Annotated in this window: 47 protein-coding genes, 2 tRNA genes and 1 pseudogene; 10 read left to right on the top strand and 40 right to left on the bottom strand. The window is 40.4% G+C overall.

Annotated features, from left to right (window positions below; genetic code table 11):
• Window positions 1–4: 4 nt before the first annotated feature.
• The 4 genes from BUC45_RS10595 to BUC45_RS10610 all read right to left on the bottom strand — a co-directional run bounded on the left by BUC45_RS10595 (window position 5) and on the right by BUC45_RS10610 (window position 2,182).
• Window positions 5–99 (bottom strand) — tRNA-Ser (locus BUC45_RS10595).
• 99 nt (window positions 100–198) lie between these two features.
• A tRNA-Ser gene (locus tag BUC45_RS10600) sits at window positions 199–285 on the bottom strand.
• Window positions 286–351: 66 nt separating this feature from the next.
• A complete protein-coding gene (locus BUC45_RS10605) occupies window positions 352–960 on the bottom strand; it encodes a GNAT family N-acetyltransferase (RefSeq protein ID WP_296972233.1) in 609 nt (202 codons plus the stop codon).
• Entirely contained in the window at window positions 926–2,182 is a 1,257-nt protein-coding gene (locus tag BUC45_RS10610; protein WP_296972236.1) for a glycerol-3-phosphate acyltransferase, read from the bottom strand. The genes BUC45_RS10605 and BUC45_RS10610 overlap by 35 nt, the downstream gene beginning before the upstream one ends.
• Before the next feature lie 146 nt (window positions 2,183–2,328).
• Here BUC45_RS10610 and BUC45_RS10615 point away from each other — a divergent pair, with 146 nt between their 5' ends.
• Window positions 2,329–2,610, top strand: coding sequence for a DUF503 domain-containing protein (locus BUC45_RS10615; RefSeq protein WP_013779372.1), 282 nt, complete (start codon window positions 2,329–2,331; stop codon window positions 2,608–2,610).
• 15 nt (window positions 2,611–2,625) lie between these two features.
• Here the strand turns inward: BUC45_RS10615 and BUC45_RS10620 are convergent, their stop codons facing one another.
• The 13 genes from BUC45_RS10620 to BUC45_RS10680 all read right to left on the bottom strand — a co-directional run bounded on the left by BUC45_RS10620 (window position 2,626) and on the right by BUC45_RS10680 (window position 16,163).
• A complete protein-coding gene (locus BUC45_RS10620) occupies window positions 2,626–3,300 on the bottom strand; it encodes an amino acid ABC transporter permease (RefSeq protein WP_296972237.1) in 675 nt (224 codons plus the stop codon).
• Between the two features lie 10 nt (window positions 3,301–3,310).
• Window positions 3,311–4,075, bottom strand: a complete 765-nt coding sequence (locus tag BUC45_RS10625) for an amino acid ABC transporter ATP-binding protein (protein ID WP_048894749.1) — start codon at window positions 4,073–4,075, stop codon at window positions 3,311–3,313.
• Between the two features lie 19 nt (window positions 4,076–4,094).
• Window positions 4,095–4,766 (bottom strand): amino acid ABC transporter permease, encoded by a 672-nt coding sequence (locus tag BUC45_RS10630; protein WP_296972239.1) that lies wholly within the window; start codon window positions 4,764–4,766, stop codon window positions 4,095–4,097.
• Window positions 4,757–5,773, bottom strand: a complete 1,017-nt coding sequence (locus tag BUC45_RS10635) for an ornithine cyclodeaminase family protein (RefSeq protein ID WP_296972240.1) — start codon at window positions 5,771–5,773, stop codon at window positions 4,757–4,759. Before BUC45_RS10635 ends, BUC45_RS10630 begins: the two co-directional genes overlap by 10 nt.
• A 16-nt stretch (window positions 5,774–5,789) precedes the next feature.
• A complete protein-coding gene (locus tag BUC45_RS10640; RefSeq protein ID WP_296972242.1) occupies window positions 5,790–6,608 on the bottom strand; it encodes a transporter substrate-binding domain-containing protein in 819 nt (272 codons plus the stop codon).
• Between the two features lie 97 nt (window positions 6,609–6,705).
• Entirely contained in the window at window positions 6,706–7,143 is a 438-nt protein-coding gene (locus tag BUC45_RS10645) for a pilus assembly PilX N-terminal domain-containing protein (protein ID WP_296972244.1), read from the bottom strand.
• Window positions 7,144–7,252: 109 nt separating this feature from the next.
• Window positions 7,253–8,614 (bottom strand): sodium-dependent transporter, encoded by a 1,362-nt coding sequence (locus BUC45_RS10650; RefSeq protein WP_296972246.1) that lies wholly within the window; start codon window positions 8,612–8,614, stop codon window positions 7,253–7,255.
• A 114-nt stretch (window positions 8,615–8,728) separates the two neighbouring features.
• Window positions 8,729–10,111, bottom strand: coding sequence for a tryptophanase (locus tag BUC45_RS10655; RefSeq protein WP_296972248.1), 1,383 nt, complete (start codon window positions 10,109–10,111; stop codon window positions 8,729–8,731).
• Window positions 10,112–10,318: 207 nt separating this feature from the next.
• The gene (locus BUC45_RS10660) at window positions 10,319–11,683 is read right to left on the bottom strand and encodes a sigma 54-interacting transcriptional regulator (protein ID WP_296972249.1); all 1,365 of its coding nucleotides are present in this window, start codon (window positions 11,681–11,683) and stop codon (window positions 10,319–10,321) included.
• Window positions 11,684–11,831: 148 nt separating this feature from the next.
• Window positions 11,832–12,917 (bottom strand): stalk domain-containing protein, encoded by a 1,086-nt coding sequence (locus BUC45_RS10665; RefSeq protein WP_296972251.1) that lies wholly within the window; start codon window positions 12,915–12,917, stop codon window positions 11,832–11,834.
• Between the two features lie 262 nt (window positions 12,918–13,179).
• Window positions 13,180–14,580: a TIGR00366 family protein gene (locus tag BUC45_RS10670; protein WP_296972253.1), complete on the bottom strand. Its 1,401-nt coding sequence runs from the start codon at window positions 14,578–14,580 to the stop codon at window positions 13,180–13,182.
• A 27-nt stretch (window positions 14,581–14,607) separates the two neighbouring features.
• Entirely contained in the window at window positions 14,608–15,810 is a 1,203-nt protein-coding gene (locus BUC45_RS10675; RefSeq protein ID WP_296972255.1) for a M20/M25/M40 family metallo-hydrolase, read from the bottom strand.
• 62 nt (window positions 15,811–15,872) lie between these two features.
• Entirely contained in the window at window positions 15,873–16,163 is a 291-nt protein-coding gene (locus tag BUC45_RS10680) for a type II TA system antitoxin MqsA family protein (protein ID WP_296972257.1), read from the bottom strand.
• 94 nt (window positions 16,164–16,257) lie between these two features.
• Here BUC45_RS10680 and BUC45_RS10685 point away from each other — a divergent pair, with 94 nt between their 5' ends.
• The 6 genes from BUC45_RS10685 to BUC45_RS10710 all read left to right on the top strand — a co-directional run bounded on the left by BUC45_RS10685 (window position 16,258) and on the right by BUC45_RS10710 (window position 22,709).
• Window positions 16,258–17,007, top strand: a complete 750-nt coding sequence (locus tag BUC45_RS10685) for an acyl-ACP thioesterase domain-containing protein (protein WP_366750192.1) — start codon at window positions 16,258–16,260, stop codon at window positions 17,005–17,007.
• A gap of 46 nt (window positions 17,008–17,053) precedes the next feature.
• Window positions 17,054–17,749: a FadR/GntR family transcriptional regulator gene (locus BUC45_RS10690; protein WP_296972258.1), complete on the top strand. Its 696-nt coding sequence runs from the start codon at window positions 17,054–17,056 to the stop codon at window positions 17,747–17,749.
• Between the two features lie 120 nt (window positions 17,750–17,869).
• Window positions 17,870–19,447, top strand: coding sequence for an L-lactate permease (locus tag BUC45_RS10695; RefSeq protein ID WP_296972260.1), 1,578 nt, complete (start codon window positions 17,870–17,872; stop codon window positions 19,445–19,447).
• A gap of 43 nt (window positions 19,448–19,490) precedes the next feature.
• Window positions 19,491–20,285 carry an electron transfer flavoprotein subunit beta/FixA family protein gene (locus tag BUC45_RS10700; RefSeq protein WP_296972262.1) on the top strand — a complete coding sequence of 265 codons (795 nt, stop codon included), beginning with the start codon at window positions 19,491–19,493 and terminating at the stop codon, window positions 20,283–20,285.
• A 14-nt stretch (window positions 20,286–20,299) separates the two neighbouring features.
• Entirely contained in the window at window positions 20,300–21,298 is a 999-nt protein-coding gene (locus BUC45_RS10705) for an electron transfer flavoprotein subunit alpha/FixB family protein (protein WP_366750194.1), read from the top strand.
• A complete protein-coding gene (locus tag BUC45_RS10710; RefSeq protein ID WP_296972266.1) occupies window positions 21,288–22,709 on the top strand; it encodes an FAD-linked oxidase C-terminal domain-containing protein in 1,422 nt (473 codons plus the stop codon). Before BUC45_RS10705 ends, BUC45_RS10710 begins: the two co-directional genes overlap by 11 nt.
• A 50-nt stretch (window positions 22,710–22,759) precedes the next feature.
• On the opposite strand, the gene BUC45_RS10715 is transcribed toward BUC45_RS10710, so the two are convergent.
• The 7 genes and pseudogenes from BUC45_RS10715 to BUC45_RS10745 all read right to left on the bottom strand — a co-directional run.
• The gene (locus BUC45_RS10715) at window positions 22,760–23,548 is read right to left on the bottom strand and encodes a family 1 encapsulin nanocompartment shell protein (RefSeq protein WP_296972267.1); all 789 of its coding nucleotides are present in this window, start codon (window positions 23,546–23,548) and stop codon (window positions 22,760–22,762) included.
• Between the two features lie 16 nt (window positions 23,549–23,564).
• The gene (locus BUC45_RS10720; RefSeq protein WP_296972269.1) at window positions 23,565–23,906 is read right to left on the bottom strand and encodes a ferritin-like domain-containing protein; all 342 of its coding nucleotides are present in this window, start codon (window positions 23,904–23,906) and stop codon (window positions 23,565–23,567) included.
• Between the two features lie 321 nt (window positions 23,907–24,227).
• Complete coding sequence (locus BUC45_RS10725; RefSeq protein ID WP_296972271.1) at window positions 24,228–25,310, bottom strand: DUF4179 domain-containing protein; 1,083 nt, start codon at window positions 25,308–25,310, stop codon at window positions 24,228–24,230.
• A complete protein-coding gene (locus tag BUC45_RS10730; protein ID WP_296972274.1) occupies window positions 25,307–25,828 on the bottom strand; it encodes a sigma-70 family RNA polymerase sigma factor in 522 nt (173 codons plus the stop codon). Before BUC45_RS10730 ends, BUC45_RS10725 begins: the two co-directional genes overlap by 4 nt.
• A gap of 880 nt (window positions 25,829–26,708) precedes the next feature.
• Window positions 26,709–28,007 carry a DUF6612 family protein gene (locus BUC45_RS10735; RefSeq protein ID WP_296972276.1) on the bottom strand — a complete coding sequence of 433 codons (1,299 nt, stop codon included), beginning with the start codon at window positions 28,005–28,007 and terminating at the stop codon, window positions 26,709–26,711.
• Window positions 28,008–28,192: 185 nt separating this feature from the next.
• Window positions 28,193–28,630, bottom strand: a complete 438-nt coding sequence (locus BUC45_RS12075; RefSeq protein WP_366750203.1) for a DUF4351 domain-containing protein — start codon at window positions 28,628–28,630, stop codon at window positions 28,193–28,195.
• A pseudogene (locus BUC45_RS10745) lies at window positions 28,610–29,209 on the bottom strand (Rpn family recombination-promoting nuclease/putative transposase); the annotation flags it as partial. The pseudogene BUC45_RS10745 and the gene BUC45_RS12075, both read right to left, overlap by 21 nt.
• 186 nt (window positions 29,210–29,395) lie before the next feature.
• Between BUC45_RS10745 and BUC45_RS10750 the strand changes: the two are divergent.
• Window positions 29,396–29,992, top strand: coding sequence for a DUF3298 and DUF4163 domain-containing protein (locus tag BUC45_RS10750; RefSeq protein WP_296972278.1), 597 nt, complete (start codon window positions 29,396–29,398; stop codon window positions 29,990–29,992).
• A gap of 44 nt (window positions 29,993–30,036) precedes the next feature.
• Here BUC45_RS10750 and BUC45_RS10755 read toward each other — a convergent pair whose 3' ends face one another.
• From BUC45_RS10755 to BUC45_RS10830, 16 genes are all read right to left on the bottom strand, one after another.
• Entirely contained in the window at window positions 30,037–30,162 is a 126-nt protein-coding gene (locus tag BUC45_RS10755; RefSeq protein WP_296972281.1) for an HNH endonuclease signature motif containing protein, read from the bottom strand.
• Between the two features lie 176 nt (window positions 30,163–30,338).
• Window positions 30,339–31,829 (bottom strand): haloacid dehalogenase-like hydrolase, encoded by a 1,491-nt coding sequence (locus tag BUC45_RS10760; RefSeq protein ID WP_296972282.1) that lies wholly within the window; start codon window positions 31,827–31,829, stop codon window positions 30,339–30,341.
• Window positions 31,830–32,442: 613 nt separating this feature from the next.
• A complete protein-coding gene (locus tag BUC45_RS10765; RefSeq protein ID WP_296972284.1) occupies window positions 32,443–34,821 on the bottom strand; it encodes a Lon protease family protein in 2,379 nt (792 codons plus the stop codon).
• A gap of 12 nt (window positions 34,822–34,833) precedes the next feature.
• The gene (locus BUC45_RS10770) at window positions 34,834–35,937 is read right to left on the bottom strand and encodes a peptidoglycan bridge formation glycyltransferase FemA/FemB family protein (RefSeq protein ID WP_276791662.1); all 1,104 of its coding nucleotides are present in this window, start codon (window positions 35,935–35,937) and stop codon (window positions 34,834–34,836) included.
• 109 nt (window positions 35,938–36,046) lie between these two features.
• Entirely contained in the window at window positions 36,047–37,303 is a 1,257-nt protein-coding gene (locus BUC45_RS10775) for a methyl-accepting chemotaxis protein (RefSeq protein WP_276791665.1), read from the bottom strand.
• A gap of 63 nt (window positions 37,304–37,366) precedes the next feature.
• Window positions 37,367–38,974, bottom strand: a complete 1,608-nt coding sequence (locus BUC45_RS10780) for a CTP synthase (protein ID WP_276791666.1) — start codon at window positions 38,972–38,974, stop codon at window positions 37,367–37,369.
• 356 nt (window positions 38,975–39,330) lie between these two features.
• Window positions 39,331–39,969 (bottom strand): MBL fold metallo-hydrolase, encoded by a 639-nt coding sequence (locus BUC45_RS10785; protein ID WP_296972287.1) that lies wholly within the window; start codon window positions 39,967–39,969, stop codon window positions 39,331–39,333.
• 153 nt (window positions 39,970–40,122) lie between these two features.
• Window positions 40,123–41,832, bottom strand: coding sequence for an arginine--tRNA ligase (gene argS / locus BUC45_RS10790; protein WP_296972289.1), 1,710 nt, complete (start codon window positions 41,830–41,832; stop codon window positions 40,123–40,125).
• An 89-nt stretch (window positions 41,833–41,921) separates the two neighbouring features.
• Window positions 41,922–42,272, bottom strand: a complete 351-nt coding sequence (locus BUC45_RS10795; protein ID WP_013779480.1) for a hypothetical protein — start codon at window positions 42,270–42,272, stop codon at window positions 41,922–41,924.
• A 54-nt stretch (window positions 42,273–42,326) separates the two neighbouring features.
• A complete protein-coding gene (pyrE, locus tag BUC45_RS10800; RefSeq protein WP_296972291.1) occupies window positions 42,327–42,899 on the bottom strand; it encodes an orotate phosphoribosyltransferase in 573 nt (190 codons plus the stop codon).
• 38 nt (window positions 42,900–42,937) lie between these two features.
• Window positions 42,938–43,633 carry an orotidine-5'-phosphate decarboxylase gene (gene pyrF, locus BUC45_RS10805; RefSeq protein ID WP_296972293.1) on the bottom strand — a complete coding sequence of 232 codons (696 nt, stop codon included), beginning with the start codon at window positions 43,631–43,633 and terminating at the stop codon, window positions 42,938–42,940.
• A 37-nt stretch (window positions 43,634–43,670) separates the two neighbouring features.
• The gene (locus BUC45_RS10810) at window positions 43,671–44,588 is read right to left on the bottom strand and encodes a dihydroorotate dehydrogenase (RefSeq protein WP_296972295.1); all 918 of its coding nucleotides are present in this window, start codon (window positions 44,586–44,588) and stop codon (window positions 43,671–43,673) included.
• Between the two features lie 12 nt (window positions 44,589–44,600).
• Window positions 44,601–45,404, bottom strand: coding sequence for a dihydroorotate dehydrogenase electron transfer subunit (locus BUC45_RS10815; protein WP_296972296.1), 804 nt, complete (start codon window positions 45,402–45,404; stop codon window positions 44,601–44,603).
• Between the two features lie 50 nt (window positions 45,405–45,454).
• Entirely contained in the window at window positions 45,455–48,646 is a 3,192-nt protein-coding gene (carB, locus tag BUC45_RS10820) for a carbamoyl-phosphate synthase large subunit (RefSeq protein WP_296972298.1), read from the bottom strand.
• Window positions 48,647–48,743: 97 nt separating this feature from the next.
• Window positions 48,744–50,039, bottom strand: coding sequence for a dihydroorotase (locus BUC45_RS10825; RefSeq protein WP_296972300.1), 1,296 nt, complete (start codon window positions 50,037–50,039; stop codon window positions 48,744–48,746).
• Complete coding sequence (locus BUC45_RS10830) at window positions 50,039–50,959, bottom strand: aspartate carbamoyltransferase catalytic subunit (RefSeq protein WP_296972302.1); 921 nt, start codon at window positions 50,957–50,959, stop codon at window positions 50,039–50,041. The genes BUC45_RS10825 and BUC45_RS10830 overlap by 1 nt, the downstream gene beginning before the upstream one ends.
• A gap of 141 nt (window positions 50,960–51,100) precedes the next feature.
• On the opposite strand from BUC45_RS10830, the gene BUC45_RS10835 reads away from it, so the two are divergent.
• Complete coding sequence (locus BUC45_RS10835) at window positions 51,101–51,325, top strand: hypothetical protein (RefSeq protein WP_276791686.1); 225 nt, start codon at window positions 51,101–51,103, stop codon at window positions 51,323–51,325.
• Window positions 51,326–51,445: 120 nt separating this feature from the next.
• Window positions 51,446–52,117, top strand: a 672-nt coding sequence (gene pheA / locus BUC45_RS10840; RefSeq protein WP_296972306.1) for a prephenate dehydratase, incomplete at its 3' end; no start/stop codon positions are given.

Below are 52,117 nucleotides of genomic sequence, written 5' to 3' on the forward strand. Positions count from 1 at the left end.
CAAATGGCGGAGAGAGAGGGATTCGAACCCTCGATACGGATTTTAGTCCGTATAATCGCTTAGCAGGCGACCGCCTTCGACCTACTCGGCCATCTCTCCTTTACAAAAGTCTGATATCAGATGTCATATAGCATATTATCCATATGCTGCAGGATCATCTTTGTTTGACTTTTGTTTTCAGTTTTTAGTTTTCAGTTATGGCGGAGGGGGTGGGATTCGAACCCACGGCTCTTTCGAGACACTGATTTTCAAGACCAGCTCCTTAAACCGCTCGGACACCCCTCCTGTCCGATGACTCTTTAAAAGTATAGCACAAAATTTATTCCCTTGTCAACACTATAGCAAAGACTTCTATTCTCTCACCATTATCAGCCATTTCCCTTGTAAATCGCAAGTCTGGCCTACAGTATGAAATCCGTGCTTTTCATATATTTTGACGGCAGCTGTATTATCTGGTCTTGCTTCCAACTTTATACGCTTAATGCCCAAGGATTCTATATAATCTATGCCTTTTGACAGCAACTTTTGACCTATACCTTCGCCTTGATGCTCTGGGTGAACTGCTATAGACAAAAGCTGAGCCGAGGGTTTGGTTGTTAATTCAAATCGAAAATAAAGTAATTTATTTTTAACTATTTTATAGAGTGTGGGCAGTGTCAATCCGTATTCTCCCCGTATTACCGAAACTATGGCCTTTTTAAGAAAACCGGAGGTTATGGCTTGCATCCAAAGTCTTTTTATATCATCTGCCATGACTATATACCCACATACCTCATCACCCTCTACTGCTACGAAAAAACCTTGAGTAAAGACCTCATGCAGAAGGTGAAAAGCATCTTTCATAGCGTTTTTTATTTTTTCGCTCATCGGTGTGAAAAAGGTTATGCTTTCTTCAAAAGCCAAACAAAACAATTCGGCAACCTCATCAATATGCTGGTATTGGGCCAAGATAATCTTCATGAGAGTATTCCTCCGTTTCCATAAGTTCAGAAAGGAATATCATTTGGTCAATAGTTACAAACTCATAACCCTGAGCCCGCAGTTTGTCAATAATCTCAGGGAGGGCCCTTACAGTTGAGTATCTATTGCCGCCGCGATATTTTATGAGATCTCCGCTATCGTGCATTAGTATGATGGAACCGGGTTTTACATTATTTACTACATTTGACACTATCTCTTTAGGTGCAAGTTCCGCCCAATCTATGGCCGATAAATCCCACAGCACCAATGTATATCGCTGGTTTTTCAGCAATTTTCGAGCATAGCTTGAATACACTCCTCTGGGCGGTCGAAACAAAGTTGGCCTGACTCCCGTTACTTTTTCTATTGCAGCTTCAGCTTTTTTAATTTCATAATCTGTGCCTTTGACACTAAGCGGTATAAGGCTTCTATGGGAATAAGTATGACTTCCGATAGTATGCCCTTCATTCACTATCCTCCGAGCAACTTCAGGATAATCTTCCACGTTCTTACCTATTAAGAAAAATGTAGCCTTGACATTTTTTTCGTTCAATATATTAAGAATTTCCGGAGTATAAATCGGATCAGGACCGTCATCAAAGGTCAGTGCCACATACTTAAAATGGTGCGGGCCATGTCGAATTATATCTTTTTGCATGCCAAAACCTTTATAAACATATTTATTAAAGAAAAAAATAATAATAAAGCTAAGTACACCTAATCCTATTAATGCATCATAAAGCACTTTCGAGCGCAATCTTTTTTCTAAAAATGGAGGCCAGAACTGAATTACAATACCGGCAAAGATAATTAAAGATATTATTACAAAACTGTCACTTGTAAATATTCTAAAAGCAGCAAAAGGAATTATCAAAGATGTAGCAAATACTGATTGTCCATAATCTTTGAGAAATCTATTTGCAGCAATAAAGGTCATTATTAACACAATCCCGAAGACCGGCGACATGTAAAGTATTATCCCAAGGGAAACTGCCTCGGTAGTATGTCCGCTAAATTTTAAAAACATCGATCTGCTCTGGCCTGCCAGAACACCAACCGATGCCATAAGGTAGGAAAGCCCCGAATTAAGATACATCCCTGCCGCCATAAGTGTCAAAAATCCCTTTGCAAGCTCAATACCGTATTTTCTATAATCATTAATCAACACCGGAATGCTGCCGATGATATATGCTAGGATTGCTATAATTATAAACTTGTACATGATATTCTCCTTTAACCCTTCCTCTGTTACAATAATACCACATTTATATAAAGCTTTAAACGATTTTATTGTTGGAAGATTATTGCACAAGTATTTTTAGTCTGTTAGGATATAGTTAGTCAAACAATGCTTGGCAGGTGATAATCATGGTAGTAGGAACATTGATAGTGAAATTGTCTTTGGGGGACATCTTTTCTTTGAAGGATAAAAGGCAGATAGTTAAAAGCGTAATTGAAAGGACAAAAAATCGATTTAATGTATCAATAGCCGAAGTGGACCAGCAAGATGTCAAGAGGTGTGCAGTAATCGGTATTGCCTGTGTATCAAACAGCAGTCAGTTTGTGGACAGGCAGTTAGACCTTGTTTTAGATTTTTTAGAGGCAGACGGTCGATTTGCCATTGAGGAGATTTGCAAAGAAATCCTATAAAAAATGAGCAGGTTTTTAATCTTCCCTGCTCATTTGGAATCCCGGTATAGCAAGTTTTTTTTCAATTATGTCAACTGCTTTAGCTATTACCGATAGCACGACTACATATATGGCCCCTACCCAAAATAATGTTTCCATGGGTTTGAATGTCTGCGTTATAATCATTTTTCCACGTGCCATAAGTTCCGGTACGGCAATCAGAAATGCAACTGATGTGTATTTGACCATATATATAAGTTCATTTGACCATGGCGGCAGTACAAGTCTTAGTGCCTGAGGCAGTATAATGTTTACAATGGTTTGGCTTTTTGTCATGCCCAATGCTTGAGCTGCTAGGCCTTGGCCTTCATCAATCGATAAAATCGCACCTCTAAAATATTCGGCTTGATATGCACTGCTGTTTATTCCCAACGCTATAATAGCCGCCGGCATTCTGTCAAGTAATATTCCAAAATCAGGCAAACCGTAGTATATTATAAAAAGCTGGACAATCATGGGAGTGCCGCGAATAATCTCGATATACGCTGTTGCTAAAGTTTTAACTAAACCTTTTCCATATGTCCTTGCAAGTGCCATGGGAAGACCTATGGCAAGGCCAAGCAATAGCGCACCGGCCGAAAGCTGCAAGGATACCAGAAGACCTTTATATAGTTCCGGCCAAATCTTGATAAAAAACTGTATCATTTCCATTATTTACCCATCAACTCCCGGTTCCTGGCATTTCACTATCACTGCCGTGAAGCCTGGCTATTTTGCTGATAAATTCGCGAGTTCTTTCTTTCTCGGGATTGTTGAATATTTTTTCCGGGCTTCCCATTTCCGCAATTACTCCATCTTCCAAAAACACTATACGATCCGCTGCTTCCCTGGCAAATCCCATCTCATGGCTCACCACTACCATGGTCATACCTGCATCCGCCAATTTTTTCATCACTTCCAAAACCTCGCCTATCAGTTCAGGATCCAATGCCGATGTAGGTTCATCAAAAAGCATGATTTCAGGGTCCATGGCAAGTGCTCTAGCGATGGCAACTCGCTGTTTTTGTCCTCCCGAAAGCTCTGCCGGATAATTTTGGGCCTTATCAGCCATTCCGACCCTTTCCAATTCGCGCATTGCAAGCTCTAAAGCATCCTTTTTGTTCATTTTTTTTACCTTTATCGGGCCAATGGCGACGTTTTGTAAAGCTGTCAAATGATTGAAAAGGTTAAAGTCTTGAAATACCATGCCGATTCGCTGGCGAACTTTAGTCAGGTTTGATTTGGCCGACTCGATTTTATGTTCGCCCAAGTAAATCTCACCGGCATCAGGCTCTGTCAGCCGATTAATGCAGCGAAGGAGAGTACTTTTACCTGTCCCGCTGGGACCAATAATTACAACAACTTCACCTTCATTTACGGTAAGTGTTACACCTTTTAGCACTTCGGTATCTTTAAATTTTTTATGCAGATTATTAATACGTAAAATTGGTTCAGTCATTAAAAATTCACCTTTCAAGGCCAGGAATCCTTACTTTGGATTCAACTTTAGCCATACTCTTTGTAAATGCATATGTCATTATTAAATAGATTAACCCCGATACAATGTATGTCAACATGGGTTGAGCCGTACGTGCGCTTACATATTCACTGCGGCGCATCAGTTCGGTAATACCCAGCACATACGCCATAGCAGAATCTTTTAGTACAATAGTTGCCTCATTGGCCCAGTAAGGAATTGCCCGTCGCAAAGATTGGGGGAGGATAACAGCAAAAATGCTTTGGTATTTGCTCATGCCCAATGCCAAAGCTGCCTCCATTTGTCCTTTGTTTATAGATTGAATAGCTCCTCTGAAAATCTCTATCTGGTATGCACTGGTATGCATCGCCAAAGCTAGAACTGCCGCCCAAAATGCCGGAATGTTTATGATTTCAGAACCTAAAAAGTAAAGCATAAACACAATTACAAGCAGCGGCAAGCTTCTTATAATGCGGCTATACACTACGGCAAAATTGTGGAGAAAACTGCCTCCATAAACTCTGCACAACGCCAAAAAAAGCCCGGCTATCGTACCCAGTACAAGGGCTATCACTGTTATTTCAAGGGTTATCCCTACCCCTTCAAGGAGGTAGGGAATGCTTCTTAAAACATCAAAAGCCTTATCATTTATTAAACCCATTTTGCCTCATCCCACAATACAAGTCTTTGCCCGAGGCCCTTTTTCATAGCCTCTTTGTAAAGATAATCACCTATAATTATATCCAATGACCCCATGCCGCGAGAGCTGAACATGGTAATCTCATCTTTGTTTTCTCTGCCGGGTTTTGTGCCGCACACTACTTCGCTTAAGGACCATATGTCCTTTTCATTTAGTGAACCTTTTTGAACCAACTGATTTATGATAGAAAGCTCATTCTCTTTCATTTGCTCCCAACTGTCAACTACAATTTTGTTTGACTTTTCAACAACTCCTGCTTCTACCTCGTATGAGCTCATCTGTATAACCATAGCACCTGTTTTCACCCACTCAGGTTTGACAAATGGCTTCTTGCTGGTAGTCATGGTCGCTACTATATCTGCATCGCTTACGGCATTTTCTACATTATCTGACAGAATGACCTCTATTTCACCTTTAAACTCATCTGCAAGGTTTTGGGCTTTTTCCTGGTTCAAATCGCACAGTCTTATCTGCTTTAGGCTTGGGATAACTTCTTTTAACGCCATAATCATTGTTCTTCCTATTACTCCAGCCCCTACAAGTCCTGCAACCTTTGCATCATCAGGAGCAAGATATTTTGCTGCAACTCCTGCCGCAGCCGCTGTTCTCATAGCAGTAATGACCATACCGTCCATAATGGCTACAGGTTGAACCGTCACCGGATCACTTAAAATAATCATATCTATACCCATAGGCAGATTGCCCGTCTTAGCGTTCGCCTTGGACTCAGCCGCCCACTTGATACCGGGTCTATTCACATCCCCGCCTATATAAACCGGCATTGAAAAAAAGTGGGATTGGGGCTCCTCTCCTATAGGAATACCAAATACGGTTTTGGGAGGATTTATAATTTGCTCATGGCCTTGAAGATAAAATACCTTTTCCACAAGCTCCAAAATCTTTTGCATATCTAAAGCCCCTGCTGCTATTACATCTTCTTGTTTCATAAATAACAATTCAGTTTTCATTAACTTAAGCCTCCAATTATTGCTTAAACCACTTTTCTTCTAACTTTTCTACTGTTCCATCTGCCATCATGTCATCGATAATTTTATTTAGTTTTTCTATCATTTCATCTGAACCCTTTTTTAGAACAATTCCCGGGTCCTCGTCTTTCTCAAGCACTGTTTCAACTGCAACTTCAAGACCTAATTCTTTTGCTTTCTCATAGGCAACAGGCAGGTCAATTACAAATGCAGCTAATCGGCCGTTTTTCACATCTAACACACCGGCATTGGCATCTGTGTAGTATTTAACCTGGGATTCCTTTACTGCGCCTTTTTCAATCTGACTTTGCGCCCATGCGGCCATTGTGGTTCCGCTCTGGACACCAAACTCATATTTTAGCACATCATTAAGCTCTTTAATCTCGGCTTTACCTGCCGGATTTACCAAAACACCATGTTTTGTCTTATAGTAAGGTTTGGTAAAATCTACCTCTTTTAATCTTTCCTCATTTGGGCTCATGCAGGAAATAATTGCATCAATCTTGCCCTGCTTTAAAGATGCAATCAAGCTTTCAAATTCCAGTGATTCAATTTTTACTTCCACTCCCAGCCTATTGCCGACTTCCTGAATAAGGTCCATATCAAAACCGGCAAAATTTCCCTTCTCGTCTACGAACTCAAACGGTGGATAGTCTGGGGATGTTCCTACGATCCATACCTTTTTTTCTTCCTTTGGCTGCTCACCTGAATCTGCTTTGTCTTGGCCTTGCTGTTTGGTTTTGCCGCAGCCTGCAACAGTGCCAAGTATTAAAGTTAAGCATAGCATACAAATTAATATTTTTGCTAATCTATTCATTTTCATCCTCCTAAGTTTAAATAACTGGCTATAATTATACACCTATATGTATAATTATTCAATACCTAACTTTAATATGCGCAATTTTCTTATATTGTTAAATTGGCCCTTCATGACACCAGGATAATATTTGTATTTCCACATTTCTATGAGGCGGATCAGGGTATGCCTCCTCGTCAATTTCTATATACAAATTTGCATTAACATTTAGCACAACTTCTGCTTTTCTTACTTTACCCGTAGAAGTTATTAATACAGAATCATCGCCCTGCTTAGATGATATTTTGACTTTATATTGCCCTTCACCCATAGTATTCCAATTAGTACCAGGCTTATAAGCGGGATTTTCTTTTAAAATCGAAAGTGCTTCTTGCACGCCTCCTTCGGCAAGATAGTATGCCATGGTATAATCTCTTGTATAACATCCCATCAGATATTCGCTTGTGGACATATTTAATGATGCGACACCTAATATAAATATAATGGTGGAAACAAAGAGAACTACTATTAGGGCATACCCTCTATTATCAGTCACGGCAGACCTCTCCATATGGCGCAAATGGCTGATTCTTCATCGAACCAGCCATTTGCCTTTATTATTCATTATGATATTGTTTATTTCCATTAAAGTCAATAACTAACATTTATATTTTGATAATACCTACGGAACTTAAAAATACTAAAAATATTATGACCGGAACAACGTATTTTACTAAAAAACTCCATATTTTTTCCAATCCAAAGGGTATCGTGCCGTCATTAGTAGCTTCTTTTATGGCCTCATCAATCCCTAAAACTCTAACAACAAATAATGTCATCATAAAAGCTCCAAAAGGCATTAAAATGTATGATGCCAGAAAGTCCATCGCACTTAAAAAGTCAAGGCCAAATATTTTAAAGTTTGCTAGGATTCCTTGTGACAGGGAAGAAGGTACCCCAAGCATGAATATTAGTGTTCCCGCTATTAAAGCAGCTTTTTTCCTATCCATTTTATAATTATCTACCAAGAGAGCAGTATTGACTTCAAGCATAGAAATTGCTGAAGTCAAGGCCGCAAATAGCATCAAAACAAAAAATAGCAGTCCGAATAAAACTCCTAAGGGCATTTTCTCAAAAACAAAAGGCATCGTTATAAACAGCAAAGGCGGTCCTGCCGCAGGGTCTAAATTAAAAGCAAAAACCGAAGGTATTACTATCATTCCGGCAAGAAATGCTGCTAAGAAGTCCATTACAGGCACTATGTTAGCCAATTTTGGTATATTTTCATTTTCAGAAAGATAGCTTGCATAAGTCATGGTACAACCTGCTCCGATATTCAAGCTAAAAAACACTTGACCCATTGCCATAAGAAAAGTGGTTCCTGAAAGTTCGCTAAAATCGGGCAATAAATAATATTTTAAACCCTTGGATGCTCCCGGTAGAGTAACCGCCCTGATGGAAAGAATGATAAATAACACAAACAGTATGGGCATTAATATGTTGCTGGCTTTTTCTATACCGTCTGAAACTCCTCTGGCTACTATATAAATTGTAAGTCCCATGAATATGGCATACCACAGAAGCGGAGCATATGGATTTGAAACAAAACTTCCAAAATACCCGACAATATCACCTTTTATTCCACCTGTGATATACTGAAACATATAGTTTGTAATCCAGCCGCCGACTACTCCATAAAAGGATAACACGATAAAGTTTACCGCTATTGCCACATATCCCACAAATTTCCATAAACTGCTCCCGCCTGAAAGTTTTGAATAAGTGCCGACAGGATCCAGTTTTCCACGCCGGCCAAGGACCATTTCAGTTATTAAGACAGGTATTCCCAAAAAAAGCAGCATTAAGATGTACGCAAAAAGAAATGTGCCTCCTCCAAACTTGGCGGTAAGATAAGGAAACTTCCAAACATTTCCCAATCCGATTGCCGCTCCGGCTGCTGCCATAACAAAGCCAAAACTAGATGCCCATTGACCGCGTTCGTTTTTTACCGTTTCATTGCTTTCCATGATTTCCTCCCCTTCTCTTTTATTTTATATTATTTATTATTCAACTTAGGCCGCCACAGATAATTTATCCGTGGTGGCCTATTAGTTATTTAAAGACTATTCTAACACATGTTCTTATTCGATAGGCTTTAACCTTGCAGTAAAGTGTCTTAAGACTTTTGGCTCATAGGTAAACTCTAGGCCCTTTAGGTCTTTAGCTTTATCTTTAATGGAAATTAGTGCATCAGCAACAACATCCATATGATCGTTTGTATAAACTCTTCGCGGAATTGTAAGCCTTAACAATTCCAGGGGCGATTCAAGCTGCTCGCCTGTTTCCGGATCTCTCCCAAGCAGGAAGGAACCTACCTCTACCGCTCGGACTCCAGATTCTATATAAAGTGCGTTAGCCAGTACCTGTGCCGGGAATTGGTAGTAGGGAATATGTGGGAGCATTTTTTTAGCATCTACGAAAACCGCATGGCCTCCTGTAGGAGTTTGTATGGGAATCCCGCCTTCTGTCAAACGATGGCCCAGATATTCGACTTGAGATATTCTATAATTAAGATAGTCTTCATCTATGCCTTCCACAAGGCCTCTGGCAAGGCACTCCATATCTCTGCCTGTAAGGCCGCCATATGTTATGAAGCCTTCATAAGGCACAACCCTGCTGGCAGTTTCATTAAACAGCTCTTCATCCTCTTTAATCCCTATCAAGCCCCCGATATTTACTATAGCATCCTTCTTAGCGCTCATAGTAAAACCTTCTCCATAAGAGAACATCTCGTGAACTATTTCTGCAATGCTCTTGTCTTCATATCCCTTTTCACGTTTCTTTATAAAGTAGGCATTCTCCGCAAACCTTGCAGCATCAAAGAATAGTCTTATATTATATTTTTTTGCAATCTCACTTACTGCCTTTATATTGGCCATGGATACCGGCTGGCCTCCGGAGCTGTTGCAAGTAACAGTAATTAGGATAAATGCAACATTTTCTGCTCCATGCTCTTTTATAAATCCTTCCAGTTTATCAAGGTCAAAATTCCCTTTCCACTCATAGGGTTTTGCTGTATCAAAAGCCTTTTCCGTGACTAAATCTACGGCTCTTGCGCCACTTAGCTCTATATGTGCCTTTGTTGTATCAAAGTGCATATTACCTAATACATATTGTCCTTTTTTCTTTATAAGGCTTGGAAAAAGCGCTTTCTCTGCTCCCCTGCCCTGATGTACAGGCAAAACATAGTTATACCCAAACAAATCCTGCACAGTCTTTTTTAAATTTCTAAAGTTCTTACTTCCCGCATAGGATTCATCTCCCAACATCAACCCCGACCACTGGTTATCGCTCATGGCACCGGTTCCGCTGTCGGTAAGAAGGTCGATATACACATCATCGGAGTTTAGCAAAAACGGATTATACCCGGCTCCTTCCAACGCCTTTACCCTTTCCTCCCGACTTATCATCTTTAAAGGTTCTACCATCTTTATTTTAAAAGGTTCCGCAATTCTTTTATACATCTTGGCATCCTCTCCTTTTAACATATATTTTTATAATATAAAGTGTTGCAAGTTTCATGCCGATTGGGCAGTCCCCTTTCTTACTGTCATTATTATTTTAATTTGTCTTATTATGATACAATTTTAATAGCAGTGTGTATCGTCTTTAGACATTTTTTAAAAATTTGACTATTTCAAACATATTATTGGAACATGAATGTCTCAATATTATACAATATCCTGATTTAAACCCATTTCCTCCATTTTTCTATACAATGTGGCCCTCGATATTCCTAATGCTTTTGCAGCTTCTGTCTTGTTAGGAAAGGCCGCCAGTGCTCTTTCTATTATTGCTTGCTCTACCTCCTTTAATGTGGGCCAATTTCCTTTGAAATCCCAATTAAAATCATCATTCTTAGGTATTAAACTTAAAAACTCCGGCAGGTCATCTACATCTATAATCCCATCCTCGTCCATAACAAAGCTCTTTTCCAATATGTTTTCCAGCTCTCTTATATTACCGGGAAAATGATAATTTATCAGGCAGCGCAAAGCCGCAGGCGATATTTCGTGAATCTTTTTATCCAAGCGCTGTCCGATTTTCTCCATAAGAAATTTCACATATATAGGAATATCCTCACTTCGTTCTCTTAGAGGAGGAAGCTCAATGTGTATTACATTTAACCTATAATATAAGTCCTCTCTAAAAGTCCCTTTTTCTACCATGGCTTCCAAGGATTTGTTTGTCGCTGATATAACTCTAACATCCAGCTTTATTTTACGGCCACCACCCAATCGGCGGATTTCATTATCCTGTAGAACTCTCAGCAATTTAACTTGAAGGGAAAATGGCATATCACCGATTTCATCTAAAAAAATAGTTCCGCCATTGGCTTTCTCCATAAGCCCCATCTTACCCTTCGGGTCAGCTCCTGTAAAGGCTCCCGATTCATATCCAAAAAGTTCACTTTCTAAAAGAGTTTCAGGAATCGCACCACAGTTGACCTCTACGAAGGGTTTGTCTTTTCGCGGACCAATTTTATGAATATATCGTGCCGCGACATCTTTTCCTGTTCCGCTTTCACCGGTAATCAAAACATTGGAAATAACTCCGGCAGCTTTTTGGGATATGTGTAAAACCTTTTGCATTTTGGGATTCTTACCTACAATAAAATCTTTATCACCTATAAAACCTGATAGCTGTTTTGAAAGAATATTGATTTGCTGCTGGGCATCTTTTAATTTTTGATTTAAATCTTGTATTTCAGTTAAATCTAAAAAAATGGAGATACTTCCGATTAATATTCCGTTTTCATATATGGGGACTATATTTGAATAAACATACTTGTTATTTACCTTTGTCTTGACCCCAAGCCTTTCTTTACCTGATTTGAGCACATCGATTAACGATGATGTGGGAACTACATCAATAACTTTCTTTCCTAATATCTTTTTATTATTAAGACCTGTTATCCTTTCATTTGCCTCATTAACATAAATAACTCTGCCGTTCCTATCGGCTATGACTATTCCCTCATGGACACGTTTTAAGATAAAATCTATGGCCTGTATTATCTTTTCAAGCCTATCCATAAAACAAATCCCTCCGTACGAGCACATAATTGATTAAGAATTCTACAAACCGGTGATAAAATCCTTTACTCGGTTGACAATGAAGTTCACATCTTGCCTGCCAATTCAAAAACAGCTGATTCTCAAGGAATCAGCTGTTTTTATGCTATTATTTCCAATTTATCTTCATGCGGCCGGAGGAACTGCATTCAAATGTAGCCTGGGTTTTACCGCTGCTGTTTTCTACATGCCCTGTTATGACATAGTTTTTGTACTCACTGCGGGCATACTCCATTATGTCATAAAGCCAGTCGTCGGCTGCCGCCGTATCTTTAACATCGTCCCATTCATCGGCATATCTTGAGGTGTTTACAATAACAGTAATGTAAAGCTCATCATCGTCATAATCTTCTACTTCAATAGTAGCTTTTAAGTTTCCAAAGTTTTTATGGTATGTAGTCAAGCCGGAACCATATAAATAATTCAGGTCTTCTTCTAAATCAGAATAAGAATTCTTATCATCATAAAACTTCACTTTCAATTTGCTGCCGGATTTTTCAAACGCCACTAATGTTTCCTTTTTATCTGTGTCCTTGATTGTGCCTTCAAAATCAGCTTTTGGAAACTCATCTGTAACATAATCGAAAATATCATTTAACCAGTTTTCAATTTTTCTCTCAGTTAGCTTATTCCATTCTGACTTATAGTCGCTTCGGTCAAACTCTATGGTAAGAGTCAAATCACCTTTGGATTCCTTTACTTTATATTTAAACTTTATACCATTCCATTTGGAGTACTCATCATAAAGATAATCCTCTAAATAATCATCGGGGTTTTCCTTTTTATCTTCTTTTGCTGTTTTTAGTTCATCGATTGTTTTATTTAACTCAAGAATCTTGTTTTGCAGCAGCGAATTCTGATATATTAAATTTTGAATTTCCACATTCTTGGCGGCAAGTTCCTGCGATGTCTGTGATGTGGATTTATCGTTTATTATCACTATACTTTGATTGTTATCCCACTCTACTACCTTATCAAGCGCTTCACTTATAAGCCTTATAGGCACATATGTAGAATTATTATAGATGAAGGGCTCCATCTGGCCTGCATCGATTATTTTTCCATTCACCTTGATTTTAATATTCCTGTAATATGCTTTAATATCTTTGGCTCCTGTAGCACCTAACGCAATCGACGATATTAATAGTACAGCCACAACCGAAACAGCTGTCAATATTACAAATTTTTTACGCATGAGAAGACCTCCAAAATATTAAATTATTATATAGCTTCTTTTACTATCATACCTGTTTATACCAATGAATGTCAATATTTTGGCAAATTTTGATTGGCATGCTCAGTTGAATATGGCTGTAAAAAAATATGCCAATTCTATAGCGCATCTTGGTTTTAACCAAAATAGCGTCAACAGAAAGGCATACTTTTTATGTATAAAGTCAACTTTATTTTATAGCAAAAAATAGTTTTTTATTTAATATCTTAGGTATCAAGTACTTCTAATAACCAATTTTAAGTGCAATTACTATGAAAATAAATGCGATGATAAAGAAAATAACCATAAGCGGCAGGAAGAATTTATACCATTTATTAAGCGGAACTTTGCCGTAGTTGAGAAAGATTAACAAGGTCCCATAGCTGAACCAGAACATATTTGTGATTCCATCTCCAAACTGATAAGCCAGAACAGTGGTTTGATGAGTTAAGCCTAAACTCAAACCAATGGGTACAAGTATAGGGATAAGAAGTGCACCCTTGCCGCTTCCTGAAGGAATAAGGCCGTTTATAAAAGTAACGATAATAACAATACCGATAGCTGCTATTAGCGGTGAAGTCCCTTCCAACAGTTTTATAGCATTATAAATAATTGTAGCATTTACGTTTCCGGCATTTAAAACCCAGTAAACTCCCCTGGCAACGCCGACAACCATAGCACCTCCGATAGAACCCTTAGCGCCGGCAATTAAGCAATCAGAGATTTCACTGGCTTCCATTTTTCCGATAATGCCAGAAAGAATACCTGAAAGTAAAAATACTGCAGATACATCATCAATTGCCCATTTTACACCGTTAATGCCGTATTTCATGCCGATTACCGTAAGAACTACAGCACCTACTATAGTAAGCAAAACCATAACTTGGGAGCCTGTAAGTTTAACATCTTCTGCTTTAGTTGTATCAAGGCATATATCTGAAACATCAACATCATCAACCAAGCTCTTTGAGGGATCCTTTAATACTTTATTTGCATAAATAAGAATGTAAATTATACTTATTACAGTTATAACTACCCATAATATTACTCGTAAGCCCAAGCCAACAAATAAATCACTTCCCTCAGGCAGAACACCCATTTTCTGAAGTATCCCGTTTGCCACACCGACAGTATAAAGGTTTGTAGGCCCTGCAATAAAACCACCCATGGCACCGATAATGCAGACAGCAACGGCGGTCATAGCATCATAGCCTAGTGCAAGTACTGTTGCGACTACAAGTGGCACAAAAGGTATAAGCGTTTCAATCCAGCCCAGGAAACCGCCAATGGCGGAAAAAAGCACTATCAGTGCTACCAAAAGCATAGTTTGCGAAGATTTTCCGAATTTTTGTACCACCGTCAAGATTCCCGCATCGATGGCGCCTGTCTTCTTATAGACTTCAAGTGCTCCACCTACAGTCAAAATAAGTATGACTATATTTGCCGAATCCTTAATTCCATAAGGAATTGCCCTAAAAATATTGAATATATTATTGAAATTTACTTGATTTCTGGGAAGCTTGGTGTATACACCATCCACTAAAGTTCCAGGAGTAATTATAAATGTAAGCAAGCCGCAAACAAATATTACAGAAAAAATAAGCACAAAGGGATTAATCGCAGTAGGTTTTTGCTCTTTTTTCATTTTCTCATCTCCTCCATTTACTTTTATTTACTTTTCTTCATTGGCTAATACATGGGCCAAAGCCAGATAACCTAAGGTGCCTTCTGCCATCATATTGATATCTATGCTGTCCTCTGTGGTATGGCAAAGCCTTATTTCTGCCGGAGAATAACCGATACATTTTACGCCTTTAGCCGCATAATGGCCGGTGTCAGTGGCAAATCCCCAAGTTTTTGTTTGTATCGTACGACCCATGATGTCTTCTAATATTTTCTTGCACAACTGAACATACGGTTCGTCCGCATTTACGCTAAAGGGAGGTTCTCCTTGATAGCCTTCGCCCTTAAAGCCCGTATAGGTGGTCAGTGGAAAATACAGCGGTTTAAGGTCAACCGTGATACCTTCTATCTTGCACCTGTCGATAACCTTCTGGATTTTAGCAAGGGCAATTTCCTCAGTATCGCTGCTGGATTGACGGTAATCTATATATACTTTTACTTCATTGGGTATGATGTTAGTTCCCTTTTCAGATGAGGCAATATTGGTAACCGACATAGTAGAAGAACCAAATAGCTCATCCTTACCCATTTCTACGGTTTTTAATTCCACCAGGAATTTGCCAAGAAAATCAAAGGGGTTTTTGCCCATATGAGGAATAGAAGCATGGCATGATTTGCCTGTTATGGTAACAACGGCACAGAATCTGCCGCGGCAGCCTATTGCAAGATCATTTTCAGTAGCTTCGCCCACGATGGCATAGTCGGTAAGCTTGAAGTTATCCTTGGCCTGCATCATTGCCCCAAAACCGGCAATCTCCTCGCAAACAACGCCTGCAACAACTATATCGCCCTTAGGCAGCAGCCCTGCCCGCTTAAGCATAATCGGAGTATAAATCTGAATGGCAAAGGTTCCCTTGGTATCAGATGCCCCTCGCCCCCATATCCTGCCTTCCGCAATTGTTCCGCTGTAGGGAGGGTATTTCCATTTCGATACATCTCCTTCATCGACCACATCCAGGTGGCAGTTGAGCATGACAGAACTTCCGCCACCGGTGCCCTTGACCGTTCCGAAAACACTTCCATAAGCATCCACCACTACCTCATCGTAACCCAAATCTTTCATTTTTTTCATTACATATTGGGCTAAGTCGCCCTCCTGGGTTGACTGAGAATTGATTTGAATCATCTCAGAAGCAGTTTGAATAATTTCGTCTTTATATTGCTCTACTAGTGATACAAATTTTTCCTTCATATATGCACCGCTCCTTTACATAATTTAGTATTATGATTATATCATATCTGGCTATAGAAGCTTCACCTAATATTTAATAATTTTGCAAATAAACGCTGACTAAGCCCATATTGCTCTCTTACTTCTTTAATTTCATCTTGGGAAAGTATTTCATATTTTTTTCTATATATATAATAAGTTCGCTGAATATTTTCCTCGTCTAATTCCTCATCAAATAGTTCTTCTTTACAAAAAGAGCATATCCTTATATGAGATTCCGATTTTATTTCTTCACCCCGAATAATAGAAACTTCCTCTTTAGTTATGATCTTTGTATCTTGTTCCTTGCCACACACATAGCAAAACTTTTTCACGCTACCCGCCTCCTATTTTTCGGTGACTTTACCTCAATCTTATGATAATATTGTATTGATTACAATGCTAAATTTTCTCGGAGGTGTCGTGGGTTTGAGCGGCAGTAATGTACTTGAAAAAGAATATCGTATTCATTATTATGAGGTAGATGCTAAGGGAAGGGTTTTAATTGCTAGTTTGATGAGGTACTTTGATGATATTGCAACACAGCAAAGTCGGGAGCTGGGCGTCGGCATAAACTATCTTAAAGAGCATAATGTAGCCTGGATGTTATATCAATGGGACATTAAAATAAACAAATACCCAAGATATGGTGAAACCATTAAGATTAGAACCGCCCCCTATTCTTTTAGAAAATTTTACGCCTATCGCTGGTTTGATGTTTTAAATAAAGATGGGGAAAGACTGGTAACGGCTAATTCTGTCTGGCTTTTTGTGGATACAGACAAAAGGCGTCCGCTTAAAATTCCTGATGTGATGTATGAAGCTTATCAGGTAACTTCCGATGAGCCTCTTGAAATCGGAGAAATAAAAGAGCTTTCCTCCTGTGATATAGAAAAAAAATTTCAAGTAAGATACAGCGATATAGACACCAACAGCCATGTAAATAATGTAGTATATGTCACATGGGCTTTAGAGGCTTTGCCTTATGATATAATTTTAAATTATGAACTTAGAAATTTAAAGGTTACATATAAGCAGGAAACAACTTATGGCATGATTATAAGGTCTCAGGCGCAGGTTATAAAAAGTGATGATGAAGTTATAACAAGACACAGCATATTAAGCGAGGAAGGCAAAAAGCTTTGCCTCTTAGAGGGCAGATGGATTAAGCATAGTTAAAAGGTTTATAATTTATAGTAATACAAATATGGAAGGAATATGAAAGATGGACTTTACACCAATTAGAGTGCAAAAAGTATATGAAGATATAATAGAGCAATTTAAAAATATGATATACAGCGGACAGCTACAAAAAGGAGACAAGCTCCCACCGGAAAGGGAACTTTGTCAGATGCTGGACGTCAGCAGGGCATCCATGCGCGAGGCTTTAAGGGCAATGGAGGTAATGGGCATAGTTGACAGTAGGCCCGGTGAAGGTACATATATTGTAGATGAGATTACTTCCTCCATGTTCAAGCCGCTCTCACTTATTATAGCCTTGGAAAAAAACCAGGCCGACTTTATTGAGTTAAGAAAAATATTGGAAAGTGCCTGTGCAAAAAGGGCAGCCGAAATGCGCTCAGATGAAGACCTTGAAAAAATGCAGTCACAAATAAAGATTATGATGGAAAGTGATGACGAGGGCAGACGGGCCGAAGCAGATAAAAAGCTGCACCGGATTATAAGCGAAGCCACCGGCAACAAACTGCTTATAGACATGGTTGAGGTAATAGCCGACGGCATAGATGCATATATAAAGGATGCACGAAAAAGACTTATGCAGGACCCCCGCAATGTGGATGCACTGCTTCAGCAGCATATCGCCATATGTAACCACATAAAAAACAAAGATGGTCAAGCTGCCGCCCGAGAAATGGAGATGCATATAGATTTTGTCGAAGAAAAGCTAAAGAGATTGTGAAAGATTTATCAAAATATTTTTTATTTTCCTCTTGCGGTCTGACCAGTATAATAGTATAATATAATTAAATAGTAAGAAATGTTTATATAGGCTAAAATATTTTGACAGGAGGTTTTAAAAATGTGGGAGCCCTTGACATCTCCTTTTTCAAGTCTTTTTCTTTCCAGCCTTATAGCTTTTCTTCCGCTTTTATTTTTACTGTTGGGTCTTGGATGGTTAAAACTCCCTTCTTATAAGGTGTGTTTTACTTCACTTGTCCTAACTGCAATCATCGCACTTACCGCATGGCAAATGCCGGGTATCTTTGTGCTGCAGTCTGTAGTTGAAGGAATTCTTACCGGCTTTTGGCCAATACTATGGGTTATCATCGCAGCTATGTATACATACAATGTCACCGTAGAAACCGGCGGTATGGACACTATTAAAGCAACCCTTGCTAAAATATCCCCCGACAGGAGAATCCAAGCCCTGGTACTCGCTTTCTCGTTTGGAGGTTTTCTTGAAGCTGCCGCAGGTTTTGGCACGGCAGTTGCAATACCTGCAAGTCTTTTGGCAGGTATAGGATTTGACCCGATTTTTGCAGCAATAATTTGCCTTGTTGCAAATACGGTGCCGGTAGCCTTTGGCGGTGTAGGCATACCGGTTATAACTCTTGCTCAGGTGGCAGAACTTAACCTTGCAGCTGTTACAGCAAGCGTTGCATATCAACTTATTATTTTCATTATCATACTTCCATTCGCACTTGTCCTCTTACTTACAAAATCTTTTAAAAGTTTAAAAGACGTATTTGGTGCATGCTTAGTAAGCGGTGTACTCTTTGCCCTGTTTCAAACCATAACTGCCGTATATATCGGCCCTGAAGTAGCAGCCATCATAGGCTCACTTGCATCATTGGTGGGTACAATAATATATGTCAGAATATTTCCACTTAATAATATATGGCTTTTCCCCGGTGAAAGCCAGGCAACAAACCAAGCAAATATTTCAATTGACGCAGATAAAAGTGTAGGCCTTGCCGCTGCATGGATGCCTTATATCGTCCTTTTTATACTGATTATGAGTATAAACCTTATACCATCACTGAAATTTTTGGGAAAGGCACCCTTTGCATCCAGCATGCAGCTTTACTTTGGACCAGGCGGCAAGCCTGCTACCTTCCAGTGGCTTACAACACCGGGTACTCTAATGTTAATATCTGCCGTTATAGGGGGCCTGGTGCAAAAGGCAAGCCTTGAGCAGCTATTTGCCATATTTTTGCGCACTATTAAACAGCTTTTACCGACTATCGGCACCGTACTTTCTATAGTATCCATGGCTAAGATAATGGGATACAGCGGTATGATTTCAAGTATTGCAATAGCACTTGCAAATGCCGCAGGACCCATATATCCCTTTGTTGCACCACTGATAGGGGCACTTGGCACATTTGTAACAGGCAGTGACACCTCATCTAATATACTCTTTGGGGCACTGCAAAAGCAGGTTGCGCTGCAGATAGGCAAAGACCCGATTTGGATTGCGGCAGCAAATGCCACAGGAGCCTCTGCCGGTAAGATGATATCCCCTCAGAGCATAGCTATAGCAGCTTCAGCCACAGGTCTTGAAAAGCACGAGGGGCAGATACTAAATTCTACTCTTTTGTATTGCTTGATATATGCACTTTTACTAGGTGCAGAAGTTTTAATAGTAAGCTTGTAGAAAGTTTATGTGTCAAAAAAATAAAATTGGGAGGAGAAACCGTATGAGAATAATCATACCAATCAAACAGGTTCCTGAAACCAGCAATGTTAAAATGGATCCCGAAACCGGTACAATGGTTAGGGAGGGTGTGGAAAGCATAATAAATCCTTTAGACCTTTATTCTATTGAAACAGGTATAAGGCTAAAGGAAAAATACGGCGGTGAGATTATTGTAGTTTCCATGGGACCTCAGAAAGCCGAGGAAGCTTTGAAAGAGGCTATCGCCATGGGCTGTGACGATGCTGTACTGCTAACGGATAAGTTCTTTGCAGGATCAGATACATTTGCAACCTCTTACACAATTTCTAAGGCAATAGAAAAATTAAAACCCTTTGATTTGATTTTATGCGGTGAAAGGGCAACAGACGGCGACACTGCTCAAGTAGGACCCGGTATTGCTTCTCTTTTAGGTTTGCCTCTTTCAACATTTACCAGCAAAGTAGAGATAGAAGATGGCCATATAAAAGCCACCAGGCTTATAGAAGGCGGCTATGAAGTGCTAAATCTGCCGATGCCCGCTTTGGTAACTGTAGTCAAGGAAATCGCAGACCCAAGGCTTCCTACGCTTACAGGGAAACTTAAAGCTAAAAAGCTCAAAATAAAGCAGTGGACAGCAAATGATATTGAAGCAGACCCTGAAAATTTAGGCCTTAAAGGTTCACCTACAAGGGTAGTCAAAACATTTAGCCCGAAGGTAGCACGTGAAGGTAAAGTTATAGAAGTAAAAGATGAAAAGAGCCTCAATCAGGCTATGGATGAAATAATAGAACTTCTCAAAGAGAAGGCAATAATATAAGGGAGGGAATGGACTTGAAGGAAATATGGATATATGCCGAGGCAAGAGGCGGGCGGGTAAATGAAGTTGCCCACGAGCTTCTTACAAGAGCTCTGGGCTTAAAGGAAAAGCTGGATAACTCAATAGTATCTGCTGTCTTAATCGGGCACAAGATACCAGATGAGGATAAACAGGAGCTAATCCAAAGAGGGGCAGATAAGGTATACTATGTAGATAGTCCCAAGCTTAAAGATTTTTTAGTGGAACCTTATTCGAAAGTGCTCACCCAGCTTGTAAAAGAATACACACCTGAAATCATCATCGCGCCTGCTACAACTCAAGGACGTACACTCATGCCCTATACCGCTGTAAGGTTAAGAACAGGACTTACTGCTGATTGCACCGGCCTTGATATCGATGAAGAAGGCAATTTACTACAGACAAGGCCTGCCATAGGAGGCAATATTATGGCAACTATAAAGACGGCTACACGGCCTCAGATGGCGACAGTAAGACCTCATTCTACCAGACCTGCGCCTATTATGGATGGGCAAAGGCAGGGTGAAATAGTAAATGTAGATATACAGCTTACACAAGAGGACCTTCCAACCGCAAGACTAGACTTTATAAAAGATGAGACACAAGGCGGCACTATACAAGACGCTGATGTTGTCGTATCCGGAGGCAGGGGCATAGGCAAGGCAGAAAACTTTAAGATAGTCTACAAGCTGGCAGAACTTTTAGGTGGAGCGGTAGGAGGCTCTAGGGATGTTGTAGACAGAGGATGGATAGGGTATCCCCACCAAGTAGGTTTAAGCGGTAAGACAGTAAATCCAAAACTTTATATAGCTCTTGGTATATCCGGGGCAATACAGCATTTGGCAGGCATGCAGACATCCGACACAATAATAGCTGTCAACAAAGATCCGGATGCCCAGATATTCAGAGTGTCTGATTTAGGTATTGTAGCAGATGTAACCGAATTAGTGCCCGCACTTATAGAAAGGCTGGAGGTGGCAAAGAATGAAATATAATAGTGTAACTCCACAGATTGTGGATGAGCTAAAACAGATAGCAGGCGAAAGAAATGTCATATATGATGATGCAGAAGCAATGGAAGCATACTCTCATGATGAAGTAGCAGAAAAACATTATGCACACATGCCTGATGTAGTAGTAAAACCAACTTCTACTGAGCAGATTTCAAAGATAGTAAAGCTTGCAAATAAATATAAGATACCCGTGACACCAAGAGGAGCAGGCAGCGGACTTTCCGGCGGCGCTGTTCCCGTCTATGGAGGCATAGTCCTATCTGTAGAAAAAATGAACAGAATTTTGGAAATCGACACCCAAAACCTGATGGCTGTCGTTGAACCCGGTGTTGTTACAAATGAAATAAACAATGTTGTAAAGGAATACGGTCTCTACTATGCAGGCTACCCCATGAGCGTAGAAACATGCTATGTGGGCGGAAACGTGGCTGAAAACGCCGGTGGCGGCAAAGCCATAAAGTATGGTGTTACGGCAAGATATATCATGGGACTTGAAATGGTAACACCGGAAGGAGATATCATAAACTTAGGCGGCAAGAGAGTAAAGGATGTTACAGGCTACAACCTGCTGCATCTAATGGTTGGCTCAGAGGGCACCTTGGGTATATTTACCAAGATAATAGTAAAACTTCAGCCGATGCCCGTTGCAACAGCAGACCTTTTAGTGCTGTTTAACAGCGTAAAGGAAGCAATCGACATAGTTCCCATAATAATGACAAATGGTAAAATAATACCTACTTCCATAGAGTTTATGGATGAACTGTCATTTAAGACATCATGCGAATACTTAAACGAAAAACTCCCTTATCAGAGTGCAAAAGCCATGCTCCTCATCGAGCTGGATGGCGATAACATGGATATAATCGAATCACAGTATGAAACCATTGGGGAGCTTTGCATGCAAAACGGAGCTATAGAAGTCTATGTAGCCGACAACGCCACAACCATTGAAAGAGTATGGAGGATAAGGCGAAACATTGCCGAAGCGTGGAAACTTGTAAGCCCCCATCAAAGCCTTGAAGACATTGTCGTGCCAATATCTGAGATACCAACATTTATGGATAGGCTGGCAGAACTTCAGGCAAAATACAATGTATCTATTCCATGCTACGGCCACGCAGGCGACGGGAACCTGCACGTAACACCTGTCAAAGACCCAGAGTGGTCACTGGATAAATGGTATGACACCTTAAATAAACTCTTACCGGAAATGTATAAGATTGTAGGAGAGCTCGGAGGCACTATAAGCGGTGAACACGGCATAGGTCATAAGAGAAAAGCCTACATGCCTCTTGTGCTAAAGGATACGGAAATCGAACTGATGAAGCGCATAAAGAAAGCCTTCGATCCCAACATGATACTAAATCCTGGTAAATTATTTGATATAGAATAAGGGCTCTGACACACTAAAGGCAGGAGATTTTATTCTCCTGCCTAAATTATTTAATCTAGATTAAATTTAACTATCAAGGTTGGATCCAGCACTCTGAAAGTGAAAGATTCCTTGATGAACAGTTTCACTTTATCGGCTGTATGGCATTTATATCCTATTGCAAAGTCTTGTCCAATTGTAAGTTCTAAATCATCATGGTCATGAGGCAGCAAGTATGCGCCGTCAATGACATGGTTGAATATTATCTTGCCACCGATTAAATCCTCTATTTTTTCATCAAGGGGATATGCTCCCTCTGCCGACAAGATTCTTGTATATGCCTTGTCATTTACCACAAGATCAAAGGGGCCTTCCTGGTACGATTTTCTAAGGGTAATGATGCCTTCAGATAGTGCCTTAATTATAGCTGTCTGGTCTTTTCCTAAAAGTATCGTTTCATGTTCTACAGAATTTTTTATGCCGGGGATTAGGGCTTTTTCTAAACCGTTAAATACAGCATTTTCTTCAAATAGTGCGATGCTTTCTGCTGCCTTCTCCAGCGGCTCATAATCAACATCTGCCGCTCCGCGTTCCACATTATCTAGCTCGCACCTGTCCATTTCAAATTCAACTTTGACTTCTGTCAAAGGCTGAACCTTATAGGTTCCGTAGGAAACTCCTCCACCCTCAACAATATCCGCTAATCTTCCCTCTGAAATTACATTAAAGTCCAAACCGTAAGGACCATTTACCTTAAAAACCTTTCTTGCGGACAAATATGATTTTAAAACCTCTTTTGCCCTTTCGTCTATTTCTTCCCACGCCTTTTTACTTATAGGTGCCTGTTCCCTGTTAAACATATACTCATACCCCCTCTTATTTTAAATCTCCGATATTTAAGCTAGGCCCTGCTTCTTCTTCATCAGCCGCTTGGCCTTCAAGTTCTGTAATAGAGCCTGTGGTAAATAAATAATCCTTGAGTTCTCCATCCCAATTATCCATATTTCTTCTGAGCCATTCGAGCAGCATAGCTGCATGTTCGATTTCCTCGTCCCTATTATGTGCCATTATAGCCTTTAACTCTGCGTCATCCGATGCATCAACTCTCTGATTATACCAATCTATGGCTTCTATTTCTTCTTTTAAACTGTTTAACGCTCTTGAGATATTAAGGGTATGACTGCTTAACTTGTCCACAGATTCATGATACTGAGTCATTAAACATACCTCCCTAAGTAATTTTTAAATAAATACTAGGGCGTATATTGCGACAAATTTGTTAAGTATCTAAGTATTTTCCCTGCTGTATCAACACTTTTATTATATCATCCAAAAAATATACGGTCAATGTCACACAAATATTTGGATCGCGTCAAGTAATTTTAGGTTTTTTAGAAAAACTATATCTATCATACCTGCCTATAAGAACGGGAGAAAAAATTAAATTAAACTTTTTGATTATTGTAAAAAGCTCGCCACTAGGGCGAGTTTAAAAGTATCGGTTTCTAGAAAGAAGTAGACTTCTCTTTTCGCTATTGCTTACTGATTTAACTTCAAATCTACAACTATATCTTCTAAGAATACCTCTTTTGGCAATGTTCCTTTCTTCTTTAAGTAGTCTAATACTTCTTTTTCATCACTTTCAAGAATCGAGGGGCCAATTATGCGGTTTCCATCTTCGCTCAGTACTTCAAATTCTACCTTGGGAGTTATAATGAGCTTAGTAGCGTCTTTATCTATTTTTTCATAGGTAGACGAGAACTTCATAAGATTCTTAGTCCCACTGCCGCCATTGCCTTCACCGGAATATACATTGCCTAAATCGTCTTTGACTTCTACTAGGGATGTATAGGTGCCAAAGTATCCTTTTATCGCCTCTTCAGAAACCTGCTGACTGTAATGTATGATAGTAGACATAGGGGTAAAGGTTATTTTATCAATCTTTACAGTTACTCCATCCTTTGTTACACCTTTATTAGCCACCAAGATATCTGTATCCGTCTTTTTAATGTTAAACTTAAAAGCCCAATTGCCCTTTATGTCTAAATCTTTGTGATTGGTTATACTATCGAATTTTAATCTGACATCAAGTTCATCGAAAACCTTATCCATAGTCATTCTCATAAAACCGATATAAGTATTTTCATTTACCTTATAGATGCCGCTACTTCCTGTCATTCCTCCAAAATATCCCTTAATATCAAGGTCATCCCTAATATATATGTCATCACCTAAATCCTTTTCACTTTCTAATGTGTATGTCACCATCACTGTTGTGCCGTCATATATGGCATCGTTTAATGTAATTTTGATGCCTTTATCTTCTTTTGCCATATCTAACGACTTGGAAAAATCCTTGTATTCTGCATAGTTTCCATGGGCATATTCACTTAAATAGGCAAATATGTTTCCGATGATGGGAATCTCCTTGGCTTGGGTTGGAAAAGCCATGCCAAAAGCCGTTGTTCCAATTATTAAAGCTGCTGCCGCTGCTGCTATATGTTTTTTTAGTCGTGCTCTCTTTGTTTTCGCTCTCTTGCCATATCCTTCCTCAATAGCGCATCTGATAGTATCATCAAGTCTGGATGGCACCTTGATTTTATCTAAATCCTTATAATTCATTTATATTCCCCCTCCATATACGCTCTGACTTTCTTTATTGTCCTTGAAATCTTGCTGCTTACCGTTCCCATGGGTGAATGGACTGTTTTTGCAATATCCTTTATACTCATATCCTCCATATATCGCATTGCAATCAATTCCTTTTCATCGTCCTTTAAATTATCAAGCGCCCTATGTAAATCTATGTTCTCTTCTATATCCCCATCATTATGGGCTAATATGCCTTCAAATTCAGTTGTGTCCTGGGATATGGTATTTTTACTTTTTCTCAGATTGTCCTTGCAGGTGTTTATAGTTATGCGGGTAATCCATGTATTAAAATAATGTGGTTCTCTTAAGCTATCAATGGATTGTATGGCTTTCACGATAGAATCGTGGACACAGTCTAAAGCATCATCTTCATTTTTCATATACATGAAAGCCGTTCTATACAGCCGGTCTTTTATAGGTTCTAACAGTTTATAGAAACTTTCTGCATCTTTGTTTTTGGCTCGTTTAAAACTTATTTCATCGATCATTTCTCTACTCCTTTCTATCGGTAAAAATCTATTTTACCAATCACCATTCTCGCTCCCTTCTATCTTTTTTGAAGCCGCTTCATATATTAGACGAACGAAATGGCAAAAACACTGCATGGAAAATAAGCAAAATAAGAAAGCAAGTAGAAACCCATTTTATTTCAAACCGCCTTTTATCCGAACCTTCGATAACTTTTTCTAAATCATGTATCGTCACATTTTCAAAGTTTTTTGAGTGCTTCCTCAAGCCTTCCAAAAACAAATCAATATCTACTCATCCGCCTTCATCTAAGACCAAGCCGTAATCTTGTGGAGCATGTCTTAAGGCATGAGCTATGGTCTTTACTTAAAGAGGTGTATTTTTTATCTAACATATTGCTCACTCCCAAACTTCTATATAATTAGGATACCAGATTTAAGACATTATTTCTTCTCTACCAGGTAAAGATGGCATACGCAAAAAGTAACTATTTAAAGAGTTTTATAGAATTAATATCATAGGAAAGAGGATTCCTGTCATCTAAGCAGATCGAATTTATCCTTCGGCTGGATCAAGGCAGTGCCTCTGTCATTCCGAGTGATGCGTAGCAGAACAAAGAATCTTTAAGGCTATTTCAACGAAAGATCCTTCGCTACCGCTCAGGATGACAGCTTAATACCGCCTCGTGGTGGCGTATGTTGTATAGCGTGCTTACTGATTAATATGTTATATAATAATCAAATTTCCACTAATCATATTGAGAAAAATTATAAGAATAATCATTGACTCTGAATTCTTCAATAACAAAAAAGCCAAAAAGTCTAGGTTAATATTAAGACTTTTTGGCTTAGTTAAAATTCATATGTTTACAAGTTAAATAAACAATTGAGTGCCTAGCCCTTAATCTTGCTCTGCTTGCTCCATTAACTCCATTAACTGTTGTATATATTCTTCTTGGCTAATGGTATTGCTTAAATCAGGAAGCTTAAGGTCGGCTCCGTAATCATACAATTGATAGTCGCCTTTCATCTTTAATTCAAGACTTATCGGCATTTCCAGAATTTCCGATAATTCTTCAGTTTCATCTACTTCTTCCATTGCTGCTATTATCTCTATCAATGGTTTAAGGTCTATTTGCATATTTAAATCGAAATTCATGTAATCGGGTAATAAGGTTTCTTTATTAATTAAGGTATTGATATAGTATTCGGTATTGATATTATTAAGAATAATCTCGAATACCTTTTTAAACATTTTATTAAAATCTTCAGCTTCCTGTGCATCCGTATCCGATTGTGCACCGGCGGCTTCTATAAATGCTGTTATATCAAAATTGTTCAGAGTTTCTTCTATTAAACTCTTAAAGCTATCAGCATCAATATAATTTTTAATGGTGTAATATTTTTTACCATCTTTTTCTACATCTTCACCGAATACATTAATAACACCGGCCTTATTCATCATTTCCATAGATTGTTGAGGGGTAATTTGCATTAACTCATTAATATCAGGCATCCCCTCTACCTCAGCCAAATCCTGAACTATCCACTGGTCAAACCCGGGGTTCTTCTGATAAATAGCATTGTCCAGCCAAACAATCTCTGTAACCATCTCTTCACCAAGGCCTTCTGCTTCCAATTCTTCTGGACTAAGCCCCAACTCCTCCAGCTCATCCATAGGCATGTTCATGGTTTGCTTTATATACATGGCCATTGGTTCGTATTGAAAAATTCCTTCAATTGTAGCTTCCATTTTTGGCATATTCGGAATTTCAATTAAATCCTTAACTCCTTCAAGGCAAAACTCAAGCTGATAGCTGCCTTTCATCTTGTAAGTATTAGCCTCTTTAAGGCTTTCAGAATACTTTATAACTAGCTCGTCTGCTGTAAAATCTCCTGCTTTTTCCCTCCAAGATACGATTACCTGATTATTGTCATTATCCCAAGATACCACTCCACCTTGACTTTCAAATAATTTTCGAATTGGAACGATTGGATCGTTTCCTACTTCTAAACCTGGGATTTTATTAAGAGCTGCAGCAGGTACGTAAGTAACGCCATCCTTTAAAGTAATATCTGCCTGATATTCTTTGCCGTTAAAAATCAACTTGACCTGTTCTCCGGCAAAAGCCGTAGGTGCTACTAAAAGCATGATAAGTAAAGCAATAAAAAACTTATTTCCTATCTTCCTAGATAACATTAATTTTCCCTCCAGATTTTTTAGTTAAACAATACATCTTTAATATATTCTACTAGATAGATATTAAATCCTTTTTGGTTTTAAAATATTTTGTAATAACTTCTGTTAAACTTGAATGTATTATCGACTATATGAGAGCCCTCGTTTTTTATTGCACGTGGAGAGGTTAATATCGTGTGCTAAAATTAATTAATATATTTTTTGACATCTTCCAAGTTCTCATATTCAAAGATGTCATCTATTATAATCTCTAGAGTCACTAAGTCTAACTTTGATATTTTAGATTTGATTTCTCCTGGTAAAGGTCCTAACTTTTTGGTTAAGAGTTTTATTGCGGTACTTAGTCTTTCCTCTCTTTTTCCTTTTTCTAGTCCCTTTTCTAGCCCTTCTTTCAAGCCTTCTTTCAAGCCTTCTTCTTTGAGCTTTTCAGCTAAAGTCATCATAATATCACTCCCTTCCGGATAGGTATTTTCTATTTGCACGGCTAAGGTTTGCACATCTTTTGGGCTAATGTCGCCTCTTACGTTAAATATATATCTTACCATTGTCTCAAAGTATTCCATGCCCGTCTGCTTATTGGATAGTTCTGAAAGGTATTTTGCTGCCATAAGGAATGAGTTCATTATTCTTAAAGTATCCCCTGTTTGGATATCTCGCATGATAGTAAGAGCTGCCTTATCTAGTGCCTCGCCTTTTATCTGTTCATCCGTAAATTGTGAGATGTTATAGAGAATGTACTCATAGTCAGGTATGTATCTTTTTGCATCTGCCGGAAGCTCCTCATACCCTCTTATCATCTCTTTAAGAGCGGTGCTTATCTTCCATCTTTCTGTTCCGTGGTATATTACAAGCGGTATTATTACGGGAAGTTTATTTAACTCTTCTTTTTTAATCTTTGTTTCCCAGATTTCTATCATGTACTTTAAAAGCTGAAAGGCTATGTATCTTGCGGGATAGCTTTTATGTTCAAAGAGAAAATAAATATAGCCTTCATGATTATTTATATTCACCTTAAAGAGTAGATCTGAGAAACTTTCTACAAGCTCTTTGTTTATGAAACTGTCCTTTTAAGGCTCTATCGTATCAATGTCTGTAATATTTAATATGTTTTGAGGCAAGTAGTTGCTAAAAAAATCCCTTGCTACTTCTACCTTGCCAAATGTTTCCTTGAAGAATTTATCGTGGGGATTTTGTATTCCCATTTCATCACCTACCTAAGCTAATAGTACAATAGAAGGGGAAGATTTGCAAGATAAAGCTGTGGGGCTTTTTCTTTCTTGTAAAAGAGCGTTAATTCAAAGAATATCTGTTTTCACCGCTTTTACACCTTGACGCACGTATCTGAATAGACTATATAAAACATCTTCTTTTAAGGAGTGAGATATTTAATGATACAAAATCAACCACGTGCAACTATTAAAACCCACCGTATAAAAAAAGAAAGATTAGATGTGGAATATCCGGTAGTCGAAGGATTGGCCGATAAAAACGTGGAACAGTATATCAATTCGGTTTTAATGGGTATTGTAAATACTCTGATAGAGAAAACCGGTTATTATGAAAACCCCGCAACTGATGTTACGGGAAGATATCATATAAGAACAAATGAGAATGGCTTTTTAAGCATTTCCATCGAAATGTATTGGTTTGCGGGTGGTGCTCATGGTATGACGGTCTTAAAATCAGTTACTTTCAATTTAGGCACTGGAAACATATATCGTCTGGAAGATCTTTTTAAGGAAAATGTGAATTATGTAAAGCCCTTGTCCAATATAATAAAACGTCAGATAAAGGAAAAAAACATACCTATTATAGCTGATTTTACAGAGATAAAGCCCGACCAGGATTATTATATAGAAAACAGAACTCTTATGATATATTTCCAGTTATATGAGCTCGCACCTTATGTTTATGGTTTCGTAACTTTTCCCATACCTACCCGAGAAATCCAGGATATCATTAGAGCAAATGGACTCCTTGGTTAGGCCCTGCAAAGTGGTAAAGCAATTTGAAACACAAAGTAAAAATATTAAAAAACTGCCGCCAATATCCTTGAAGAAGCAGATGCCATTGCAGTCTTTCTATCGTGGCAGGATTTACATAATGGCTGCAAGTTGCCGGCATCGTAGAACAGCTCTTCAGGACTTGTATTCAAGAATGCTGCGTTTCCCTGGAGTCGATAAAATAACGATAGATAATAGGAAAGACACCTCGCAAGTATCTCTACCTGTGAGGTGTCTGTGTTTTTTAACTTAAACTCGCTTGTTGCCGTGTCCGTCCGTTTTCGACAAAATTCGGGCGGTGCCATCGGGCGGTGCCAGGCACCTTCCTTTATTTGCGTATAAGCTCGGCTTCGGTTTTACCAAATCTGATGGTGGATTCTTGTGGTATGAATAATCCATAATTCTCGTTTCTTCCTTGTAAGATGTATTTTGCATCAGGGTCACCTATAGAATCAGCTGCTTTCTTAGCAAGTATAGTGATTTTATCTGATAATTTTCTTACCCTATTTATTATGAGCACTAATTGGGTTTCCTCAAAGTCCGTTGCCATATTATAGTCACCTTGACTGTCACCTGCAACAAATATTGGTCCGTAACCATATTTTGATACTAAAATCCGTTTAATAGCTTCAGTTTTCCCTTCCTGCTGAGTTTGAGGATAATCTTTTTTATACTCATTTTTATATTTACCTTCGATGTCTTTTTCTAGTCTCATACCTATGACATGTTCAGATGGTACATTATATCCATATTTAGGAAGACCAGCAAAAACTTTCACCACATCCTCCAAGGATGCTGAACATATATACACATCGATTCCATTAGCTCTTAAAACATTCATTAAGTTTGACATTTCCGGAGCAATTCGAAGACCCCTTTTATACTCTCCTGTTACGACACCAGCCTTCCCGGGAAGCTTTGAAGAACTTGTAAGGGTGTAATATTCTAATTTTTCTCCTAAAGCTATATCATTTGATTCTTCAGTTATTGCCTGGGCTTCTTCTGTTGTCATACCAGTAAAAAGGTAAAGAACCCATGGGTAACTAACATTTGCACTGAAGGTACCTCCAATTGCTTCATATAAATAAGCAAGTTTGCCTTGGAAATCCTTGAATTCTTCTGTTTTCTGTATTTCTGCAAGCTTTTCTGCATTTTTATCCTTAAGCGAAATATAATTATCATATAGGAACTTGTACCTTTCATCTAAGTCTGCACCTATTTTTTCTATATTGACCGGTTTCCCTTCTAAATTATTATATTCTGGGCTGAAGTCATCGCTGGGTATATCATGACGTATAGCTGCAGCAAATTCACTTGGGGTCATTTTAAAAAGCAGATTTTTGATTTGGTACCTAAATAATTCTTCCTGGGTATCATTAAAAATACACGTTTGATCCCAGTCAAATACTGCATAAGGTTTATTCTTCGGATCATAGTTTGGACTCTTTATACCGTTTTCGTCAATCATTTTTTGCAGTCTTTTCAATGTAGCTGGTGCCCATTTACCGGTATCTAACAAAGGTATCGTTTTTGACACTTCTTGAGCCGTGGGGGTAACAAATATCGTAAATGTATCCTGATCCCAATCAACCTTATATCCCATATTTTCACTAAAATAGCGGGCAGGTAGATAAGCTCTCCCTTCATAAAGGATAGGTGCTATCTTAATGCCTTTTTGACCGTTGATTACAAGCTGCATTTCTTGAATTGTTCCCTGTATTGCTTTTGGTGCAATATCGGCAAAAGACATACTGGGAATAAGAATGGCAATTATTGCTAAGAAAACTGTCATGATTATTATTCGCTTTTTCAATTTCATTCCATTTACACTTCCTTTCATTAAATAAAAAAATGACTTTCAATAAGTATATTATTTAAGCTTTACCCCCCTTCAGTAAAATGTATTAATTTGTTTTATTTATCGACTCTCAATATAATCTTTATACAAGTTCCAGTCATAAAGTTTTGATTTACCAGCAAAATTCAGGTAATTTATATGATTAATAATCAACTTATAAGGATAAGTTGAAAATCTAAACTATGGTCTGTAGCTAAAGAAGTAAACAGCTATATATTAAATTACGCTGTAAATTTATAATTAAAAAATACGATTCAAAAAAATAAGATGCCTTTAAAAGGATAAATTATATCCTTTATAAAGCATCTTTGCTCATTCCGTTATACCTCAGCGTATAACGATTTATTTAATAGTAACAATATTCTGCTGTTCTGTCAACTGAAAAATTTTATTCATCGTTTTTCATATACTCTAAAACAATCTTATAATATGTCCACAAATATTATGGAGTGTAATATTATGGATTGTAAAATTGTATTCTGCCTATTTTATAGAGAGTATTGCTAAAATGCTCAAACTCACTATTTGCCGTGTCCGTCCGTTTTCGACAAAATTCGGGTGGTGCCAGGCACCTTTATTTGTCATAAAACTTTTTGGCGGTTTCGGCCATCTTTTTCAGTGATTCCTTTACTTTGTTGTGAAACTCTTCAGCCTGCATGCCTGTCATTATTTCTATGACATCATCGATGGTTTCGGCCGTATAAATATGAAACTTATCTTCTTGGGCGGCTGCAATAACTTCAGGCTTTAGCATGAGGTTTGTGATATTTTGGCAAGGAATGACCACACCTTGAGTTCCGGTAAAGCCTTTCAGTTTGCACGCATGGTAAAAGCCTTCTATCTTATAGGTGGTACCACCTACCGGCTGGATTTTCCCATGCTGGTCCAGTGAACCGGTGACCGCTATATCCTGGCGCACCGGCACAGATGCAATAGCCGACAACAGTGCCATAAGCTCGGCGCAGCTTGCACTGTCTCCTTCTATGCCGCCGTAATTTTGTTCAAATGTTAAGCTCGCCGATATACTTAAAGGAATACTGCGGGCATATTTTTCTCCCAGATAACCTGTAAGAATCATAACTGCCTTATTGTGAATTCGACCGCTCATTTTAGCCTCACGTTCGATGTTGACCACACCGGCATTGCCCAAGTAAACTCTAGCCGTAATGCGTGAAGGCTGACCAAAAATATAGTCGACGGTGTCAATTACCGAAAGGCCGTTGATTTGTCCGGTAGCAAAGCCTTCCGTATCCACTAGAATCTCTTCTTTTTCAATCATCGACAGCAGCCGCTCTTCTATGCGATTTGATCGGTAAATCTTTTCCGATATAGCCTTTTCTACATGTTCTTTTGTAACAAGACTGCTGCCGTCAAGCTCCGCCCATGTGCTTGACTCATAAAGCACTTCAAGAATTTCATTAAATCGTGTGGAAAGTTTCGTTTTATCCTCCGCAAGGCGTGAACTGTAGTCGATTATCTCGGCAACCCCGTTTGTGTCAAAATGCAGAAGGTCGCGAGTTTTTACAATTTCGGAAATGAGTTCCGCATATTTTTTTATATTCTGCGGGTTTCTCTCCATCTCTACATCAAAATCAACCTTTACCTTGAAAAGTTTTTTAAAGTCTTCGTCATATACATTCAAAAGACTGTAAATATAGGGGTTGCCTATGAGGATAATTTTTACATCTATCGGAATCGCCTCGGGCTTCAATGTTACGGTAGGAAAGAGGAGGTATTCCTGCCCTATATTTTCAATCTGCGACTCGCCGTTGTTCAGTGTCCTTTTAAGGGCATCCCATGCAAACGGCTCTTTAAAAAGGTCTGCAGCTTGAATTATGAGGTAGCCGCCGTTTGCTTTATGAATTGCACCGCTTTTTATAAGCATAAAATCCGTAACAACGGTTCCAAGGCGGGCTCTCCCTTCTATCTTACCAAAGAGATTATAATATGTAGGATTTGTTTCAAATATTACCGGTGCATGTGCCGTAGCTTTATTGTCCACAAAGAGATTTATGCGGTACCGCAAAAAAAATTCAGATGCCCCTGTCGCACCGTATAATGGGACGATTTCATCGCCGTCTTGCTTTTCTTTTCTATCCTCTTTTACAATCATCAGGTTAGCTATAAGGTCGTTTTTTACTGCTTTAAGGTAATCGATGATTTTAGCGTTGTCTTTGTACGCTGCATTCATTTCTTCAAAAAGCGGGTTTATGGCGGCAAGTGCTGTGTCTTTTTCCAGTTCATCCATTTCTCTCCTGGCTGATTTATCAAGTGCCCGCATTTTTCGTATGGCTTCATCGATTTTATTTTGCAGATTTCGGCCTTTTTCCTCAAGCTCTTTTTTCTGTTCACTTGTAAGCGTTTCGTATTCTTCTTGGCTCATGGGTTTTGGATTTGAATCGGAAAGCGACAGCGGTATTGCTATAATACCTTGAACGGTTTTCTGAAGTGCAAACCCTTCGGCTTTAGCAATTTCGTCTAAATTTGCAATTATTTCCATGGATTGTTTTTGATAGCGTTCAATAATCTCCTGCCGCTGTTCTTCAAAGCTGTCATCGCTAAATGCTCTTGATATTTCAGAACGAATATCATAAATAAGTTTTTCCATATCCTTTGCAAATTCAGAGCCTTTTCCCGCCGGAAGGTTTATGGCAATAGGCCTTTCCGGCTTTAAAAAGTTATACACATAGATGATATCATCGGGTATCGGCCTGCCCTGAGCAGCTTTGGCAACCGCCGCTCTGGCATAGCTTGTTTTTCCAGTGCCTGTAAGCCCTGTCATGAAAATGTTATATCCTTTAAGGTCTATCTTTAGCCCAAACTCCATAGCCCGCACGGCCCGCTCTTGGCCGATGATGTCCGCAGGTGGAGTTAGGTCTTTTGTTGATTTAAAAGAAAGAACCGATTTATCACAGGTTTCTCTCAGTTGGTCGTGTGTAAGCCTTTTAAGCATGTATGCACCTTCTTATCTTTTTTTTGCTCGGCGGAAAAAGTTTACCACATCTTTTCTTATTTTGCGGTAAGCCGGAATTACACGCACCCATAGGTAGTAGAAAAACGGAGAAAGCGGCATATCGAATTCCCCGATAAATTCGGTAAATTCGCCATTAAATCCCTTTTTAAATCTATACAACCCATACAAAGGGTTGTCTGGTGAAAGGTCTCCGGATACCCCCCGAAAATCATACATGGTGCAGTTGTTTTGTTTTGCCCACTCAATCATTGCCCATTGAAGGGCATAGTTAGGCATGACATTGCGGTCTTCATTAGATGATGCTCCATATATGTACCATGCCTTGTCACCGAAAATAAAGGCCAGTGTCCCGGCTATATACCTTCCCTCATACTCTGCCATAAATAGCCGTGCAAGCCCATTTTCCACCAGCTCATCCCATAGTGTTTCAAAATAGTCAAAACTTCTTACAAGAAACTCATCGCGAATACAGGTTTCCTCCAGGATATCATAAAACGGCTTTAAATCCTCTCTCCGACCTACCTTGACCGTGACACCTTTGCGCTTTGCCAATCGAATATTATAGCGGGTTTTATGGTGAAAGTCTGCAGCAATTTCCTCCAACGGCTTGCTTATATCCAAGCGAAAAACGAATTTTGGCTGAACGCCATCGAAATCCTTGCCTGAATCAATAAGGTTAAAGCCCAATGAGCGAAGGTTTTTTACAACTTCATCGTTTGGTGCTTTTATATCCGGGTCTATCTTTAATAAAATAGCCCCATGCTGTTTTGCCATAGATTTTATTTTTGCAAAGAGAAATCTAAGCGTATCTTTATCAGTATAATCGGCTACAGGTCCTCTGGGAGCATAAAAAATACATTTGTTAAAACCCGGAATGGGCAGTTTCCTCTTTAATATAGAAATTCCGGCTTTAGGTTTGCCCTCATCCATGACAAGCAGCCTGATAGGTTCCCATCCGGTGTGCCGCTTTACTTCGCCCCATTCATAGGACTGAAGCACATGCCCTTTAGGCCCCCAAGCCATAAAATCGTTAAAAAATTTCTTCTCATCTTGGTTTATGATTTTTATTTCCATTATATGAATAACCTCCGCCAAATGTTTTACTCCAATCTTTATTATATATTATACATGATTTATTCGACGATTAAATAAAGTATTACAAAAAAGGACCGGTAAATTTTGCTTACCAGCCCTTTTAGAAGGCTTAGATTTTTATTACATTCATGATTTTATCAAGTTTGTCCGCATCTTCTCTGAGTCTTAGCACCGAGGAAGCAATTTCATCCAGCAGCTTCTGCTGTTTTTCTATTGAATCAATTATGGTTTGCGCCTGATTGGTACCGTCTAGGCTGATATCAGTCATCTTTTTAAAGGACTCGCTGGTGCTTTCGGTGCTGGCCGCCATCTGCTCAGTTGCTGCGGAAATCTCCTGCATCTGTTCTGCCACTTTTCCAACGGCAACCAAGATTTGCTCAAAGGTTTCGGCGGCGGATTTCACTGCTTTAATACCGTTTTCTACATTGGCCGAACCTTGGTCTTTTGCCTTAACAGCTTTATCCACTTCATTTAGAACAGTGCCGATGAGCTGCCCTATCTGTTTTGCAGCATCGCCTGACTGCTCGGCAAGTTTCCTTATTTCATCTGCCACAACGGCAAATCCCCGACCCTGCTCGCCTGCTCTGGCGGCTTCAATAGCGGCATTTAATGCCAAAAGGTTGGTCTGGTCGGCTATGCCGGTAATGGTTTCTACAATCTGACCGATAGTTTCGGAGCTTTCTCCCAAAGACTTTATGACCGAGGCAGTATAATTACTTGATTCTTTGATTTTGCCCATCTGTAAAGTTACCTGATCCATGGCAGTGCGGCCGGATTCGGCAAGTTGGGATGCATCGGCAGCCGTTGCGGCTGCTTCAGACGAACTTACGGCAATCTGTTCGACCCCCGCGGTCATTTGCGACAGCATATCCGACATGCCGTCTATTAAGTTTTTCATTTCTTTAAGTCTGTCGGTAATATGGTTCAAGGCATTCTTTATGGATGTTTCAATATTTGAAGACATTTCCTTGCTTTGATGAGTTATCTTTCCAATAGAAGCAGCTGATGCCAGCATATCTGCTGTGGTATCCTTGGCATTTTTCAAAATTTTTCTTACCTTGTCCAAAGAATCATTATACACATCAGCCAGTGCACCTATATCATCCCCGATGAGCCTTTTAGCCTTAACAGTAAAGTCACCCTTTGCTATGGCGCTTAAGCTCTGCTCTATAGCTTCCAACGGGCGTGAGGCCCCTTTTGTCACTAAAAAAGATATAATACCGGAAACTACAACTGCTGCGGCTGCTGCCAGCAGGTTATTTGTACTTGTAAAGTCTTCCCCATGAAAATAGTATATATATCCACCTAAGGAAAAGGCTACCAGCAGCATTGTAATTAAAACTACTCTTAGTCGAATCCCCTTCACGACTCTTCCTCCTTTTCAGAAAAGTAATATATATACTATTAGACAAATATCTGCTTTTTCCTGCTAATTTTTTAAATTAACGGCAGCTTTTATGAAGTCGCTAAAGAGTGGATGCGGCTTATTGGGTCGAGATTTGAATTCCGGATGAAACTGAGTTGCTAAAAACCACGGATGGTCTTTAAGCTCTATTATTTCGACAAATTTATCATCCGGCGATATACCTGATAACACTAAACCAAAATTTGTAACGACTTTTCGATAATCGTTATTGAACTCGTAGCGGTGGCGGTGCCGTTCGCTTATAAGTTCTTTGCCGTATGCCGCCATGGCTATGGTATTTTCGGCAACTCTGCAGGGATAGCTGCCTAAGCGCATGGCGCCCTTCACATTAAGTGATTTTTCTTCCGGCGGAAAATCTATGACGGCATGAGGGGTTTCAGGATTTATTTCGGTGGAATGGGCATCTTTCAAACCGCATACATTTCGCGCAAACTCTATTATTGCACACTGCATACCTATGCCTATGCCAAAAAACGGAATTTTGTTTTCTCTGGCATATTCAACGGTTTTTATCATACCCTCTATGCCCCGCTCGCCAAAGCCTCCCGGAACTATTATTCCATCTATATCACAAAAAACCGATGACAGCTCTTCGCTTTCCTGTTCAAGTTCTTCCGAATGAACCCATTTGATGTTAACCTTGGCATCATTGGCTGCGCCGCCGTGGCAAAGCGCCTCAACCACACTAAGGTATGCATCATGCAGTTCCACATATTTGCCTACCAGGGCTATGTTCACTTGCTTTAAAGGATTTTTTATCCTCTGCACAATCTCTACCCATTCGGAAAGATGGGCTTTTCTGCCGTCTACGCCTAGCTTTTTTGCAACTATCTCATCAAGGCCTTCATCTTTAAGTATGAGAGGCACTTCATAGATGGTTTCGGCATCATAGTTCTGGATGACGCATTCCGACTCAACATTACAAAACAGTGCAATCTTTTCTTTTAAATCTTTGGGTATGGCATATTCCGAGCGACAGACGATGATATCCGGCTGGATACCGATACTCCGAAGCTCTTTTACACTATGTTGGGTTGGTTTTGTCTTTAGTTCACCGGCTGTAGAAATGTAAGGGACAAGCGTTACATGAATGTAGAGCACATTGTCGCGCCCCACATCTGTCTTCATCTGTCTTATAGCTTCCAAAAACGGAAGACCTTCAATATCGCCGACAGTGCCGCCGATTTCGGTAATGACCACATCGGCTTTGGATTCTTCGCCAACGCGAATTATCCGTTCTTTTATCTCGTTGGTTATATGTGGAATGACCTGCACCGTTTTACCGTGATACTTGCCCTGCCGTTCTTTGTTTATTACCGTCCAGTAAATTCCTCCTGTGGTTATATCACTGTTTTTGGTAAGACTCACATCAATGAAGCGTTCATAATGGCCTAAATCAAGGTCGGCTTCTGCCCCGTCATCGGTTACATAAACCTCACCATGCTGATAGGGGCTCATTGTTCCCGGATCCACATTAATATAGGGGTCACATTTCTGCATAGTGACAGATAGACCCCTACTTTTTAAAAGGCGCCCCAGCGAGGCCGCCGTTATACCTTTGCCTAGGGAAGATACTACTCCTCCCGTAACAAATATATATTTGGTTGACATAAATAAATCCCCCTTGATATTTATCCGTGCATGAAAAATCTCATACACTTTATTTTAGCCATCAAAAAGGGTGATTGTCAATAGTATGGAGTTTTTATTTTATCAGTTTGTTTACAACTTCAAGCATGGGTTTAATACAATGTTGGTTATGCTTGCGGGATTGGTAATTTTTATTTCAAATATATGTCACTGATTTCATAATTCCATGTAACTATATCAATACTTGGATTTTATTATGTATTTTGCCCATTTAAAAATAAAAAATCCCCCGAATGACTTTTATCCATCGGGGGGATATTTCTTTGTAACACTTGGATTGAATAAAAAGGAACCGTCCCCAATTATTCACCAATTATTCACTCGTAATTTAGAACTACAATACGATTCTGATTGTCAAGGGTTTCGGGGGTTATCTCTATGGTATTGGAATCCAGGTGCTCTACATCACCCATCTTCTCTACGAACTTATCCACCGGATCTATGGGCATGCTGACAGCCGGTGTTCTAAAATGCATGGGAATGGTAATCTTGGGGGAAAGCTGTTCTATTAATGCAGCAGCTCCATCGGCATCCAGGGTAAAGGTTCCTCCTACCGGAATCAGGAGTACATCCACATCGCCGATTTCTTCTATCTGGGTTTTTGAAAGTAAATGCCCCAGATCTCCTACATGGCATACTCTAATACCATCGATCTCAAAAGTGTAGATTATGTTGGGACCTCGCTTGGCTCCCTTGGCTTCATCATGAAAAGCCGGGATACCCTTTATACTTATACCGCTTATAGCACATTCACCTGTAGATTTTACAATCTCCGGGTCTCCTTGAATTCCCTCCACATAATTATGGTCATAATGGTCATGACTTACGGTTACTATATCTGCTTCAACCATCGGTATCTTATAGCCCACACTTCCGTCGAATGGGTCGGTAACTATCTTAGTGCCATCTTTTGATTCCAAAAGAAAACAGGAATGGCCGAACCACCGAATTTTCACGACTGGAAAACCTCCCTTTCATTCAAGGTTTTAGTTTATATATATCTCTATAAAAAAATATCCTAACTATAATATATTCTTGGTAAAAATTGAAATTCCTTCTTTGCACCGTTATTTTATCCATTTCTGCCAGTTCCAATTCTTGGATGAACCCTACATGCGATCCGGTGCACTGATTCCCAAAATCGCCAGTGCGTTTTTAATTACCTGCTGGACAGCCATTACCAGCAAAAGTCTGGCGGTTGTCAAATCTTGAGCATCTGTCAGCACTCGGCATTTATTATAAAAGGAATGAAATGCCGATGCCAGTTCTTGAGAGTATACGGTAATACGGTACGGAGCAAGATTATCGGCAGCAAGCTTTATTTCACCGGGAAAGTCGGCAAGTTTTTTAATGAGCTCTATTTCGGACTCCTCAATTAATAAGTCTGCATATTTATTCACATCATTTTGTGTAAGATTATTTACATTGGGTATATCTACTCCCTGTTCTTTTGCCTGCCTGAGTATGCTGGATATGCGGGCATGGGCGTATTGAACATAGTATACAGGATTGTCGTCAGATTGTTTTATAGCCAGATCTAGATCGAAGTCCAAGTGGGTATCGGCACTTCTAAGGTTAAAGAAAAACCTTGCGGCATCTTTTCCCACTTCTTCTACAATGTCGGCTAAGGTAACGGCCCGACCGGTGCGTTTGGACATACGAGCTATCTCGCCATTGCGGTAAAGCCTGACCAGTTGCATTATGATGACCGTAAGCTTGTCCGGGTCATAGCCCAAGGCTTCAAGCGCTCCCTTCATTCTGGCTATATGGCCATGATGGTCTGCTCCCCAAATATTTATTACCCAGTCAAATCCTCTGTCAAATTTATTCTTATGATAAGCTATGTCAGATGCAAAATATGTAGGTAAGCCGTTTGCCCTTATCAATACCTCATCCTTTGCTTCTCCGAACTGTGAAGCTTTAAACCAAAGGGCACCATCCTTTTTATAGGTGTAGCCCCTGTCTGTCAAAATCTTTATAACCTCATTTACCTTTCCGCTGTCGTGCAGGCTCTGTTCTGAAAACCATACATCAAAATGAACTCCAAAGTTTTCCAAATCCTTTTTCATACGCTCTATATTTTTCTTGAGTGCATATTTAATAAAGTAGGCTCTGCGGGCGGGAGAGTCCATATATAAAAACCTGTCGCCTTCCTGCTCAATCAAGTCTTTCATATGTTCTATTATGTCTTCACCGTGATAGCCGCCTTCGGGGATTTCGCCATGTTTGCCCATCAGCTCGAGATAACGGGCTTCCAATGAAAGGCCGAAGTTTTCAATCTGATTGCCGGCATCATTTATATAGAACTCCTTTGTTACATCAAATCCTACCATTTCTAAGATTGATGCCAAAGCATCACCTAATGCCGCGCCCCTGGCATTGCCCATGTGCATAGGACCGGTGGGGTTTGCGCTTACAAATTCCACCTGAACTTTTTTACCTTCACCTATGTTGCAGCGCCCGAAATCGCTGCCATATTTTAGTACATCCGAAATCACTGCATTAGCCCAAGCAGGCACTAGGTAAAAATTGACAAATCCCGGGCCTGCAACCTCTATTTTTTCAATTAAGTTGCTATGTGTAGTATCAATTCTTTCTGCAATAACCTCTCCGATTTTTCTTGGGGGCATTTTAGCTTCCCTTGCCAAAATCATGGCAATGTTTGTGGCAAAATCTCCATGCCCCTCGTCCTGAGGAACTTCAATATGAAAATCAGGTATGTCCTTAATCGGCAAAGCCCCATCGTCAATGGCTTTATTTAAGGCAGATATTACAATGTCCATTAATTTCTGCTGAACTTGTGTCTTTAAGTCCTTCATAAGATCCTCCTACTAAAAAATGTTTCACGTAACGTTGCTGTCGTTTTACGTAAGTAAATTCTACCACTCAAAAATTTTAATTGCAACAATTATCGTTTTTTGCCGCCACCGTCCCTACGGGCTCTCTGGACTAAAGCTTCGGCTCGGATGCGAGCTGTTTCAATTTCTACATCCTTTGGTTTGCGGCCAACCTGCTTTTTGAACTCCTTTATAAACAGCTCTAAAAATTTATCCATCTTTTCGTTGCCTGTTATGCCCCAGTCTTTATAATTTTCTTCAATATAATCCACTATATCCGCAGTTATGTCCATGATGATTTTAAAGCGGCGGTTTTTTGCATATATGTTTACGCCATAGCCTAGTATGAGTGCGATTAAAGGCTCCATTACCGCTTCATTTGTTATCACATTTATTATCATTTTAAGCCATCCCAAATCCATAAAAATCCCCCTCTCTTGTTTATATTATGCGCGAGGGGGGGATTAGTGCACTTATTATTTTTTTCGACTGCCGGGTTTTATTATAGGTAAGTTTTTTTTGCACAGCGGACATTCTTCAGGATCATAGGACTCTACCTGCAGCTTTAAGAGATAATGCGCAGGCACACCAAAGTCCACCTTACCGCCGCTTCTGTCAACCAGTGCTGCTACGGCAGCTACTTCGCCGCCCAGCTCTTTTATAAGTGATATGACCTCTTTTACTGAACCGCCGGTAGTAACTACATCCTCAACTACAAGTATTCTTTCACCGGGCTTTACGGTAAAACCGCGGCGAAGCGCCATTTTGCCTTCTTCCCTTTCGGTAAAAATAGCACGGGCATTAAGCTGTCTTCCCATTTCATAGGAAATTATTATGCCGCCCATAGCCGGGCCAATTACCGTTTGAATGCCCAAATCCTTCACGTTTTCAGCCAACTTGACGCAGACTTGTTCCGTTGATTTAGGATACTGTAGGAGCTGGGCGCACTGCATGTATTTGTCGCTGTGGCGGCCGGAGGTCAAAAGAAAATGTCCGGTCTTGAGCACCCCTGTTTCATAAAATAGCTTTAAAATATCTTCATCTGTCATAAAAATTTCTCCCTTCAAGGCAATTATCATCTTATATACTATTGAAATAGCTTACTAAGGGCTTTGGCAGGGTCCGGTGCAGCGGTGACCGGGCGACCTACTACTATGTAGTCCGCGCCTTCGTCAAGGGCCTGAGCAGGAGTCATGACACGCTTTTGATCTCCCGTCGCAGCCCATGCAGGTCTTACTCCCGGTGTTACTATTAGGAAATCATCTCCTGCTGCCTCTCGTATGACGGATATTTCTTTAGGGGAGGCTACTACCCCGTCAAGGCCTGATTCCTTTGCCATAAGTGCCAGCGTTTTTACCTGTTCTGTCGGTGATTTATTTATATTTACAGCTGCCAAATCGTTCTCATCAAGACTTGTAAGGACAGTAATGGCAAGTAAAATCGGCTTTTGGGAAACATCTGCATTGTCCACTACCTCACGAGCCTTTCTCATCATCTGGCGCCCGCCGGAGGCATGCACATCAAGCATAAACGCACCGGTGCTCAAACATGCTTTTGCAGCACCGGCTACGGTATTCGGGATATCGTGCAGTTTCAAATCCAGGAAAACTTTACACCCTTCATTATTAATTTTTTTAACAATTTCAGGTCCCTGTGAACAGAAAAGTTCCAGTCCTACCTTAAAAACAGATACCTTGTCTTTTAAAAGTCTAACAATTTCCAAGGCTTTTTGTTCATCGGGGGTGTCCAGTGCTATGATGACCTTACTGTAATCATATGACATACGCTGTCTCCTTTCGAAATTTTAAATATTATATGGCTTATCCTCTTGCAGCACCTATTAAGTCTTGAAGGTTCCTGCCTTTCATGTCAAGATATGCCTTTATGCCTTCTATGATTTCAAGGGGAGCCGTAGGGTTTACAAAGTTGGCGGTACCTATGGCTACGGCCGAAGCTCCTGCCAGTATAAATTCTACCGCATCCTGCCATGTGGTTATGCCGCCCATGCCTATGACAGGTACATCCACCGCTTCACAGACTTCCCAGACCATGCGCAGTGCAACCGGTTTTACCGCAGGCCCGGACAGGCCTGCAAATTTGCGGCTAAATATGGGCTGCTGTGTATCGATATCAATTGCCATGCCCAGGAGGGTATTTATGAGGGAAATAGCATCGGCTCCGGCAGACACTGCGGCTTCGGCAATTTTCTGGATATGGGTGACATTTGGCGAAAGTTTGGCTATGATGGGAAGTCTTGTGGCTTCACGTACTGCTTTTATGACTTCAAAGGCACTTTCCGGTTCTTGCCCAAAGGCAAGACCTCCTTTTTCCACATTGGGGCAGGATATATTTACCTCCAGTGCTGCCAGGCCTTCAAGTGACGACAGCTTTTTTGCTGTTTTATGGTAGTCTTCCACAGTATCGCCGTCGATGTTGGCTATTACGGGTATGGCAAGTTCCGAAAGATGCGGCCACTCCTCCTCAATAAATCCTTGGACACCGGGATTTTCAAGACCCACGGAGTTCAGCATGCCTGCAGGTGTTTCATGAACCCTAGGGGGAGGATTGCCGTTTTTCGGCATAAATGTAAGGCCCTTTGTCACTAAGGCCCCCAGTTTATTTATATCGTAAAAATCGCTGTATTCTCTGCCGAAACCAAAAGTCCCCGAAGCTACCATGACGGGGTTTTTCATGTTTATGCCTGCTATATTGACACTAAGGTCCACATCATGTTTCATTTTTATTCTCCTTTAACACAGCTCTACTTCTCCGGCTTCAAATACCGGCCCGTCCTTGCAAACTTTTTTATATCCTTTTCTGGAAGATTTTACCGAACATCCTAAACATGCCCCTACGCCACAAGCCATATGCTCTTCCAAGGAAAGATATGCTCTGATGTTTTTACTTGCCGCAATCTCCTTTACCTTTATGAGCATGGGCTTAGGTCCACAGGAGTAGATTATGGGATCGGTTTTACCCATATGCTCCTGAAGGAGTCTTTCCAATATATCCGTTGGAAATCCTTTGTATCCATAGCTTCCATCATCTGTTGCAATTATTGTTTCTACTCCCGGAAATTTAAGGTATCCTTCACCGAATACTTCGCTTTTTGTAGTAAAGCCCAATACTGTGGTAACGCTGTTTTTATTTTTCGGCTCTGAAGCGATTTTTTTAGCAAGATATATGATTGGTGCCGTTCCAATCCCGCCGGCAACTATAATGCAGTGTGCATCTTTTTCCGGCAGGGGGAATCCGTTTCCCAAAGGTCCGATTACATCCAGCTTGTGACCGGTAAGAGTTTGGGAGAGGAGTCGGGTCCCCTCTCCCACCACCCTATATATTATTTCGACACAGCCTGTTTTCTCATCTGTATCAGCAATACTTATGGGCCTTCGCAGAAGAGGCGAAAGGGTTTTCCCGCAGCGGATGTGCAGGAATTGTCCGGGCACAGCCTTCTTGGCTATATCTAAAGCTTTTATCTTCATATGATAGATATTTGGAGCTATTTCCTTATTTTGTACAATATCTGCCAAGGCAGCAACAGTATTATTCAAAAAAATGCCCCTTTCTATGTTTAAATACTTTTTAATGAGAATGTCTGAGCTTAGGCACCTGCCGCCAGCGGTCGGCAGGAAACGGAGGTAGCTTCGATTACCTTATAGAGGGCGCGCGCCGTGTCCAGTGAGGTGATGCAGGGGATGCCGTCTTCGGCTGCCACCCTACGTATTTTGAAGCCATCTCTCTGGGGTGCTTTGCCCCGTGTAAGGGTGTTTATTATCATATCTATTTTGTTTTCCTTTATAAGGTCGATGATATTGGGAGAACCTTCTTCAACCTTGTTTACTACTTCAACCGAAACTCCCTGGGCTTTTAAGGCTTCGGCAGTGCCATTCGTAGCATATATCTTAAAGCCTAGTTCCCAGAACTTTTTCAGAAGTTTTACGGCCTCTTTCTTATCTCTGTCAGCAATAGTAGCAAGGATTGCTCCGTCTGTGGGAACGATGATTCCTGAAGCGGTAAATGCCTTATATAATGCCTTTTCAAAGGTTTTTTCCATGCCTAGGACTTCGCCAGTTGATTTCATTTCGGGGCCCAGAGAAGGTTCTACCATTCGCAGCTTCGAGAAGGAAAATACCGGTGCTTTTACAGCCACAAAATCAGGCCTGGGCGGAAGCAATCCGCCTTTATATCCCAGATTGGCAAGGTTTTCCCCCAATGCTATCTTGGTAGCGATGTTCACCATGGGAATCCGGGTAATTTTGCTCATATACGGAACTGTCCGGCTTGAGCGGGGGTTTACCTCTATTATATATACATTGTCATTTTCAACTACGAATTGAATATTTATTAAGCCTTTTACCGAAAGCCTAAGGGCAATCCGGGTAGTATAGTCTACAATTTTTTCTACGGCAGTGGGGCTTAACGTCTGATGTGGATATACGGCAATACTGTCGCCTGAGTGGATGCCTGCCCGCTCGATATGTTCCATTATTCCGGGTATCAGTACTTCCTTGCCGTCGCAAACCGCATCGACTTCTACCTCGGTACCTCCGATATATCGGTCTATGAGCACCGGCTTTTCGCTGGAGGCTTCTACGGCATTTTCCATGTAATTTTTAAGTTCTTTCATATTATATACTATTTCCATGGCTCTGCCGCCAAGGACGTAAGATGGCCTTACCAGCATGGGAAAACCTATTTCTCCGGCTTTAGCCAGAGCTTCTTCAACGCTCCTTGCGGCAGTGGCCTTCGGCCTGGGGATGCCTAATTCACTCAGTAAATCGTCAAATTTCTCTCGGTCTTCGGCCAAATCTATGGACTTTACATCGGTTCCTAAAATCCTTACACCGTAGCTTTCCAGTGTAGCTGCCAGGTTAATTGCAGTCTGACCGCCAAACTGCACGATAACTCCAAGGGGTTTTTCACGATCAATTATCGACAGTACATCTTCAATGTAAAGCGGCTCAAAATACAGGCAGTCTGCTGTGTTAAAATCCGTACTGACTGTTTCGGGATTGTTATTTATGATTACGGTCCTGTAGCCTGCCTCTTTTGCAGCCCAAACCGCATGCACAGAGCAGTAGTCGAACTCTATACCTTGACCGATGCGGATGGGACCAGAACCTAGGATGATTACTGAAGGCTCTACATCGGTATATGCTTTGTCATTGTCTTCAAATGATGAATAGAAATACGGTAAAGCCGCACTGGTTTTCGAAGGATGGGTGTTTACCGCTTTATAGGCAGGCAGGATATTATTCGCTTTCCGCTGAGCCTTTATCTGGCTTTCATCTTTACCTGTTAAATCTGCAATAAGTTTATCCGGAAACTGCATGGCTTTTGCCTTGCTTAAAAGCTGCGGCGAAAGCTCCTCTTCTTTTAACTTGTTTTCCATTTGAACTATATTTTTAATCTTTTCAAGGAAAAACTTATCTATTTTACTTAAATCTTGTATGGCATTTATGCTCATTCCTCGGCGAAAGCCTTCCGCCACTGCAAACAATCGCTCATCGGTAGCTTTTGCAATTTTCCTCTCTATTGTTTCTATATCTGCCTGTTTAAGGTTTTTCAGCGACAGGCCGATAAGACCCTGCTCCAAAGACCTGGCTGCTTTCATCAGAGCGCCTTCTAGATTTGTGTCTATTGACATGACTTCTCCGGTAGCCTTCATCTGAGTGCCGAGGAAGCGGTCAGCATAGTTAAATTTATCAAAAGGCCAGCGGGGCATCTTTACAACTACATAGTCTAGGGCGGGTTCGTAGCAGGCACTGCCGCCACCGTTGACAGGATTTTTTATTTCATCCAGACAAAGTCCTGCTGCAATCTTGGCAGTTATCTTTGCTATGGGATATCCTGATGCCTTGGAGGCCAACGCACTGGAACGGCTAACCCGAGGATTTACTTCTATTACATAGTAGTTTCCGGTTGTAGAATCCAAAGCATACTGAACATTGCACCCTCCTTCGATGCCCAATGCTCGAATTATCTTGAAAGAGGCAGCCTTGAGTTTGTTATACTCTGCATCGGTAAGGGTTTGTGAGGGCGCAACCACCACGCTGTCTCCTGTATGAATTCCTACGGGGTCAATGTTTTCCATATCGCAAATACATATGCACTGGTCTTTTCCATCCCGGATAACCTCAAACTCAATCTCTTTCATGCCCAGCAGACTTTTTTCCAAAAGAACCTGATGAATGCGACTGAGGCGAAGTCCATTGTAGGTTATTTCCATCAGTTCTTCCTCAGTGTTAGCTACACCTCCTCCGGTTCCTCCTAATGTATAGGCAGGCCGCACTATTAGCGGCAGACCCGCTTCTTTGGCAAAATTTCTGGCTTCTTCAAGACTGTGTACTATACGGCTGTCCGGCACCGGCTCGCCGATGTCTTCCATGAGCTTTTTAAACAGCTCCCGATCTTCAGCCTTTTTAATAGAGGTGAGGGGGGTTCCCAACAGCTTTACACCCTCCCGATCGAGAATCCCCTTTTCCGCAAGTTCCACCGCCAAATTAAGTCCAACTTGACCGCCCAATGTCGCAAGAAGCCCATCCGGCTTTTCACGGCGTATTACTTTAGCGGCAAATTCCGGTGTCAGCGGTTCTATATAAACCTTGTCGGCTATATGGGAATCCGTCATAATAGTAGCAGGATTGCTGTTAATCAGTACAACCTCCAAGCCTTCCTCCCTAAGGGATAGGCAGGCCTGAGTCCCTGCATAATCAAATTCCGCAGCTTGACCAATTATGATGGGGCCTGAACCGATAACCATTACTTTTTTTATGCTTTTATTTCTAGGCATGAGAAAATCTCCTTTCAAAAAAGCCGAACTTCATTTGTAGTATATTTATTCATTATATTGTATTTTAACACTGAATTATTCGGAAGGTCAAGCCTTTTTATGAATAATTATGCATAGCATCATCAGAATAAACTATTCTCCCATCGACCATTGTTAAAACTGCCTTGCCTGTTAGCCTCCAACCGTCAAAAGGAGTGTTTCTGCCTTTGGAGAAAAATTTATTTTTATCAACGGTCCATACCCGATTCGGATCTATAACGGTTATATCTGCAGGTGCTCCAATCTTTAATGTTCCCATATCAAGGCCTAAAACTTTCGCCGGGCCCAAGGTCATTTTCTCTATAGCAGCATTTAAACTCAAAACACCTTCTTTAACTACATGTGTCAATATCACGCCGAGAGCCGTTTCAAGTCCCACCATGCCAAAGGCCGCCTTGTCAAACTCCAGGTCTTTTTCGTCTATGTGGTGTGGGGCATGGTCGGTAGCTATGGCATCGATAGTGCCGTCCTTTAAGCCTTCAAGTAAGGCATCTATATCACTTTGGGTCCTCAGCGGAGGATTGACTTTTGCGTTTGTATCGTAGCCCATCACAGCTTTTTCGGTAAGTGTAAGATGATGTGGTGTCACTTCACAACTTACTTTTACTCCTTCACTTTTGGCCTGTCGTATCAGTCTTAATGAGCCTTCGGTGCTTACATGTGCTATGTGAACACGAGTCCCCATTTCCCTTGCAATCAGTATATTACGGGCTACCATGATTTCTTCGGCAGCTGCAGGAATTCCCGCAAGGCCCAGTAATGTTGAAATATAGCCTTCATTTATTTGACCGCCTTCAAACAGGAAAGGGTCTTCACAGTGGTCAATAATCACCTTATCAAACATAGAAGCATAAACCATTGCTTTTCGCATAAGGGCACTGTCAGCTATAGGCTTTCCGTCATCAGAAAATGCTACGGCACCGGCCTGAGCCATATCTCCCATTTCGGCAATTTCCTTACCCTCTTGACCCTTTGATACACATCCGATGGGAAGCAGTTTTATCTTGCCTGCTTTCGATGCCTTGGATTTTACATATTGTACCAAAGCCGCATTGTCAATGGGGGGATTGGTGTTTGGCATACATGCAACTGCCGTAAAGCCGCCGGCTGCGGCACTCATGCTGCCCGATTCGATATCTTCCTTGTATTCATAGCCGGGGTCCCTGAAATGTGCATGCATGTCGATGAGGCCGGGGGTGACTATCATCCCTGAAAGGTCAATTACTTTTGCATCACTTATTTCAATCTCGTCTTTGACAGCCGCAATGTGACCGTCAACTATGAGTACATCACCTGTAGTATCTGTGTTTTGGCTGGGATCTATAACTCTTGCTCCTTTTAAAAGTTTTTTCATTATCGGCTTCCTCCTATCAGGTGGTATAAAACAGCCATGCGAACGGCAACACCGCTTTTCACCTGCTCGTTTATGACCGACTGGCAGCCGTCAATTATCTCTGATGTAAGCTCGATTCCTCGATTTACAGGGCCCGGATGCAGTAAAATGGCATCTTTCTTGGCCAGGTCCAGCTTGTCTTTATTCAGGCCAAAGAATTTGCAGTATTCTCTCACCGTCGGAAACAGGCCTTTTTTCTGCCGTTCCAATTGTATTCGCAGTGCTATTACAACATCGGCATTTTCTACAGCTTCCTCTACGGTTGCTGCAAGTTTTGCTCCGGTCTTTTCTATGTCAACAGGCATCAATGTTGAAGGGCCTGCCACATATACATCTGAGCCCATTTTTGTAAATCCGAAAATATTGGAGCGTGCTACTCGGCTGTGGAGAATATCTCCAAAAATAGCTACTTTAAGCCCTGATAATGTGCCTTTTCTTTCCCTTACGGTCAGCATATCAAGCAGCGCCTGTGTAGGATGTTCGTGGGTGCCGTCACCGGCATTTATTACCGAAGCTTTAACATGGTTACACAGATAATTTGCCGCTCCCGATGAGCTGTGTCTAATAACTACTGCGTCGATGCCCATCATTTCCAAAGTTTTAGCGGTGTCTTTTAGGGTTTCACCCTTTTGCACACTGCTTGCGGATGATGTAAAATTAATGGTATCAGCGCTTAGATACTTGCCTGCCAATTCAAAGGATGTGCGGGTTCGAGTGCTTGGCTCATAGAAAAGGTTTACTATTGATTTTCCACGGAGTGTGGGAACTTTTTTTACATCCCTGTCCAGGATTTCTTTAAACGAATCGGCTGTGTCTAAGATTAGTTCAATATCGGATTTTTTAATATGCTCCAGTCCTAAAAGATGTTTTTCACTGAGCATAAAACGCCTCCTTCCTGATAATCCCCGTCAAAAATTAAGTTAAACGGTCCATAAATATGACTTATACTATTTTCTGCAGCTTGAGAGCAGATTATTATTACAAAAAACCCTGTCCGCAAGGGGCAGGGTTTTTAATAAGCAATGGAATTTTTAGGCACATTCTTAAGCGGGGATGTACAGCACTTTCAAAAAATGCCTTTTCCCACAGAGGCGGAAAAAGGCATTCTTATCCCAACTTATAAAAATGCGTCTAACCTTGCCGGCCTCGCTGGACCAGATTTAAAGGTGTTGCATTTGGCTTCGTTTATTTATTTTTTTAAATATACCACACGATGGTCCTGTTGTCAAATAAAAAATATTTATTGACTTTTCAAAAAAAGTGAAATATAATGCTTTAAATTAGTTTAGTTTAATAAAAATGTAAACGGGCCTTTCAGTGTGTTAACTTTCCATATTACATAACGCTTTTAAGAGCAGGAAATGGAGATGATTAAAATTAAAATAGGATTCTTGGGACCACATGGAACTTTTTCGGAGGAAGCTCTCGATAATTGGATAAATAAAAGCGGATTAGGTCCTGATTCATATGAAAAAATAGCATTTCCTACAATCATCGATGTTATAAATGCCGTCGGAAAGCAAATAGATATGGCTATCGTGCCCATTGAAAACTCTCTTGAAGGTTCCGTCAATATGACCATAGATTGTCTTATTCACGAAGCGGAGGTTATGATTGCCGGAGAGATAGTTTTACCAATCGTTCAGCATCTGTTTGCCAAAAAAAGCATACCCCTTGACGAAATAAGGGAGGTATATTCACATCCTCAGGCTCTTTTCCAGTGCCGCAAATTTTTAATGAAGAACTTGCCCCATGCTGTATTAAAAGAGGTATCGAGCACCGCCGAAGGTGCAAATACAGTTGCTAAAAGCCCCTCCTATGGCATTGCTGCAATAGGCAATCAATCCCTTTCTAAATTATACAATCTAACAGCGGTAGCTGAAAGCATACAGGATAGTCAAAATAATATGACGCGTTTTTATTTACTTTCAACAGAAGACAAACCGTCTACAGGTCATGACAAGACCACTCTTGTTTTTTCAACGGCAAATCGCCCCGGAAGCCTTTTTAAGTGTTTAAAGGTATTTGCACAACAGCAG

The organism is Tepidanaerobacter sp. EBM-38, assembly GCA_001896545.1.
In the GTDB taxonomy this organism is placed as follows: domain Bacteria; phylum Bacillota; class Thermosediminibacteria; order Thermosediminibacterales; family Tepidanaerobacteraceae; genus Tepidanaerobacter.

Coding starts and splice junctions, on each gene's coding strand:
- BUC45_RS10605 (WP_296972233.1), bottom strand. CDS start 960: ATGAAGATTATCTTGGCCCAATACCAGCATATTGATGAGGTTGCCGAA.
- BUC45_RS10610 (WP_296972236.1), bottom strand. CDS start 2,182: ATGTACAAGTTTATAATTATAGCAATCCTAGCATATATCATCGGCAGC.
- BUC45_RS10615 (WP_013779372.1), top strand. CDS start 2,329: ATGGTAGTAGGAACATTGATAGTGAAATTGTCTTTGGGGGACATCTTT.
- BUC45_RS10620 (WP_296972237.1), bottom strand. CDS start 3,300: ATGGAAATGATACAGTTTTTTATCAAGATTTGGCCGGAACTATATAAA.
- BUC45_RS10630 (WP_296972239.1), bottom strand. CDS start 4,766: ATGGGTTTAATAAATGATAAGGCTTTTGATGTTTTAAGAAGCATTCCC.
- BUC45_RS10635 (WP_296972240.1), bottom strand. CDS start 5,773: ATGAAAACTGAATTGTTATTTATGAAACAAGAAGATGTAATAGCAGCA.
- BUC45_RS10640 (WP_296972242.1), bottom strand. CDS start 6,608: ATGAATAGATTAGCAAAAATATTAATTTGTATGCTATGCTTAACTTTA.
- BUC45_RS10650 (WP_296972246.1), bottom strand. CDS start 8,614: ATGGAAAGCAATGAAACGGTAAAAAACGAACGCGGTCAATGGGCATCT.
- BUC45_RS10655 (WP_296972248.1), bottom strand. CDS start 10,111: ATGTATAAAAGAATTGCGGAACCTTTTAAAATAAAGATGGTAGAACCT.
- BUC45_RS10660 (WP_296972249.1), bottom strand. CDS start 11,683: ATGGATAGGCTTGAAAAGATAATACAGGCCATAGATTTTATCTTAAAA.
- BUC45_RS10665 (WP_296972251.1), bottom strand. CDS start 12,917: ATGCGTAAAAAATTTGTAATATTGACAGCTGTTTCGGTTGTGGCTGTA.
- BUC45_RS10670 (WP_296972253.1), bottom strand. CDS start 14,580: ATGAAAAAAGAGCAAAAACCTACTGCGATTAATCCCTTTGTGCTTATT.
- BUC45_RS10675 (WP_296972255.1), bottom strand. CDS start 15,810: ATGAAGGAAAAATTTGTATCACTAGTAGAGCAATATAAAGACGAAATT.
- BUC45_RS10690 (WP_296972258.1), top strand. CDS start 17,054: ATGGACTTTACACCAATTAGAGTGCAAAAAGTATATGAAGATATAATA.
- BUC45_RS10695 (WP_296972260.1), top strand. CDS start 17,870: ATGTGGGAGCCCTTGACATCTCCTTTTTCAAGTCTTTTTCTTTCCAGC.
- BUC45_RS10700 (WP_296972262.1), top strand. CDS start 19,491: ATGAGAATAATCATACCAATCAAACAGGTTCCTGAAACCAGCAATGTT.
- BUC45_RS10710 (WP_296972266.1), top strand. CDS start 21,288: ATGAAATATAATAGTGTAACTCCACAGATTGTGGATGAGCTAAAACAG.
- BUC45_RS10715 (WP_296972267.1), bottom strand. CDS start 23,548: ATGTTTAACAGGGAACAGGCACCTATAAGTAAAAAGGCGTGGGAAGAA.
- BUC45_RS10720 (WP_296972269.1), bottom strand. CDS start 23,906: ATGACTCAGTATCATGAATCTGTGGACAAGTTAAGCAGTCATACCCTT.
- BUC45_RS10725 (WP_296972271.1), bottom strand. CDS start 25,310: ATGAATTATAAGGATTTAGATAAAATCAAGGTGCCATCCAGACTTGAT.
- BUC45_RS10730 (WP_296972274.1), bottom strand. CDS start 25,828: ATGATCGATGAAATAAGTTTTAAACGAGCCAAAAACAAAGATGCAGAA.
- BUC45_RS10735 (WP_296972276.1), bottom strand. CDS start 28,007: ATGTTATCTAGGAAGATAGGAAATAAGTTTTTTATTGCTTTACTTATC.
- BUC45_RS12075 (WP_366750203.1), bottom strand. CDS start 28,630: ATGAACTCATTCCTTATGGCAGCAAAATACCTTTCAGAACTATCCAAT.
- BUC45_RS10750 (WP_296972278.1), top strand. CDS start 29,396: ATGATACAAAATCAACCACGTGCAACTATTAAAACCCACCGTATAAAA.
- BUC45_RS10760 (WP_296972282.1), bottom strand. CDS start 31,829: ATGAAATTGAAAAAGCGAATAATAATCATGACAGTTTTCTTAGCAATA.
- BUC45_RS10765 (WP_296972284.1), bottom strand. CDS start 34,821: ATGCTTAAAAGGCTTACACACGACCAACTGAGAGAAACCTGTGATAAA.
- BUC45_RS10780 (WP_276791666.1), bottom strand. CDS start 38,974: ATGTCAACCAAATATATATTTGTTACGGGAGGAGTAGTATCTTCCCTA.
- argS (WP_296972289.1), bottom strand. CDS start 41,832: ATGAAGGACTTAAAGACACAAGTTCAGCAGAAATTAATGGACATTGTA.
- BUC45_RS10795 (WP_013779480.1), bottom strand. CDS start 42,272: ATGGATTTGGGATGGCTTAAAATGATAATAAATGTGATAACAAATGAA.
- pyrE (WP_296972291.1), bottom strand. CDS start 42,899: ATGACAGATGAAGATATTTTAAAGCTATTTTATGAAACAGGGGTGCTC.
- pyrF (WP_296972293.1), bottom strand. CDS start 43,633: ATGTCATATGATTACAGTAAGGTCATCATAGCACTGGACACCCCCGAT.
- BUC45_RS10810 (WP_296972295.1), bottom strand. CDS start 44,588: ATGAAACATGATGTGGACCTTAGTGTCAATATAGCAGGCATAAACATG.
- carB (WP_296972298.1), bottom strand. CDS start 48,646: ATGCCTAGAAATAAAAGCATAAAAAAAGTAATGGTTATCGGTTCAGGC.
- BUC45_RS10825 (WP_296972300.1), bottom strand. CDS start 50,039: ATGAAAAAACTTTTAAAAGGAGCAAGAGTTATAGATCCCAGCCAAAAC.
- BUC45_RS10830 (WP_296972302.1), bottom strand. CDS start 50,959: ATGCTCAGTGAAAAACATCTTTTAGGACTGGAGCATATTAAAAAATCC.
- BUC45_RS10835 (WP_276791686.1), top strand. CDS start 51,101: ATGGAATTTTTAGGCACATTCTTAAGCGGGGATGTACAGCACTTTCAA.